This is a genomic window from Alkalihalobacterium chitinilyticum, from assembly GCF_029028005.1.
GTDB classification, from domain to species: Bacteria; Bacillota; Bacilli; order Bacillales; family Bacillaceae_F; genus Alkalihalobacterium; species Alkalihalobacterium chitinilyticum.
This window is the reverse complement of the sequence record NZ_JAOTPO010000014.1, coordinates 1-57,671: the sequence shown is the minus strand read 5'-3', so window position 1 is coordinate 57,671 and position 57,671 is coordinate 1. Positions and strand designations below refer to the sequence as shown.

The window sequence follows — 57,671 nt, the reverse complement described above, 5'->3', positions numbered from 1 at the left end:
TAGACATCTAATTCAACTCCCTCTGTGCTTGAGCTATTTGTCTATCCAAAGAATGAAGTGTCTGCTGTAAGCTCGTTATACTAGTTTGGTAGGAAGCCTTCTCTGCTTCATATCTCCTAATATCATCATTGATTGCTTCTTTAGCATCATCAACTTTTGATATATATGTTTTTACACTATCCTTATAGCGATTGTATTTCTTTTCGAAATCATCTTCTTTCTTGCCACGCCAGCTGTTTAAATCAATGGTTAGACTATTTATTGAACTCATTACAGAGCGCAAATTTGACAAACTGGTTGATATCTCGTTTACAGCTTGCCGTAAGCGAGATATCTTATCCTCAGTAACAGATACTAACGTACGGTTAGATTGAATTTGACTCTGTACAGAACTCTTCCTCCAACGTAAATAACTTAACGAACTCATCCTTTCCTCCTCCTTATTTTGGTAATTTTATTTTGATATGCTGGTGGTCCCTTGCGTAATAAGCTTCATAGTCTTTCGGATATGTTTCCTTACGAATAAATGGTTGACTAAATATATCTTGATCACCTAGACGCATACTCACTAACCCTACATTAGATAAGCTTCGAACCACTTTGGCTGGCTTTTCATAGCTCGTATTTATATAGCTAGCATCTCCACATACGATTAGATGTACATCGACTTTTGGACCTTGTTCGAATAAAACGGATAAATCTTCTTCCATCAGGATACTTCTTTCTGCAAAATCTTTTAAATCCCTAATTAAAATCATCCATTTCACACCATTGTGATCACCTTTCATTCGATTATTAACTTCTGTAAGTATGTTTTCTTTAATTGCAGTGATGTCCTCAGGATCAGAAATATACTTATTCATTAATTCACCAATTTCAGTAAGTCCTTGGTCAGGTGTATCAATAATCATGGTCTGGAAAGACTTCGTAAGTAATGTCATACTTTTTGAAATTGCATTAATCATATTATCCAATCCATCTTTTCGATCACTAACAACAGTTAGGAAGCCGTCTTTTTCTAGATCAAACCCTATTGGTGCCACTTCTTCAAAGTCTAGCCCTAGTGGTAAATGGCTTTGTTCAACCAATTTCTTCGTTTTTCTTTTCCGCTTAAACTGTTCAAAATCAATCACACCCTCTGGCATCATCGGAATGGCCTCTGGACGTTCACCTTGCCAATAGGCATCCATGCTTTGAGCAGTCCTTTGGATCGAGTCGATGATTTCTAATGCCTCTGTACCTTCTGCAGGTAACATCGTTTGGAACAAAGCAGGCTCTTCTAGCTTAACTAATCCTCGACCAGGGATCTCTTCAATTTCCAAGTCCGTTCGACCGATAATAGAACGTGCTTCTGATTGTTCAATGAGATATAGAGGAATTTGCGTCTTTATATTGGAAAGCAATGGCATGCGCAGAGCACCTTGTCGTCCCGCACTAATAGCTAGATGAATGCCAACGCTTGCTCCTTCACGAGCGATTTGTGTAATTATTTTTTCAAACTCGTCTGAGAAGTCTGTATCCCTCACTGTGTCGAAGTTATCAATGACTAATAATACGTTCGATTCGATCTCTCCACTCGCTTTTTCATACATCGCTAAGTTGGCCACTCCATATTGACTCAGAAGCTGCTTTCTTTTCTTAATCTCAGAGGTTAATAACCGAATTAGCTTCCCGACTTTTTCCATCTCATCAACGAGAATGGTATCTGCTACATGAGGTAACCCTTTTAACGGTAATAACCCATTGGTACCAAAATCGAGCAAATATACATGAAAATGCTCAGGACTATGCTGTCTTGATAGATCCATGACAATCGTTTGTAAAAAAGTTGACTTCCCGTATCCTGGACTCGCAAAAACAGCGATATGACCATCCTTCGTAAAATCTACTGTTAACGATGACTGAGATTGAAGCTCAGGCTGATCGAGTAATCCAATTGTTACCTTCAGTGGTTTCTTTTCTTCTTCCCAAGCTTCTTCAAAGTTTACTACATGCAGCTCATCTGTCGTTAATTGCTCAGGTAACGGTGGTAACCACGGTCTTGGTAATGGGACAATTTCTTGTTCCTCAGCATAATCATGAATATGATCAATGACTGCATCAAGTTCCGTTGGTACCTTTTCTACTTGATCTTTACGGCCTAATCCACTTAAATCTTCCGTTAAAATATCATACTGGCCCAAATCATTAATCGCATAGATTGTCGTATCTACTAATTCAAAGTCATCCTGGTCCGGAATGTAATCAGCACCACTCCAGGCACTTTGGAACAGTTCATAAATTTCGTTATTCCCAACTTGTAAATAGGCACGACCAGGCAGTGTGATTTCTGCGGCATCTGGTGTTTTTAAAATTTCGTTCGAATCACTTGCATTTTGTACTTTTAAGGCAAGCTTAAATTTGGAGTTCGACCAGATTTGATCATCCACAATCCCACTTGGCTTTTGAGTGGCTAGGATTAAATGAATACCGAGTGAACGACCGATACGCGCTGTCGATACTAGCTCCTTCATAAAATCAGGCTGCTCTGATTTTAATTCCGCAAATTCATCGGAAATGAGGAACAAATGTGGCATCGGTTCTTGAACTTTCCCTTGTTTATAAAGCTTCTGATATTGGTTAATATGATTGACATCATTTTCACCAAAGAGGCGCTGTCTCTTTTGAAGCTCTGCCTTAATAGAAGCTAACGCTCGCATAGATTGGCTACGATCTAAATTCGTAATCGTCCCAACTAAATGCGGAAGATTTTTAAATAAATTTGCCATTCCCCCGCCTTTGTAATCAATTAATAAAAAGGCAACTTCATATGGATGAAAATTAACACTAAGGGACAAGATGTACGATTGGATAATCTCAGATTTACCTGAACCCGTCGTCCCAGCGACAAGCCCATGTGGCCCGTGAGCCTTTTCATGAAGATTAAGCTGAACGATATCTTGTTTTCCACGCAGTCCAAGCGGAACAGCTAAGCTCTTATACGTTTCATTCGCTTGCCATCTTGCTGAAATCTCTAATTCTTCAACTCTCTCCACTCCATACATTTCAAGGAAGGTCACACTTTCAGGAATGGAATTTTTTAAACTTTGTAAATGATTAATTGGCGCAAGTGCCCTTGATACTTCTTCCTTATCAAATGTCGCCGGAAAGTGATCCGGAACAAAAGCACGATTGACTAGCTCTCCCTCTTCTAAAATAATATTTCCCGTCTTTGAATCTCGGATATCAATAACCGTTTTTACATGCTCAGGCAAAGATTGCATCACATCTTGAACAAAAACGAGTGATACCCCAAGAATACTAGGGTCCTCATTAAAGAATTCCATGATCGTATGGTCGAGGATCAGTTTTTCATCTGTAATAAGGACAACATAGTGCGGGAAGAAATAGGTTTTTTCACTTGTATTTCCTTTTTCATCTATTACTTGTTTTCGTTCCTTCAATATTTGATACATAGAGTATAGGACTTGATCTCGGGAACGCTCATGATAGACAAACCCTCTTACATTGACATCACGTAGACTTGCATGTGGTAGCCACCTCATCCAATTCCACTGCTCTTTTTCCTCTTCCGGAAATACCGTGATGATTTGAACATCATGATAGCTTTGAAACAGTCCAATTTGCATTGCTAATAGCTGTAGCTGCTCTAATACGAGGTGTCGTTGACCTATATAACCAACAGGCCCTTTCATCAACGATGCAACGACTGGAACTTCACGGATATGATCATACTGATTTAATAGCTCTCTAGCTTCGTCTACTAATATGTCTTTTTCTTGCGTGAACTCTTCTTCATTAAAGTCAATCTCAAAGCTTCTTTCTGCTGTACCTAGCCCTGTTCGAAATTGAAGGAAATCATGATGAAACCTTGTTTTTTCGTAAATTCTCGCATCAACACGTATAGCCATATCTCTCATTTGCTCGATATTTGGAAAATGATAACGTAAGGAATGCCTCTGGTCTTCACTAATCTGATAAAGCTCTTTTGTTTTTCGATGCAAATACTCTCTATAGCTCTCTAATCGCTCTTTCGTGTCAACCTTATATTGTTTTACATTCTTTACATAATAAATGACTGAAACTAGAATGGTCGTGACCGTCATTGCCAGCATGACGACAATGTAAATTCCGCGTGGTTGAAAAATCGTTAGCAAAACAAAGGCCGCAATCATGACGAGAGACGGGACAACGGTTCGTGCAATTTGCTCACTCGGCTTAGACGGTTGAGGTGGCGGTTTCGCAATCGTCTGCTTTTTTGTTGGCTCGCGATAAATGACACGAGGAGAGCGATGATAATTTGGATACTCCTCACTATAATACGTATCTCGTTCCATCAACCGTGTTAACGTCGAGGCTGGTTCCTCTTGGCTTATAGCGATTTCCATATCCTCTGAATGAATCGTTATAGAAATTCCATCAGCATATAATTGGTCTCCCGGTTCAATGTGAACACTGTCCTTACAAACGTTATTGTGATAAACTTCACCGCGATTGACCATTAATTGAAAAAACGGTTGTTCGAGCGTTCGCATAAGGGAGAAATCTACTTCCGTTGATTTCAGTTGAATATCATGTTGTTCGCTACTTCCAAACGTTACCGTTGAGACTCCCGCTAAATCATAAACGATGACTTCTTTCTCTTCTACAAGAAGAAATTCTATTTCAGCAGAGCCTACCGGTAATCGGGTTTGCTTATTTGGGGTAAGAACTTTCCCATCAAGGGTACACGCTTCCCCATCCCATGTGATCACGAAAGATGCTGCTAGGTTCGTAAACGTCACCGTATCAGACCAATCGCTACTTACCGTAATTTCTTTTGTCACCCCTTGAGGTAATGAGCATTTTTGTAACTGCTTATCAAAAAGAATAAATAGTTTTGTTTGTGCCATGATTTTCTTCCTCTCTCCGTCAGCCCATCTATCCTTGGCTTACAACCCCATACTGCTATGCCTCTTGATCATTCTCATCATCATTCACTTCTTCATCTTCAGCGGGTTCTTCAACTTCAGCAGGTACTTCCACTGGTTCTTGATCTATACTTGCCTCTTCAATTGGCGTTTGATCGATTAACTCTTCTTCTCCAGCCTCAATATAATCTTCACGATACCGATTTAGTTCTTCTTGGAGCCTTCGTACTTCTTCATCTCGATCTGATCCCTTTAATTTAGGATCATTTCGTACTTGTTCAATTTGTTTGATTAACCCATACATAATTAATTGAGGATCATCAATAAACATCGCTTTATCAATTGCTTCATCAAAAGAACCTCGACCATTTAATATCCAGTAAAGTAAATAATTCTCATGACTGCGTAAGCTCACGTTTCTCATAATCGCCTCTTTTTCACGATCCGATAAACTTTCAACTTGTATATAAGAGTAGGCCAAAATATACTTTGTTCGATAAGGTAGTCGTTCAGGATCTACTCCTCTCAGTGTAGAAATGACACCACTGTAATTAGATGATAAATATTCACCATGAGCTGTTAATAATTTATCTTGGTATGGATCCTTCACGAACATGTAATAAAACAAAGGCACAGCCAAGACAATAGACAACGTGATCATAATAATCGATAACTGTTTAAATAAACGAAACCGTTTAATGGGTACAGTCGTCATTGTCTTTTCCGTTTTTTGTTGCTCTTTGTGATAACAGATGTGAATATATTCGATCAATTCCTGCAGATTTTTCTTTTCCAGAATATTACGTTCAAATTCTGTATCCTTCGCCTTATTTAATGAACCATTGTACAGATCATCAAATGTATGTTGTTTGGAGAACAAGGCGAGGATGAAGCATTTGTATTGCTGAAAAAAGTCTTCCTCTTTTCCTACGTACGGTGGTAACAACTCCCGAATACCACGATACATAATAGCTGGCATTAAGTTATCATCAAAAACAACGTTATCCGGATGAAGAAAGAAAGTAATTCTAGAAGATAAATAAGGTTTCAGTTTCGCTATGTTACAAAGTAACCGCAGCTTCTCATTCCGTTGAAGATCCTTTATGTCCTTCCATTTCTTTTTTTCTTCTTTCACCACAAACGAAAATCTAAAAAGATCCTCTTCCTCTTTTACAGAGACCGGCAAAAAATATTCTGAAGGGGCTGTAATGAGTCCTAATTGCTTGATATCTTTCACTTTTGTTTGAGACTTTGCTAATTCTGTTCTCCACTCTTCATCTTCGATTTGAAAATGAAGAGTAAGAGAATCAAACTGAACTTTTTTTTCCTCCATAACGTTGACTCCTTCACCTATTCAACAATCTGAACAACCTTTTCTATAGCACTTGTAAAATATCACCGTCTGTAATTGGATGGTCATTCAAACTATCATCATCAGTAATCAGTAACTTTTTCGTTAATACCTTTATGGCACAAAGAGATGAACCCGACTGCTCTAAATGGAGCGTCTCAGAAACACTTAACAATAATTGCTTTACCGTTAATTGAACGGGAATACGCAAATCGTATACACCGCCACCCCAATTTTGAAAGTCAATCGTTACGTTTATATGTGAAGACTTTGCCATCATCCATTCTCCTATTCCACAACTTGTCGCATCATCGTAAATACAACTCCACCAACCATTAGGATAAATCCCACAAAGGAGAAAAGGAGGACGTTATTAGCGCCCTCACTTGGCTCCTCATGTACACGGTTTTCGGTGGTCGGAGTCGTATAACTTGCGGTAAAAAGAGTTTCCTGGACAAGAGCGACTGTCGCATCCGCTTGGCTTTCCATCTCAAAAATTGATTGATGCAGGTCTTGAAGCCACTCTTCCTGTTTTAGTTGCTTCCTGTCAATGAGCTCTCTCGTCTCATCCCGAAACAACTCTGGAAACACTTTTTCAAGTTCTGTTTTCGTTTTGGTTTGATCTTCTTTACTACCAATAATTCGATCTAAATTCATGTTTAATTTACCTCGTTCCTCAGTACTCGGTTGACCCTCAGCAAGCACAGCGAACATTGGTAGCAATAAGCTAACGATTAAAATACAGAACACTCCATTAACTAGCTTTAGAAACCTCTTCATCTTCCGCTCCCTCACTCCTTGTAGCACGATTGAACACTAACAGGTTAAGCAGTATACCTGCCAAACATAGCAAAGATAAAATAAAGAAGGTTACTTGATAATTAATCGATCCATCGAAGACCCGGATCAATACATTTTCCACATATTGTAACGGCGAGTATGCTCGTAATCCTCCATTAGCCACTGAACCTAATGCTCTTGTAAAGAATAAATACATACCAAATACCGCGAGTAACAAGAACATTCCTATCATTTTTAATTGTCGTAGTAGGTAAGTAGAAAACAGTAGTATCGTTAAGACAATGCCCGTTAACAGAAGTGTCCATAACAATAGGTTAGACCCTTTAATCTCTAAGATGTAGCTTGAAATTAACCCAATCGCTGCACCCTCAATAATTCCGACACCTGTAGTAATAATCGTAATAGGAGTATTTTGAGAAAAAATCGTACGTTCTCCTTCAAACTCATCCTTCGCTAAACGACGTTGGTGATTGGTTGAAATCACGTATGCTGTAAAGAGAGCAACAATAAAAGCAATTAACACGATAAAGTATGGTGTAAACGTATTACCAGAGACGATCACGCCTTCATTTTTCGTTTGAACCGGACTTGATAAGAAGCCTAACAAATCCTCATTTTGTCTATCGCCAATTCGGCTATTCGCTAATACGTCGGTAAAGTTAGTCACAAACTCTTCATCTTCTATTAATTTATTTGTCAGATTAATAGAGAGAGCTTCTGCCTGACTGATTAAATCATTTCCGCTTTCTTGTATCATCGTCGCCTGATTATCAATGTCTTCAAGGGTTTGATAAACAGTCTCAGCCGAATAAAAATTACTTTGCGCTTGTTCTGCGAGCACTTCACTTGTTGATAACAGTGGCATGAAATCATTACCAAGTGCCATGATTGCCTGTTGTTCCTCATCACCAGCAGCCCTCACCACAGACTGTTCTTCAATTAGTGCTATGCTTCGATCTCGCCAGTCCATGACATCTTCCAATACGTCAGATAGGCTTTGATTCATGACCTGAGCCTGCTCTGTCGTTGAAGCTATCTTCCCAACAAGTTGATCCATCAGGTTTTCAGCCCGTTTTGATTGGTCATGATATCGTCTGATTTGATCATATAGCTGTACAATTGGCTCTCTAATTTCCTTCGTAACACCCGCCGTTACTCGTTCAACAACATAATTCGTAATCAATTCATCTAACTCTTGAACATTGAACAGATAATATAGAGAAGATTCGGTTGCTAAATCAGATAAACGATTTCCAACAAAGGAATCCTGTAATGTTGGCGAATTCATATCTATACCAAAGTAAGTTTCGAAAAGAGCGGATAATTTTATATAATCGCTAATCGTATGCTCAGCTGCATTAATCAGAGCTTGCGTACCATCATCTAATATGGGTGACATGACTCGATGGTGAATATGGTTATTGATCACTTTCACCTTTTCTATGATTGGCTCTGGCCCTGGCTCAGGTTCAGGTTCAGGTTCAGGTTCAGGTTCAGGTTCAGGTTGAGGTTCAGGTTGAGGTTCAGGCTCTTCCCCGTTTCCACCGTCATTGTTCTCATCATCTTGAGGGTTAGACGGATTTGTTTCCTCCTGATCACCAGGACTCACTGGCTGCTCTTCGCTCTCACGCTTCCCATTTTCTCCATCAACTTCAGTTCCACCCGGTTCTTCCGTTTCTTGAACGATAACTGTAGTTGCAAGTAAAGGAGCATTATAAACCTCATAGCCCAAGAGCTCCTCTACATCATCAACATCTGTAATATCTTCTTGAAGCATACTCCAGCTCCAAGTAGCAGGTTGGAAAACATCTATTTTACTATTTGCATCTTTCAACCGTAGTTGAACTCGAACAGTAAAAACTCCTTCTTCATTTGCAGGTAATTTCACTTGCCCATTTTCTTTATATACCTCTGTGTAATTGACTTCATTAAAATCAGGCAACGTTAACCACAAATTTTGTAACTCATATTCATTCGGAATTGATAAGGTAAAAGTTTGCCCTGACTTTTGATTAGCTGGTAATTCAACAGAGTTTCTCATCACAACACCTGTATCAGCTAAGCGGTTTTTAATTTCTTGAATTTGGGTTGATAAAATCTTGCTATTATCAAGTTCCTTTGGAGAAAAGTCATTTTCACGATTATACTTTCTTGCTGTGGCAATGACATTATTGATCTCTAATGCCATCTGATCAGACAATCCAGATTCATCAATATCTCGCATACTTAATGAGGGCAGTTGATTAATCTGCTCTTGAAGCGTACGATGCAGATTTCGATCAGGACGTCTAAATAACGAATTTAAATTTGTCAATTCATCTTTAAATGCATTCGTAAAAATTCCCGACAACCGATTGGTAACGTTTTTTTCCATATTCGATTGGAGTGTTTCTTCTAAATTCTGCTCTAAACTGCTTACTTGTTGATTAGCTTGATTAAAGTACTCTCTTAACAGAGCAGCATCAGAAATAAGCGTTGCACTCTCTTCTTGGAGTTGAAACTGATAATGGATCCGTTCATTAGCACGAACGAGTTGATCAAGCTGTCGCTGGGTACCTGTATCATGAATCGTAGACTTATATTGATTTAATAAATCATAAAAACCTTGTGATAACGCTTGGTTAGATGCTGTGAGACTTGTTATATCGTTAATATTCGATACAAAGTTTTTACTTAATTCAGTCTCTTCCGTTAATCGATCCGTAAAGAATCCAAGAGTATCTTCAAGACTGCTAAAGCTACCTCTTGATGCTTCTGTAAAATTCTTCACAGTACTAAATTGGTTCGTATAGTTTGATAAAGGCGATTGAATTGCTGTATTATATGTAGCTGTATACTTTGCCTGCTCGTCAACAATATAACCGATTTGATCCTGTGCTTCATGCAAATTGCCAATCACACTAGCAAAATAAACATCGATGATACGTCTATTAAAATCATTTAATATTTCACTAGCTGTTCTTTCAGCCTCTGCTCTGATTTCATCATTTTCTGAAGCATTAATTTTATAATTCAATGTAACTGGTTCTGGTGAAACGGAATCTATGGAGAGTGCCTTAACCGAAAAGTCATTAGGGATGACAATCATCATGTCGTAAGTTTGTCTTTCCAAGCCACTCTCAGCAACCCCTCGGCTCACGACAAACCATTCATGCTTACGGTCATCATCTACACTACGAACAAAGGCATCTCCAAATGCCAAACGCTCATTATTAAATTCCGCACCTACATCCTCATTTACCAATGCAATCGTCATCTGATAACCAGTATCAGTACTAGTAGTTTCTGTTACTTGATTTAAAGCCATATAAGATAAACCAGTAGCTAGTACTAGAATTAATACTAGAAATGCGAGTAACCTTAGCTCTATTCTTTTCATCTGTTTTTCCTCTTCTCCCACTACTTTTTCGCATTTAGTAAGATTATTCTTCATATAAAAATGGATTATTCAGCAAAAAAAATATATAATAGCAACCAAATCTTACTATCTACCATTAATACTCATTAAACATTATGTAGGTTTCACTTTTTATCTTTTAAAGAGAAATGAGCTACACAACGATTGTTATGTAGCTCATTCCAAGGCACGTACAGTCTCAAAAGCTACTTATCTCGTTTTGCTTCTTATCTAAGACCAAAATTTTGAGAAAGAGCTTGATCCTGCTGTGCAACAGCTTCAGCCGTTTTAGTCAATTGTGTTTCAATGTCTTGCATTAAACGAGAGAAGTCTTGCACACGAGGACTTAATTCTCTGAATTGATCGTCAAAGCGTTCAAATGCACGCCCTTCCCACTCTCCTCTTAACTCTTCCTGCAAATTAGTTAAATCTCTTAAAATTTGATCGATTTGCTGTGCACTCTGACCGTAACGCTTAGCCTTTGCTTGCAGCTGATCAGGGGTCATACGAATTTGGCCTGCCATGAATACTCATCTCCCTTTTTCAAAATTCAGGAAATTACATAGGATAATATAATGAATTCCCTTCTTGTTATCCTATAATATGGTATTACTAACAATATGTAGAGTCAATTGAGTTGGAATATTTTCCTAAAAATGAATATTTAGAACCGTAACTAAGTTTTTCTTCGATTTACCATGATTAAATATTGCTTTTTACCTATAGAAGATATGAAAATTGTCTCTCGAATATACAACCTTCAAATAGCCCCCACTATTATAATGGGGACTAAGTGACGTTATGTATCTAGTAGAAACGATGGGTTTATGATTGATGAATCCATTCAAATGCCTATGAATTCTTTTTATACAAGAGGGAGAGGTATCCTGTTACAGTAATTTAAGGAAGTGGTTGACCATTGATATAGTAGCTTTGCTTAGCATTTCAGACTTAGATCTATTATTTTAGGTATGGACTTGTTGTGGTTTTTAGTTCTAGGAAGATAGTGTCAGTTGAAACTCCTTGATTTACGGGGTTGCTGGTCTAATTTCGAGTATATTTATAGGGAATACGGGTATTATTGAACTAAATCTTTTGTTGAGGTACATAATCTCACAGTTATATTTCTGAACGCAACTCCGTCCCAGACAAAAGATAAGGAATGGCAGGTTTAATAAATTCTTCTGGACGTACCTTCATGCCATTTCTTTTCCATTCTACAGAAGCTCCGTAGATCCCCCAACTTAATACGACCGCAGTAATTCTTAGCGCATCATCCTCTTGCTTTTTATGTTGTTTTAACAACATATTATAAAAAATGACTTCGAGTTGATCCCTAATAATTCGAGAAATAGTATCTTCGTATCCTCTGTGGCACCGATTCGATAATGACTTTTGAAAATTGGTTATCGCTATAAACAGACAAACGAAAGCTTCTTCATTTAGTTCATTAATCTCGTAAGTATCATAATTCAAATTAACTAACAATACTTCTGATAAGACCTTTTCTAGTAAGTCGTAAATATCTTTAAAATGATAATAAAAAGTTGCCCTGTTAATCATAGCTTCAGTTGTAATATCTTTTATCGTAATATCCTTAAATTCTTTTTTTCCTGAAAGTTCAATGAATGAATCCATAATTAATTTCCGCGTACGCAAAACTCGAGGGTCCGTCTTTGGTTGATTCACTTTATATCCCTCCTACTTTTTAAACAGATTCTCTATTTTGTTGGATAAACAACAAAATAAAGGAACTATTGGTGTTTTTCTTATTTATTATGGCTTAAAATTCAATTGTAAAGCAACTGATTGAAAACCATCAGACAATAACTCATATAATTTTTCCTTCCTTAGATTAAATGTGTAGTTGTTATTAAACAGAAATGGAGGAACATGAATTGAAAAACAATAATAATATGACTTGTGATTTAGAAACAGGTGTATGTGGTACTACAGGTGAAGATGAAATAGAGGTAATTGATTTCAACCAACCAAGCAAAAAAATAGATTTATATTATGTAACCGATCCAATCTGCTCACATTGCTGGGCATTAGAACCAACACTTCGTCGTTTTATGAAGCAATATGGTCAATATTTCAACTTCAAAACAGTGATGGGTGGCTTATTAGAAAAATGACATGGCGGTCCTGTAGATCCTGCTAACGGTATTCACGGACCTGCCGATGTTGCTGGACACTGGAGAGAAGTTGGTGAACATTATCGCATGCCAATTGATGGTTCACTAATGATTGACAATCCAGTTCAGTCATCCTACCCATCATCTCGTGTATATAAAATTATTCAAAAACATCATGGTGAGAAAAAAGCATTTGAATACCTGCGTCGTGCAAGAGAAGAACTTTTCATTTTCAATAAAAACATTGGGGAAGCACCTGTCTTAGAAGAAATCGTTAATAGGATAGGACTAGATGGTGAGACAATTCTAAAAGAAGCTAACGAACAATTAGGTCATGAATTATTAAATGAAGATATTAGATTAACTAGAAAACTTGGTGCTAGAGGGTTCCCTTCGATTATCATGATTAATGGAGAAAATAAAGGAGTTAAAATCGTTGGTGGTCGTCCTTTCGAATCTTATATCGATGGATTAACGCAAGTTCTAGGTGAAAAGCCTGTCCCTGAACAACCGCCAGCATTATCAACTTTACTTCAAGACGAAAAACTCCTTTTCTCAAAAGAAATCGAAGTAATGTATGATCTTGAGCAATCGGATAGTAACAATTTTATCGAAAGTGAACTTTCACCAAGTAGTTATCAAGTGAAGAAATTTCTTGGAGAGTCGTATTTCATAACGACTGGTAAATAAAAGAGAAAGACTATGGATTATGGATTATGGATTTCAAGATGAACAGACCATTCAGGAAGGAAATGAAAACCCATTCTGAACTACCAATAAGTATAAATGAAGAAGAATAATATTTACAACATAGTTGTTGTAGCTTCCATAGGTTTTTCCTCAAGAAAAAAGAAGAAGAGTAGCTTTGTAATCGCTACTCTTCTTGCATAAGTAATTACTCCTATAAAACTTGTACTTTTTATATTTAACTAGGAGCTTACCGATATCTTTCTTTAACTGACCCTTACCCTCTCATAAGTCGTCTACACAGTTATTTTTAATGAAATAATGGAGTCCAGCTATTTTTGTATAACAAAAATAAACTCTTCCGAAATCCCCCCCCTTAAACCCGCATTCCACCGTCGCTGATAAAATAAAGTTTTCCGACCGAACCCCCATTTTGAACAATTTTCGAATCAAAAATGGCCGTTTTCCAGCCGCTTTTTCACCGGTTTTTTCAGGTTTTTTGGGCAGTTAAAATAAAGTTTACCGATAATGGAAGGAAGAGAAAATCGAGAAAAGATAGGAATACCAAGGGCTGAGCATGAAAAAGACCCGGAAATCGGAAATGTTTATTTTACCGAAAACCAGGTCTAAATCGGAAATGTTTATTTTGGTTAGGAAATGTTTATTTTTGGGTTACAATTTTATCTCTAGAATCGCAACACTTTCAACATGCATCGTATGAGGGAACATGTCGACCGGTTGAACCTCTTTCGTTTGATAACCGCCGTCTTCAAGTACTCGTAAATCGCGAGCTAACGTTGCCGGATTACAGCTAACATACACTACTCGCTTCGGTTTCATCTGAATAATGGTATTCAGTAACGCTTCGTCACAGCCTTTTCGCGGAGGATCTACAACGATGACATCGGCACGAATACCTTGGGCGTACCACCACGGGATAACTTTTTCTGCTTCACCGACAGCAAAGTCGACATTGTCTATGTTGTTTAATTTTGCGTTTCGCTTTGCATCATCAATGGCTTGCGGTACAATCTCTACACCATAGACGTGCTTCGCTTTTTGTGCTAAAAATAACGAAATCGTCCCAATTCCACAATACGCATCAATTACCGTATCCTCGCTTGACAACTGGGCATATTCTAACGCTTTATCATATAACACTTTTGTTTGCTCAGGATTGACTTGATAAAATGATCTGGCAGAAATCGCAAACTTCACGTCACCAATATAATCATAAATATACTCTTCACCCCATAGAACATCGGTTTGATCGCCAAATATCACATTGGTTCTTCTAGTATTTATGTTATGAACGATCGATTTCACTTCTGGAAGTCGATCCCGTATTTCTGCGATGAGCTGCTCTTTATGAGGTAAATCATTGGTTCGAGTAACAAGGACAACCATCACTTCTTTCGTGACTAGTCCGTATCTGGCTACAACGTGACGCAATACCCCTTTATGCTTTTCTTCATCATATCCTTTAATATGGAGCTTATTTGCAATGTCTTTCACGGTTTGAACGACTTTATCATTTGCTTCTTGTTGAATTAAACATTCGTCCATGTCAATGATATGATGGGTTCTTTCTTGATAAAAACCAGCAACCAGTCCACCCTCTCTTGTCGCGACAGGAACTTGAGCCTTGTTTCGATACCTCCACGGGTCATCCATTCCTAATGTAGGATGAACTGGTATATCTGAAATCTTACCAATTCTCTCAAGTACATCTTGTACCATCTTCTGTTTTTGTCTAAGTTGGGCGTCATAGCTTAAATGCTGCAATTGACAACCGCCACACTGATGATAAACAGGACAAGGCGGTTCCGCTCGGTGCTCACTCGTTTCTAGTCGTTCCATTAACCGGCCGAATCCGTACCCTTTGTTTACTTTTGTTACTTTCACTACTCCACGTTCACCGGGAAGAGCTTTAGGTACAAAAAGAGTATAACCATCGATTTTGGCTACCGCTGCCCCTTCATGGGTTAAATCTTCAAACATGACTTCATATTGCTGATTCTTTTGAACAGGTATATTATGTTTACTCATTGTCTCTCTTCCTTTACGTCCGAAATATGCTCCCCTGATTGTAGCATAACTGAATGTAGATAAAAAACTTTGGTTAAAATTTGTCCACCGCGTTGACTCAACTTTTTTCTTTCATAAACGCACAAAAAAAGAGCATCGGATGCTCTTTTGATGTTGTCCTATTTTTTGGGAGGACATAAGATCTGAAAATGTTGATACAGATTGACAAATTCGCCTGGTAACATCCCGCCATATTCACCGTCAAGGTTTAACTGCATGTCTCCTTCAACATAGACCTTAATCCGATTAGCTTGTGTATAGATAACTTTTGGGTGGTTCATGTGCTCACCTCGCATCGCGAGACCACCGATTCGAATAAATTCAGGAAATGATGTTTTTTTAACGATAATTAAATCAAATAACCCATCTTGGATTGAGGCATCAGGCGCTAGTTTTTCAAACCCGCCGACAGAATTCGTATTCGAAACTAAAAACATCATGATTTCGCCTTCAAAAAGCTTTCCGTCATATTCAATTCTTACAGAAGTCGGTGAAATGGACGGTAGCTTTTCTAAACCTTTTATATAATAAGCGAGTTGTCCCATTAATGTTTTTAATTTACTAGGCACTTCATACGTTAATTCTGTTAGTGTTCCGCCTGCTGCTATGTTGATAAAATATTGACTGCCTACTTTGCCAATATCAATTGGTTGCTGGTGCTCCCCGCACAACACATCACAAGCTTCTACAATATCTCTTGGGATATGCAAGGCTCTTGCAAAATCATTCGTCGTCCCAGCAGGGATTAATCCAAGCAATGGTCGTTGTTCTAATTCTGCTAACCCATTGACCACTTCAAAGATGGTCCCATCTCCTCCAGCAGCAATAACTAAATCAAAGCCTCTCTCACCTGCTGACCTAGCTGCCTTAATCGCACAACCTTCCCCTGTCGTTGCATGGGCAGAGGCTTCATAGCCAGCCTTTTCAAGACGTTCTAATACATAAGGCAAACTTTTACGCATTTGCTCTCTTCCGGACGTTGGATTATATATAATTCGGGCTCGTTTCATACTATCTCCCACTTTTACGAAGTAATATCCATCTTATTACAATCTATTAACTTGTATGATAAGGGATACATGCTTCTTACACAAGTGATATCACACAACTTTTTCTAACAACCCTTTTAATGCCTCTCTTTACTCTGCTTCTTGTTCGTACACAAGTTCCCCATCTACAAACGTCTTCCATGCGTAGCTATTACCTCTTAACGGATGCGCATCCCATATCACGATGTCAGCATCTTTGCCCACTTCGAGTGTACCTGTACGATCTTCAATACCTAATACGGAAGCTGCATGTTCTGTTACTGATTTTAATGCTGTCAGTTCTGACAACCCTTCTTTTACAGCAATGCTTACAGAAGTTTGCAGGTACTGAATCGGAATAACGGGGTGATCTGTCGTCATGGCAAATGGAATATTCGCCTCTTCTAAAGCTTTATACGTCTGCCAGCCTTTATCTCTTAACTCTACTTTACTACGGCTTGAAATCGTAGGTCCGACTGTAAACTTCGCACCGCTTTCTGCTAACAAGTGGGTAATTTGATGTCCTTCTGTTGTATGTTCAACACTTAGATCCAAATCAAACTCTTTTGCAATTCGAATCACCGTCATAATATCATCGGCACGGTGCGCATGAGCACGAACAGGAATTTTCTTTTCAAGAGCTAGTTGTAAAGCCTCTAATTCAAAATCAAACACATTCTCACCGTTTTTCTTCTTTTCCATATAGTGCTTCGCTTTAGAAAATTGTTCACGAAGTATAGCCGCAACAGCCATTCTTGTTTTAGGTGCTCTTCCATGATTACCGTGAGCTCCTTTAGGGTTTTCACCAAGGGCAATTTTCAACCCTGACGGCTGACGGACCACCATCTCATCTACTGATTTTCCGAGTCTAATTTTAATACAGACCGTTAAACCGCCGATGACATTTGCACTCCCCGGTAATACTTGAGCCGTTGTAACTCCTGATGCTACCGCATCATGAAACCCTTGATCATACGGATAAATAGCGTCCATCGCACGTAAATGTGGCGTTACAGCTGAAGTGGTTTCGTTATAATCTTGTCCTTCCCAACGTACACCTTCTTCATCAATTCCTAAGTGGGTATGAGCATCAATAAATCCAGGTGTTACGTATCTTCCATTTGCATCAATGACTTCTGCTTCTGCTGGAATCTTTACATCCTCTTTTTTCCCTACATTAACTAGTTTTCCGTCTTTAAATAAAAGTGTCCCTTTTGTGATTTCATTTTCACCTAAAATATGTGCATTAATAATTGCCTTCATGTGCAACAACTCCTTTAATAAATTGCAATTGTTTACGCCTATTGTATATAAATATTGAACCTCATATGTAGCAGATCCTCTGGTAGGAGGCTTCGACTTCTGCAAAAAAATAAAAAATCGATACCTATATCTTATTACGGGTATCGAAATATTTCAAAGACAAACTATTATATTTTTTAATTAATTTCAAAATATACTAACTTGTATAGGTTGTTGCTTCGTCCTCTCTCTTACTTCGAAACAGATTTCTTAAGAAAAAGCCGACGACAGCAATCACAAAAACAACAACCGAAACCAAGTATAGGTTGTGCTGTTGTAGGTTTTCAATCCCAGTAACAAGGATAAATCGTCCAAACGCAAAGTAAAGAGAACACCATATGAAACTACTAGTATATGAAACTACAGCAAATGTTACGAATGATAATTTCCGAGTCCCGCATAAAAACGGAATCGCATGTCGTAATCCAGCAAAAAAGCTACAGAAAACTAGTGCATAGGTGCCATGATCATCAATCATTTTCTTGCCTTTTCTTATAACACTTCTGTTTTTCAATTTGTTTAGAAGAGGGGCGCCAGCAAACCGACCCAATAAAAATGTCGTTGTCGTGGCAGCAATAATACCAAAGTAAGCTGCGGCAAAAGCTGGAATAGCTTCTAAATAACCGTGAGATAACCACCCGATACTTATTACAATGACTTCATTAGGAACAGGAAAAATAAACATTCCTAGCCAAAGCCACAGAAATAAGCCCCCATAACCAAATTCATATAAAATTGAAACCACCATTTCCCATTCCATTGTTGCACCCTCTCCCTATTTGTTCGGAAAAAGACATGCTGAATTTCTTCGCGTTAGTACCAATTTACACCATTATAGAAAATAAACCAATTAATGTGCTCTTTAAATTATCCTGAAAAAACTTGTGGCGTTTCGACTTGCGTACGATTTACTTATAACTATGCAACTCTACTACATATTACCAAACGTTTTAAAAACACATAAAGAAATAAAACCATGAAAAACTATGGTAAACGAAAGGAGCGTGTACATATGGAGAAAGCGACTAAGGTATTCTGGATATCTGTTGTAATTGCAATTGTATTCGTACTTTGGGGTGTCCTATTACCAAATCAATTAACTAGTGTTATGGATGTTACATTAGGCTTCTTTTTACAAAACTTTGGTTGGTTCTACCAACTTTCGGCTACTTTCTTTCTTATCTTTGCTTTGTTTCTCATTTTCAGTCGCTACGGGAAAATAAAGCTCGGGAAAGATGAGGATAAACCAGAGTTCAGTCGCCCGACTTGGTTTGCGATGTTGTTTAGCGCCGGGATGGGTATTGGTCTCCTTTTTTTCGGTGTCTCTGAGCCAATCTCGCACTTTGCTAACCCTCCTTTAGGCGAAGCTGGGACGAGTGCGGCAGCTACGCAGGCTTTAAGGTATACATATCTCCACTGGGGATTTCATGCGTGGGCGATTTACGCAACGATTGCGTTAGGACTGGCCTATTTTAAATTCAGAAAAGGCTATCCCGGATTACTTAGTGCTACGTTATATCCGATATTAGGAGAGAAAACAAAAGGACCGATTGGCGGAGTTATTGATGTCGTTGCGGTCTTTGCTACCATCTTTGGGGTTGCTGCTTCCCTCGGTTTAGGTGCAGCTCAAATTAATGGAGGACTGAGCTACGTTACCGGTATTCCTAATACATTTGGTATCCAGCTGTTAATTATAGCAATCATCACAGTGCTGTTCCTCATTTCAGCCGGCACTGGAATTAAAAGAGGAATTAAATATTTGAGCAATACAAATATGATATTAGCCGTACTTTTATTTTTTGGTGTACTTTTTCTCGGACCTACTGTGTTCTTGTTAGAGCTTTTTACTACCACTTTAGGTTCTTATATTCAAAATTTACCTGCGATGGGATTACGATTGGCCCCTTTTAATGCGGATAATGCAGCTTGGATACAAGGGTGGACGATTTTTTATTGGGCATGGTGGATTGCGTGGGCGCCGTTTGTCGGGACATTTATTGCACGTGTTTCGAGAGGGCGTACCGTTAGAGAATTCGTAGTGGCTGTTTTGTTCATCCCAACGATTGTCTGTGCTTTATGGTTTGCCGTTTTTGGCGGTACCGGTATTCATCTTGAATACAATTTAGGTATTCCAATCTCCGAACAAACCCTTGAAACGGCTTTATTTCTAGTTTTTCAACAGCTACCGCTAAGTGCTTTGTTGATTATCATTACCCTGTTTTTAATTACCGTTTTCTTTATCACATCCGCTGATTCAGCTACATTTGTCCTCGGAATGCAAACGACAACTGGAAGTTTAGAGCCGCCCAATATTATTAAATATGTGTGGGGGATCCTATTAGCAGCCTCAGCTGCCATCTTAATGTATACTGGCGGGTTGGCTGGTCTGCAGACGGCGATTATCGTTAGTGCGTTTCCTTTAACGTTTGTTCTAATTGCGATGGCCTTCTCAATGGTTAAATCTTTAAATGCCGAAATGGGTCCTAAAAAACAAAAAGAACGGAAGAAAGAAACTGTAATGAAAGAAAGACCCAATCCAACATAAAACTTATTTAAGCAAAGCGCAAGCTCCCGTTTAGCGACGTACGGACTGGAGCGCGCCGTACGAATTTTAATGTATTAAAAAAACGGTCTCTACTAGTGTTAGAAGCATTACTCCTAAACACTATCGAGACCGTTTTTGTAAATTACTCTGACTTATTTGTTCGTTGTTTTTTTTACGGACTCATAAGGCCCTTATTTTAACGGAAATCACCTTTTTAAGTCACTTGTGGACTCCAGTAGCCCTTATTTGCTTAAAATCGCTAAAAAACGTAACGATTAGTACTTAATAACGGCCTCTCAGTGTCCTATTACTAAGAAATTCACCGTTTTGGACAAAATAAGGACCTGTGTGTTCCCTATTTTCATATTCATCATACCAAGCCTAACGTTTGCCAATCTCCTCAGCAATTAGCTTGTTAACCATTGGCGGATTAGCTTTTCCTTTTGTTTCTTTCATCACTTGCCCGACTAAGAAACCAATCGCTTTTTGTTTTCCTGCTTTAAAATCATCAACAGATTGTTGGTTATTATCAAGAATGGCAACAACGATGCTGCGCAATTCTCCTTCATCTGAAATTTGCACGAGTCCTTTTTCTTTTACGATCGTTTCTGGATCGCCGCCATTTTCGATCATTTCTTTAAAGACTGTTTTAGCAATCTTCGATGAAATCGTACCTTTTTCAATCAAAGTAATCATTTTTGTCAGACTTTCTGGCGTTAATGGTACCTCACCAATTTCTTTGTTATTTGAATTTAAGTACGCTGACACATCACCCATTAACCAGTTAGCCACTTGTTTTGCATCGCCGCCTTGAGCTAATGTCTTTTCAAAGAAATCTGACATCGCCTTTGAAGCCGTCAATACTTGCGCGTCATAATCTGAAAGGTTTAACTCAGCTATATAACGAGCTTGGCGCTCATGAGGAAGCTCTGGGATTTGGCTGCGGACACGCTCTTTCCACTCCTCATCAATAAAAGTAGATACGAGATCCGGGTCTGGGAAGTAACGGTAGTCGTCTGATCCTTCTTTTACACGCATTAAGATCGTTTCTTTCTTTCCATCATCCCATCGACGAGTTTCTTGGTGGATCACGTTTCCTTCCAACAGTTCTCTTTCTTGACGAATCTCTTCATATGCTAAGCCCTTTTGAACGTTAGCAAATGAGTTTAAATTCTTAAGCTCTGTTTTAGTACCGAATTCCTTCTGTCCGACTGGACGAAGAGAAATGTTAGCATCACAACGTAATGATCCTTCTTCCATTTTGCAGTCAGAGACTTCCGTATATTCAAGGATCGCTTTTAATTTTTCCAAGTAAGCATAAGCTTCTTCCGGTGTGCGGATATCAGGCTCAGATACAATTTCAATTAACGGTGTTCCCACACGGTTAAAGTCAACTAACGAGTAATCACCGTACTCTGAGTGTGTTAGTTTCCCTGCATCCTCTTCAAGGTGAATCCGTGTGATCCCAATCGTTTTCTTTTCTCCGTTCACTTCAATTTCAATCGATCCGTGTTCTCCGATTGGTTTATCAAACTGAGAAATTTGATACGCTTTTGGACTGTCTGGGTAGAAATAATTTTTTCGATCGAACGTTGTTTCTTGTGCGATTTCACAATTTAACGCAATCGACGCTCGCATTGCATATTCAACAGCTTGCTTATTTAAAACTGGCAGTACTCCTGGATGTCCTAAACAAATTGGACATGTGTGTGTATTCGGCGGGGCACCAAACTCAGTCGAACAGCCACAAAAGATTTTTGAATTGGTCTTTAACTCGACGTGGACTTCTAATCCAATTACCGTTTCGAATTTCATTTGTTTATCCCCCCTTAAAGTTCCGGTTTCGCTTTATGATGTTCTGTTGCTTGCTCATATGCATGAGCTACGCGGTAAACGGTATTCTCATCAAAATGCTTACCGATAATTTGTAATCCGATTGGCATTCCATTTTCCCCTAAGCCGCATGGAACTGAAATAGCTGGTACACCTGCTAAGTTCACTGGGATCGTTAAAATATCATTGGCATACATAGTTAATGGGTCATTGATCTTCTCACCAATTTTAAATGCGGTTGTCGGTGCTGTAGGACCAATAATTACATCATAATTTTCAAAAACATCTTCAAAGTCTTTTTTAATCAATGTACGGACTTTTTGAGCTTTTTTATAATAAGCATCGTAGTAGCCTGAACTTAATGCATACGTTCCCAGCATAATACGGCGTTTTACTTCATCACCAAAGCCTTTACTTCGTGTTTCTTTATACATTTCAATTAAGTTGGCAGCGTTATCTGAACGCACACCATAGCGTACACCGTCAAAACGAGCTAAATTAGCAGAAGCCTCAGATGAAGCTAGTAAATAGTACGTGGCAACTGCATATTTAGAATGAGGTAGGGAAACTTCTTCCCATGTAGCACCCATTCCTTCAAGCACCTTTAATGATTCAAGAATACGGTTTTTCACATCTTCGTTAACACCTTCAGCCAAATACTCTTTTGGTACAGCAATTTTTAATCCTTTTACTTCACCTGTCAGCGCTGAAAGATAGTCCGATGTTTCTACATTCGCTGAAGTAGAATCCATTTTGTCGTAGCCTGCAAGCACTTGAAGAACTAAAGCATTATCTTCAACCGACCGCGTTATCGGCCCGATTTGATCTAAAGAAGATGCAAAAGCAACGAGTCCAAAGCGCGAAACACGTCCATACGTTGGCTTAAGTCCAACTACTCCACAATAGGATGCAGGTTGACGGATCGATCCTCCAGTATCCGAACCTAATGAGAATACAACTTCTCCAGCTGCTACAGATGCTGCAGAACCTCCACTAGATCCACCAGGGACGTAATCAGTATTCCATGGATTTCTTGTATTAAAAAATCCAGAGTTTTCCGTAGAAGACCCCATCGCAAATTCATCCATATTCAACTTACCAATTGTTACTGACTGAGCACCTTGCAAATGTTCAATTACAGTTGCATTATGCATGGGCTCGAAATTAGCTAATAATTTACTTGAACAAGTGGTCGTTAACCCTCTTGTGACGATATTATCCTTGATACCGGCTGGAATCCCAAAAAGGAGACCTCTTTTATCATTTGAACTGAGTGCCTCATCTAATGTTTTTGCATAATTTCTTGCTTTTTCCTCGTCTAACGTGATAAATGCCTTAACTTTCTCATCAACAGCTTGAATTCTGTCGTAAGATGCATTCACGAGTTCTGAAACAGATACTTCTTTATTATGTAAACGATTATGTATTTCTGAAATACTTCCTTCTAATAACGACATTTATACCCCTCCTCTACTCAAGGATCGACGGAACTTTAACTTGTCCATCCTGCTCATCTGGTGCGTTCTTTAATACCTCTTCCCTCGGTAACGATTCTCTTACCTCATCTTCACGCATTACATTTCTCACATCTAATACATGTGTTGTCGCTTCAATGCCATCCGTATCTAACTCATTTAGCTGCTCAGCAAATGAGATGATTGCATCTAGTTGTTTTGTAAACATCTCAGCTTCTTCTTCTGTAACAGATAAGCGTGCCAAGTTCGCGACATGCTTTACCTCGTCCTTTGTGATACGTGCCATCCTTCCACCTCCAAAAATCGTTCATTTTCACAATAAATAGATCATACCAAATTACGTAGTAATAGGCAATAAACCCCATTATAACAACACTTGACAAATTATCGAAATATTACAGAAAGTATAAGGGTTTCCATTTTTCACTGTTTCAAGTCTTTAATTGCTTTCAAACAAATAAAAAACCATGAGGATAGTAGAATTATCCTCATGGTTTTGCTTGATTGATTACATCTTAAAATTTTAAAACGAGTAAGTATGCCAAAGCCGCTGTTATAATCTTGCTCGCTCAAACTCTTCTTGTATTTCCTGATTAGGCACCTTACCTAGCAAACTAACGACTACAATTGCAATGGCAGCAAAGATAAAACCAGGAACGATTTCATAGAGCCCAAACGGAATAATCGCTTCTGATTGCGGCAACGGCGTACCATCCGGGCCATTTGGAGGTGTTGATAAGAGATCCCATATTACAACAGTAATTCCCCCCGTAAGCATTCCCGCAAGAGCACCGTTACGTGTCATCCTTTTCCAAAATAATGAAAAAATAATCAATGGACCAAACGCTGCACCAAACCCTGCCCAAGCATAACCGACTAAATTTAAAACTGAATTATTTGGATTGTAGGCGAGAAGGATGGCGATCAACGCAATGGCAACAACACCTATTCTCCCAACCCAAACGAGCTCTGTTTCTGATGCACTTTTTCGTATCATGCCTTTGTAAAAATCTTCAGCTAAAGCACTTGATGAAACAAGCAACTGTGAATCAATTGTACTCATAATTGCAGCTAGTATAGCAGCAAGGAGAAAGCCCGCTACCCAAGGATCGAATAAAACTTGAGTAAACAATATAAATACAGTTTCATGAGCCCCAGCTGAAATGGCTGCTTCTGGCCCGTTCACTGAAAAATAGGCAATCCCAACAAAGCCTGTAAAAATAGCTCCAAATAATGCGAGAACCATCCACGTCATCCCAATAAAGCGTGCTTTAGGAATTTCCTTTACTGATTTTACAGCCATGAACCTCGTTATGATATGAGGTTGACCAAAGTAACCTAATCCCCAAGCTAACAATGATATGACACCCAAAATCGTAGCTCCTTGGAACGCATCTAAATAGGCAGGATCAATTTCACCGACAGCATTTAGTGTTGTTTGCCAACCACCTAATTTTGATACAGCAACAACCGGAACAATAATTAATGCAAGAAACATCAAAATCCCTTGAAAAAAATCTGTCCAACTAACCGCTAAAAAACCACCTAAAAACGTGTAAGAAATGATAACAATCGCACCAATCCAAAGTGCTTGTGTATAAGTCATTCCAAAAGATGCTTCAAATAACAACGCGCCACCCACAAGTCCTGCTGATGTATAAAAAGCAAAAAACAGCAAGATGACTAGGGCTGACACCATTCGAAGGATCTTTGATTTGTCATGAAATCGATTTTCGAAAAAGTCTGGTAGAGTAATAGAATCATTTGCGACTTCTGTATACTTTCTTAAACGAGCAGCAACATACTGCCAGTTTAGATACGCACCAATTGCAAGGCCTACTGCAATCCAGATCTCACCCATTCCACCGATATACAGCGCACCTGGCAAACCTAAAAGCAACCAACTACTCATATCCGAGGCACCCGCACTTAATGCAGCAACACTTCCGTTAAGTCGGCGACCGCCTAACACGTAGTCAGATAGATTGTTAGTTAAACGATAAGCGATAATTCCAATAGCTAACATTCCAACAAGATAAATGATAAACGTAAATAACGTTGCAACCTCCAAAGTTATTCTCTCCTTTCTTTAATCAAGCTTACTAATGAAAAAACGATTAATAAAAGCATTGGGACCCATAGTAAAACAGATGTAGCTAACGTTAATTGATGTTCCATTCCTACACCCCCTTTATGCAAAATCTATGCATCTAACGTCCTGACAATGTTCAAAATATTTTCAATTGACTTTTAAACAGCATCGTCTTGATTGAATGGTGCACTCTTTTAATACCTTAACACATTAAAGATGTACGAACATTTAAATGATTGTTGCACCTAAACGTGAATGAATATTGATACAGCAGTAAATTTAATAATAGGTTCTATAGTAGATTAATTATAGTAAATATTCACTAAAATGAATAATAATTTGTGCGCGATTTATTTGATGAGGAGAGCAGAAAATGAAAAAAGGCGACCTTTCAGTCGCCAAGAAATTTCGGTTATTTACTTTGCTATACACCAGGTGCAGGGATGATCGATACGCTCCAAAAGCTGAGCACAGCAAGCGATGATGCTATAAACATTAGGAGCATCGATCAAAAACTAAATGGCAGCTGGTTTTAGAGTTCTACAACATCACTCCGATACATCCAATTGGATAGCCGGACTTATCTCCATGTGAGGATAGTTAATTCGTTCATCGAATTCTACCCAGTCAAGATTTGCCATCAACAGCAGATAGCGTTTACCGCTGGCCGGGTCACTGATGATGATATGGTCACGGCCAGCCGTTTCCACACGACCTTGGTAAACCATTGCATTCCATCTATTGTTCCCTTGGTAAGTAAAGTAGAAGGTACCAACCTTGCCTTTGTTAAAGCGCAGGATATTTTCAATAAATGATTCTTCCACCCTGCCTGTCGGCAGCATCTGTCCAGTTCCCATCGGAACAACAGGCACATTATATGCAGGTCCAGAATGCATACCCATCGGGAAGCCAGTTGGTTGTTGTATAGCAGGTGCTTGCATCATAGTAGACGGATAAAAACCAGGGGAAAAGCTCATTGGATTATAACTAGAGTTTCCGCAAGTCATGATAAGTTCATCTCCTTATAATAATTCATCTATAAAACTCAGGGCAGTAGCCCGGTACACCGACATAGAAGCAATGATTTCTGTGTGCAAAATCAAACTGTGTCATGGGCGATCGTGGCATCGTTGGGGTACAAGGGTCACGGAATGCTTGCCCTGGACTTGGATTAAAAAACCACAAGTTCATTCGGGCTCGAGGATTCCTATGACCATTCAATATATTCCTGGCCCTCTGCAGGTCCTCCTCTGTGGGACGCTGTGTATACAAGGCTCCATTTAAAACAGGTTCAAAGTGAGGTATTCCAGTTCCTGGAATCTCATGATAGATAGCATGTCTGATATTGCGTAAATTTCTGAAGTCAGGTTCACAGTCTGCCTCAACCCGATTGGCCACAACCGTTCCTACCATATCCATCCCTTCGGCGCCTTCACCAATCGCTTCGGCCAGCATGAGCCTCGCTAACGAGTTCACGTCATTTTCAGTATGATTTATTCGCCTACCCATATTCTCACTCCCTTCATCTTATACAGTAACTTATTGCCTAAAGCACGTTTTCGTAGCTTGCCTATCCGCCCAAACTTTGAAAATGTATTATAAAAAGTAAACACTCTTGTGTTTTCCTCGATTTTCGATACACAAGTTTGGATTGATAGTGAGTATCGAAATAGAAAAACTAATTTCACAAAGGAAGGTTAACAGAGTTATTCGCCTAATAAAATCACACCAAAAAACGCAGAGGATTTAGCACCCCCTGCGTTTTTGTTGTTTTTAATAACTCGTGCGTTATCTGTAAATATGGATAAAAGGATCTTCATTCGGATTGCGAACAATAAGGGCCTCTTGTCCAGATACAGATGTGATATACACTTGTATTTTTAGGTTACTTGGAAAACGTTGTGCAATTCGATCGGCTGAAAATTGTGTAAGTGCAATGATTTCGGCCTTCCCTTGGAAACGAATCGGGATTTCAATCGTCAGTTCTGTAAGCTGTTCATCTTTATAAAACCCTTTACCTACGACACCGACATAGTTGTCGAAGAAATCATTGATTTCTTCTTTAAACTTTAAGAAACGTTCCGCATCATTTCGCTGCTCATTGTTTGCACGAGTAGAAGGATAAAAATAGTACTTCTGATTAATTGCTTGCCATCTGTCAACTTGGCGTTGAGGCTCAGCAACACCCTTCATGATGAAATTTCCGGGTACAATTGCTTCTCGTTTTTCTTCTTGAAACAATGCCACGATAATTGGAACATTTTCTAATGCTCCTTCTTCACGATTAGGGTTGCGCAAACGCGCAACAATTTCTTCGGCCATTCGCTTTCCTTCAGCCTCCATTTTTTTCTGATCAATATCAACTTCGTATCGATATATTCTTCCTTGATCATCAAAAATACGATAGTTATAAACCGTATTCATAGACAGACCAATAACGACTCCACCTAACTCCAGCTGGCCGTTTGCATTTTCTACTAAATAGTTATGTTCTAATATATGAGACAAATAACGGGGTTGGTTTTCCTCTTGATCTCTTAATGTGTCCCCTGATCCAAGGGGCGGATTTAAACCTTGAGGATTATCGTCTTCATGATATCGTATTAACCAATTATTTAGTTCATCACGAGAAATAAACTGGCCTTCCCTAAAAAAATACTTTTCTGGATCGAATCTTTCATTAGCCAGCCCCATTAAACCTAATTCCAACTGTTCGATATCAAGACGATTGTATACAACAGCATTACTAAAGCCTCTGCTTTCACCATGAGTATAGGACCCATCATATAGAACACTTCGATAGTAGTTTTCAGGTGTATACACTTCCGGGCTCAATTCAACAATTTGGTCTTCCCCTTCTAATTCCTCTTCTATCAACTGCTCCTCTGGCTGTAAAAAAGGAAAACAACCTGACAAAAAGATGACGCTGCAAAGAGCAAAAGGTATCGCTCGTTTAATCATCTTCATCACTCCTACTCCGTATTAAACCTCCTCTTAAACAAACGTTTATTTAAGAGGAGGGTTATTCATTTAACCAAACTAGCTAGTCGTTTCTTGGATGAATTCTTCTTCACTCCATACCGTAATCCCTAATTGTTTGGCTTTTTCTAATTTAGAGCCTGCATCTTCACCAGCAATTACTAGATCGGTTTTTTTACTGACACTTCCAGTTACTTTTCCACCTAGAGCTTCAACCTTTTCTTTTGCTTCATCTCTCGTTAACTGAGCTAATTTCCCCGTAAGTACAACCGTCTTACCTAAGAACGGGCTTTCCTGAACGTCTTCGGCAGATGGAAGTTTAGGCCCTTTATACGTCATACTCACACCAAGTTCTTTTAGCTCATTAATTAACTCGATCACTTCTTCCTGCTGAAAGTAGTTCACTATGGAATTAGCCATTTTTTCACCAATTTCATTTACCGCTTTCAGTGTTTCGTAATCAGCTTCTTGAAGTGCTTCGATCGTCTCAAAGTGCATCGCTAACGTTTTCGCCGCTTTAGCACCAACAAAACGAATTCCTAAACCAAATAGTAATTTCTCAAGTGAGTTTTCTTTTGTTGCTTCGATTGCACTAAGTAAGTTATCAACCGATTTCTCACCCATTCTTTCGAGCTGCAGTAATTGCTCTCTCTTTAGCTTATATAAATCAGCAACATCTTCTACAAGCCCTTCAGCAAAAAGTTGGGCAATCACTCGTTCTCCTAAACCATCGATATTCATAGCGTTTCGAGAAACAAAATGAGTTAACCCTTCGCGAATTTGCGCTGGACACTTTGGGTTGATACAACGTAAAGCTACTTCACCCTCGAGTCGAACAAGTTCACTTTCACATTCAGGACAATGTGTCGGCATATGAAAATCTTGCTCTTCTCCTGTTCGTAATTCAAGTAGTACGTTAACGACCTCTGGGATGATGTCACCTGCTTTTTTCACTACAACGGAATCACCAATTTTAATATCTTTTTCGCGGATCAAGTCTTCATTGTGCAATGAAGCTCTCTTCACAGTAGTACCAGCAACTGTAACAGGTTCTAGCAAAGCTGTTGGAGTAACTACCCCTGTCCGCCCGACATTCAAGTCGATCCCAATTAACTTTGTGACCACTTCTTCAGCTGGGAACTTATAAGCAATCGCCCAACGTGGACTTTTTGCTGTAAATCCTAGTGTTTTCTGTTGGTCAAGCTCATCAACCTTTATTACAATACCATCAATCTCATATGGCAAGTCTGGCCTTTTCTCCACCCAGCTTTGAACATATTCAATGACTTCATCAATGGTTTTACAGTGGCGATTTTCTTGATTAATCTTTAATCCTAAATCTTGTAAGTAATTCAATGCTTGATGATGTGAAGTAATCTGATCATTTTCAATTCGACCAAGTGAATATAGAAAAATATCAAGATTACGTTTTGCCGCTATTTTGGGGTCTAATTGACGAAGCGAACCAGCTGCTGCGTTTCTAGGGTTGGCGAACTTTTCTTCTCCAGCCGCCTCTTTTGCTTCATTTAATTTTTCAAATGAGCGTTTCGGCATAAAGGCTTCGCCGCGAACTTCTAAAGTCACATCTTCCTTTAGTCGCAATGGTATCGAACGGATTGTTTTTAAGTTTTGGGTAATGTCTTCGCCGACCGAACCATCTCCACGAGTAGCCCCGCGACTAAACTTCCCTTGTTCATACTTGAGCGAAACTGCTAGTCCATCTATTTTTAATTCGCAGCTATAAGTAGGTTCAGCACCGTTTACCCCTTGTTTCACACGACGGTCAAAATCGCGTAAATCTTCTTCATTAAACGCATTTCCTAAGCTTAACATAGGAACATCATGTTGTACCTTATCAAAAAATGGCAGCGGTTCTCCTCCAATACGGACGGAAGGAGAATCATCTGTTAAAAACTCTGGATGTTGTTGTTCTAAGGAGATAAGCTCCTGCATTAGTTGGTCATACTCCGCATCAGAAACGATTGGCTTGTCCAATACATAGTAGTGATGACCATAGTCATTTAAAAGCTCTCTTAATTGGTCAATCCGAGATTTCGCTTCATGCTTTTCCATGTAATCGTCCTTTCATTACACCTTTTTAATCGGGGCAAATTTGGCAACTAATCGTTTAACACCTACTGGTTTTGGAAAAGCGATATCCAGCTCGATATGTTCCCCTTCACCTTTTGTACTGACAACCGTACCAATTCCCCACTTCCCGTGCTCCGCTTTATCTCCCACTGCCCATTGGAAGCCTTCTCCACCTGATGAGGAAGCGACCGGTCGAGTAGACGCAACATTTCGTTTTGGTGCACTAAATGAGCTTGGTCGTGATGTTTTTGCCCAAACCGGTTCTGGTTTTGCAGGTTCTTCTAGACAAGACTCTGGGATCTCTTTTAAGAAACGCGAAGGAGCATTTGTACTCGTGCGTCCAAATAACGTACGGCTTCTAGCATTCGTTAAAAATAATTGCTGTTCAGCACGAGTAATTCCTACATAAGCTAAGCGACGTTCTTCTTCCATTTCTTCTTCTTCAAACAGAGATCGGCTATGAGGGAACACGCCTTCTTCCATTCCGATAATAAATACAATTGGGAATTCTAACCCTTTTGCCGAGTGCATCGTCATCAAAGTGACGACTTCTGTTGGCTTTTCATCATCTTCATCAAGTTTGTCAATATCAGCAACAAGAGCAAGATCGGTTAAAAACGCAATTAACGATCTATCCTCACTACTTTTTTCAAACTCAACTGTTACTGATAAAAACTCATCAATATTCTCTAAACGACTTTGTGCTTCTAATGTTTTTTCATTTTTTAACATGTCACGGTAGCCGGATTTTTCAATTACTTCTTCTACTAATTCAGTAACGGATAAATACTCCTGCATATTAATCCAGTTGTTCATCTGTCGTGAGAATTCTTCGAGCTTACCGACCACTCGCGCACTCAGGCCGACTTCTTCAATTTCTTGCAAAACTTTAAACATGGATATCCCTTGGTTCGCTCCGTATTCTAAAATACGGTCAACGGTTGCGGCCCCAATGCCTCGTTTTGGAACATTAATAATACGTTGCAAACTAATATCGTCATCAGGATTGGCAATTAGACGTAAGTACGCTAATACATCTTTGATCTCTTTACGATCATAGAATTTCGTTCCGCCGACGATGTTATATTCAATGTTTGATTTAACGAGTAATTCCTCCATTACACGCGATTGTGCATTCGTACGGTAAAGGATTGCTATATCAGAATTACTATGCCCATTACGTGTTACTTCTTTTATTTTCCCAATGACGTAGTATGCTTCATCTTGCTCTGTATCGGCTTCATAGCGGACAATTTTACATCCTTCGTCATTTTCAGTCCAAAGCTTTTTCGGTTTTCTTTTCGAGTTATTTTCAATTACTTTGTTCGCAGCCTCTAAAATAGTCTTAGTTGAACGGTAATTTTGCTCTAAAAGTATAACCGCCGCTGTAGGATAATCTTGTTCAAATGAAAGTATGTTAGCAATATCCGCGCCGCGCCAGCGATAAATTGATTGATCCGAGTCCCCGACAACACAAATATTTTTATACTTTTCTGCGAGCATATTAACTAATACATATTGTGCTTTGTTTGTATCTTGATACTCATCGACGTGAATATATTGGAACTTTCTTTGATAATACTCTAGTACTTCAGGTACTAGCTTAAATAAACGAATCGTCGTCATAATTAAATCATCAAAATCTAATGATTGATTTTTCTTTAGTTGTTTTTCATATTCTACATATACTTCTGCAGCTGTTTGGTCATATAAACTGCTTGCCGTTTTTGAGAATTCTTCTGCACGTTTCAATTCATTTTTAGCTGAGCTGATCGTCCCTAGAATACTTCTCGGCTCAAACTTTTTCGGATCGATATTTTTCGTTTTTAAGATTTGCTTTATAACAGACAATTGGTCGGATCCATCTAAGATCGTAAAGTTTCTACTAAAACCAATTCGATCAATATCTCTTCTTAAAATACGTACGCACATCGAGTGGAACGTCGAAATCCAAATATTCTCCGCTGTTCCTCCTACAATTTGTGCCACACGGTCTTTCATTTCACGGGCTGCTTTATTCGTAAATGTAATCGCAAGAATATTATACGGGGCTACGCCTTTTTCTCGAATAATATAAGCAATTCGATGAGTTAATACTCTCGTTTTTCCACTTCCAGCACCGGCCATTAATAATAAAGGTCCATCTGTGTGCTGGACAGCTTTCCTTTGTTCTGGGTTTAATCCTGCTAACATCTTTTCCATTAACTTACTTTGCACTTTCCCACCACCAAACGTATGTTCTCATTCTATTTTACTGTACTATTTATTTTGCAACAACTCTATTTTTTTACGGCATGAACCGTAGCTAGTGCAGCTTTTATATTATCATAGATGATATTTCCTACGATGACCGTATCCGCAAATTGTGCCATTTCTTCTGCTTGTTCTGTATTCGTTATGCCACCGCCGTAAAATAAGCGGGTGTCTTTTAACACATCTTTTACCGCCTCTACGACTGATACTTCTCCGTACGTTCCACTATATTCAATATAAAATATCGGTAAATGATACATATGCTCTGCCATTCGAGCATACGCAACAACATCTTCTTCTTGCAAATTAGTATCTGAATTCGTTAGTTGGGCAACTTTTGCATCTGGATTAAGGATACAGTACCCTTCCATCACTATTTCATCCCAATTCATGATGGGACCATACTCTTTTACAGCCTGATGATGAAGTTTCGTGATCCACTGCGTATCATTACTGTTTAGCACGGTTGGAATAAAATAATGATCAAATCCTGGTGTCAATGACTCTAGATTTGAGATTTCTAACGCGCAAGGTACTGAATAGCGGCGGACTCTTGCTAATAAACTCAGGGTATTATCAAGAGTTACTCCATCTGTTCCTCCTACAATAATTCCATCTGTTCCAGACTCACAAATTGCCTCTAAATCTTCATCGCTAAGTTCTTTATTCGGATCTAATTTAAAGGCATGCTTCCAATCTTTATATTCAAGCATGACTATTTCCTCCATCATCCAAAACATTTATCTACACTGAATGATTATATCAAAAATCAGACCGCAATCTAAGGGGACACTCTTGAAAAATATATTGGTACATTTTTGGACTAAAAACTAACATTTTAAAATCTAGGTTGGTATACTATACAAAATGATTAGGGTACGAACTATAAGGAGGTTTTCAATTGAATATTGGCAATAACATCTATGATTATATTCACAGCGCATCTAAAGCTAAAAAAGCTGATCTTGTCATTACGAATGGAAAAATAATTGATGTGTTCAACGGGGGACTCATCGAAGAAGATCTTGCGATTACAAAAGGGAAAATCGTTGGAATCGGTTCGTATGAAGGTAACTCGACATTTGATGCTCAGGGCGGTTATATTTGTCCTGCTTTTATTGATGGTCATGTCCATATCGAATCGTCGATGCTTACCCCGCAGCAGCTAGAGAAAGTGCTTGTTCCACATGGGGTTACAACATTGATTGCAGACCCACATGAAATTGCAAATGTTGCAGGAACAAAAGGTATTCAATATTTAATTGACAGCAGCCGGGAGTCTCTGTTAGATATTTATTTTATGATTCCATCTTGTGTACCAGCTACTTCTTTTGAAAATGCCGGTGCTGTCCTTGAATCAGAAGATATCGCTCCTTTTTATAACGACCAAAATGTGTTAGGGCTTGCCGAAGTGATGGATTTTCCTGCAGTCTTAAATGGCAGTGAGAAAATGGTGAACAAGCTAATTTCTGCCGCAGAACATGGAAAATTGATCGATGGCCATGCAGCTGGTTTAGATCAATATGGAATTAATACATATCGAGCGGCTGGTATTCAAACCGATCACGAAGCTGTGAATGTAGAAGAAGCTAAAATCCGCTTGCAACGCGGGATGTATTTAATGATCAGAGAAGGATCGGTTGCTAAAGATTTAAAAGCATTGCTTCCCGCTGTAACGGAAAGGAATTCTAGGCGCTGCTTATTCGTAACCGATGACAAACATTTAGATGACCTTTTAGAGGAAGGAAGCATTGATCACAATGTTCGCTTAGCGATTGCCGAGGGCTTGGATCCGATACAAGCGATCTCAATGGCAACCATTAATGCTGCGGAATGTTTCCAATTACGAGACAAAGGAGCCGTTGCGCCTGGTTTTGATGCTGACTTGCTCATTCTTTCCGATCTTAATCAGGTTGTAATTGAGGACGTATTTTTGAAAGGCGAACACATCGTTCAGAAAAAAGTACTTATAGAAAAGGCTGCAAGTCATAAGGAAATAGCGATACCTCAATCTTTGACGAAAAGTGTGAACATTAAGCCCCTAACTCAAGAAGACTTTAACATCTCATTGAACGGGAAAACGGCGAATATCATTGAAGTCATTCCTAATTCACTAATTACGAATCATATCAGCGAAGAAGTGGATAGCGAAGATGGCTCATTTATTCCTTCTATAGAAAAGGACCAACTGAAATTGGCAGTTATTGAGCGGCATCATGCAACAGGAAACATTGGACTCGGAATCGTTAAAGGCATGCAGTTAACGGAAGGCGCCATCGCAACGACGATCGCTCATGATTCACATAATATAATTGTTTGTGGCACGAATGACGACGACATGTTAGAAGCAATTTCCATGATCGAAGACATGCAAGGAGGCATTGCAATTGTTAAAAATGGTAAGCCTGTTAGCACTCTGCCACTACCGATTTGCGGGTTATTAACGGACCAGCACTACGAGGAGACACTAAAACAAATCAATGCGTTAAATGCCTCACTGTCTGAAGTCGGATACTCAGGTAACTTTAATCCATTTTTAACATTGTCATTCTTAGCCCTGCCCGTAATCCCTGACTTGAAGCTAACCGATACAGGGCTTTTCCAAGTCAAACAATTCAAGCATATAAATATATAGAGGAAAAAAAGAGGTGCCAGGTACCTTTAACACTTTGCAGTGTTGAAGGTGCCTGGCACCGTTTTGCTCTTTTATTCTTTTTCTTCGTTTTCTTCTTTGATTTCGCCGTGCACTCGGTCTAACGTCATTTTATAGCCATCGTTACCATAGTTGAGACAACGCTTAACCCTTGAAATCGTAGCCGTACTTGCGCCGGTTTCTGTTTCAATTTTATGGTACGTGTTTCCTAATTGGAGCATACGTGCTACTTCCAGACGTTGTGCTAACGATTGGATCTCATTTATTGTGCATAAGTCATCAAAAAACTGATAACATTCCTCTAAATCATTTAGCGATAAGATTGCATTAAATAGTTGGTCTAATTCTTTTCCACGTAACTTATTAATTTGCAATGATTTCACCTCTTCCTATTCTTCAATAATTACTCGTTGTTCAATCTTTTCTGGAATAATATTAATCCACGTTTGACCTGGTACAAACTTCACCAGCTCACCATTCTTCTCAGGCAGTAATTTTCCGTCTTTATTCACCCAATCTACTTCAATTGCTACACCTTTTTGTAACAATAATCCTTTACCACCTGATGTTAAATCGATTTTTCGTCGACCTTGTTCATCTATGACTTCATGCTTTGTTTCAACAACAAAGATATTGTGGATCGCAAGTGGTTCTGCCGTTGCATAATCTACAGCATGATAAGACCCATTATACCGTGAAAATGTTTTTTTCGCTTCATCATATTTATAAGTTACATCATAAAGGTTATGATAGTCGATCGTTACGCTCTCAGCAGTGCTTCCTTCAAGTTCAACATCATCCTCTTCATAGAAGGTTAACGGTGCCGTTTCACCCATCAGATTATAGCCTTTCGCTTCTAATCCCTTCACAATATTATCATACGTAATATACGAATTGTGAGGCGCTTTTCGATCAGATGATCGTTTAAACAGTGCTCCGTCATTATTGCCTTCCATTCCATTTAGGTAATCTGTCTCATTTTGGATAAGCAGTCTTTCTTTTGCATCCGGACTCCATCCATGACTAACGAAAAACGCATCATAGCCCTTTGCTAAGTCAATGTGGTACCCTCTAGCACTTCGAACTGGCCCCACGTATTCCGGCTCCATACTATGATAAATAGCAACGAGACGAGTGATCTCATATTCTGAAAGAACTTCATATACAACATCTGCCTCTAACAAACCGGACTGTGGTCTCGCTTGACGATGATTATTAATCGTGACAGCAAATGGTCGATGATCGATGGCTGCATCAGTTGGAATGCCTGTTAAAGGAAAAATTGTCTCATACTCAACAACCTCTTCTTGCGGCTCCTCCTGTTTAACAGGATCATCTTGAACCGTTTCTTTATCTTTTTTACACCCTGTCATGCTGATCGTTATAGCTAACATAGCTGTTAATAAAAGTTTCGATGAATTCTTCAATGATTACACGACCTTTGACCCAATATAATATAAATGTTCTTTAATAGTTTAACGCATAATTGAAGGAAAGAGTACTTTTTTATTATAAACGTCATAAATTCCATGTTGTGTTACCCGGATGTACGGTAAATGTGTAGACGAGAAAAATAATAAACTATAAATAGGGTCCTCGTAAGCATAACCGCGCTTCTTTAATTCGCGAACAAGATCTTTCTCTTTCTCAACTACTTCTTCCATTGCTTCATCGGACATAATCCCCATTAACCTTAAAGGAATACTACTAATGACTTCGCCGTCTTCAACAAGGACAATACCTCCTCCTTGTTGTTTCAATTGTTCAAAGGCAAACATCATATCTTGTTTATTTTTACCGATTACTACGATATCGCCTGTATTCGAAAATGAACTTGCAAAGCCAGAAACTTTATTACCAAATCCTTTAATAATGGTATTGATACGCCATTTTCCTTTTCGGTCAAGCAAGACAAAAAAGCTCTCACAGTGTTCCTTAGAAAGGTTGTCTCCTGTACCTTCAACTGAGATTTGAAAGGGCTTCAAAATGACGGAATTCACTAACTCAATACCCATTGGCATCGAAAAATGAAGATCCTCTTCTGTGATGTCCCAATCTAACTGCAGTGGCCCCATCTCATATTTTTTCCATGGAAAGCCCTCATAACTTTCAACGATCTCGTTATCGCGAACAACCCATTGACCTTTTGCCATTACTGATGTCGGGACAGGGTTGTCTTTTTCAGATAAAAAGTTAAGATGCGCAACTCGCCCTGGCGCAATCATTCCAATTTTGTAGTCTAAATTATAGTATTTAGCCACATTGTAAGAGGCCATATTGTAAGCCTCAACTAGTGGAACACCACTTTCGATTGCAATTTGAATTAAATGATCAATAACTCCTTGTTCATAAAAGGTTGGAGTCGATCCATCAGTAGTTAGCAGGCAGTTTGTAAAATCATCTACATCCAATTCTAACATTTCTTTTAACAACCTTGGTAAATCGGGACGAATGGAAGAATGCCGTAAAGATGTCGTGTACCCTAGGTTTAACCTCATCACCGCATCCTCACCGGTCATCGCTTCGTGATCTGATGTCACCCCTAATAAAGCCATTTGAGTAAGCGTTCGTTCAGACGCTCCTGGAAAGTGTCCCTCAATCGGTTTCCGTAAGCGCCTTGTTTCTTGCATCCAATGAAGAATGGAGTCATCCCCGGCTAACACTTTTGGCCAAGACGTCAGCTCTCCACCTTGAACAACAAGATGGTGTTCGAGCCATGCTTTCATTCTTGAATTAGAAAAGCACTCTTCCTCCCCGTCTAATTCCGTCTGTGCGTCGTAACGACACCACCAGTACATTGAGGTCGGAAGCCTATCTAATTCTTCAATGAGCGTAAGCGCTTTCTTTTTTTCGAGATGTAAAAAGAACATAAGATTATCATTAATCAATGTTGTCGTTCCTCGAGTCGATGCATATTTAGCAAAGCTCTGGGGATTATATAACTGAAAAGGATGAGCATGTGGTTCAATATAACCTGGTACGATATATTGATCGCTGCAATCAATAATTGAAGTTCCTTTAAATTGTGCAGGCATTTGATCGCCTACGTAAACGATTCGATCTTCATAAATCCATATATGGGCTTTAAGCCATTTTTTTCTTACACTATTAAGATAAGTTGCATTTTTTAATACAACAGTAGGGGCTAACTCTCCACGAATGACCGCTAGTTGTTGTCTTAAAAGTTTCTTTGTCCAACGATAGATACGTTCAGCCATTTTAACTCACCCATTTCTACTTGAGCTTATTTATATTATCGTACCATATTTTCACCGTTTAACACATTAAAGTTATACAATTTATTAGAAATTTTACAAAATAATCTGTCAGAAAGGTGTTGTCAGTTAAATGAAACCAAATATTGGAATGATTAATGCATTTGTTCGTATTACTTGCGGCTTTACTGTCCTTGCTTGGGCAACAGCAAAGATAGTGAAAAAACCATATAGAAGTATGCCATTGTTTGTCGCAATGATGGGTGCAATGAAGGTAGCAGAAGGAATTACTCGTTTTTGTCCTTTAACATACATGTTTGAAGAACAAGTCGTACAAATTAAAAAACAAAACAATGAACAACAAACGAATGTTGACAGTGAAAAACTGCAAGAAACGGTTGATACATTATAAGGGTCGTTTATTACTGTATGAGAACGCCAACTAAATCATGTTAAAAAAGAGGCTAACTCAATAATATTGAGTACAGCCTCTCTTATTATAAAGGAGATGAAATCCCATGGAATTTGCCATTGATTCTTTATTTGTTTACGCATCAATCATTGGTTCAATTGTTGCCATTATTTATTTGTTTATGAGGAAAAAGCGCGCCCGATAGCTTTGTTTCCGATGTCTTTGCGGTAAAACAAACCATCACTTTTTACGTTAGTAATTTCTTCATACACTTTTTCTTGAGCCGCTTGCAAGCTGCTGTCTTTACGAGCAACAAGTAAGACACGTCCGCCGTTTGTTACAAAATGATCATTTTCTAATTTGGTTCCAGCATGGAAAACAAGCGTTTGCGAATCTAGTGTTTGGAGTCCGTCAATTGCTGCACCTTTTTCATAAGCTAATGGATACCCTTTTGAAGCCATTACAACACCGACAACTGCTTCATCCGACCATTCTAATTCCACTTTTTCGCCAGCTAGAAGTCCATTAATAACATCCACCATGTCCGTCACTAATCGAGGTAATACAACTTGAGTTTCAGGGTCTCCAAAGCGGGCATTAAACTCAATCACTTTAGGTCCTTGATCAGTCATCATTAAACCAGCATATAGAATTCCAGTAAAGCTACGGCCTTCTGAAATCATTGCGTTAGCCATTGGCTGTAACACCTTTTCGACTGCTTCTTGAACGGAAGCTTCGTTAAATTGCGGTACTGGTGAATATGCGCCCATACCACCCGTATTTGGCCCTTCATCATTGTCATAAGCACGCTTATGATCTTGAGCCCCAACCATCGGAAGAACAATATCACCATGAACGAATGCCATTAAAGAAAGTTCTTCTCCTGCTAGGTACTCCTCGATGACTACTTTCGCACTTGCTTTTCCAAATTGGTTATTCTCAAGCATTTCATAAAGAGCGTTTGTCGCTTCTTCAATCGTCATTGCTACGACAACACCTTTACCCGCTGCCAACCCATCAGCTTTAATTACAATAGGTGCTCCCTTTTCTTCTACGTATGCTTTTGCTTCTTCATATGAAGTAAATGTCTCATAATAACCTGTTGGAATTTTGTATTTATGCATAATCTCTTTAGCAAATGATTTACTTCCTTCGATTAAAGCGGCTTCCTTTTCCGGTCCAAAGATCTTTAATCCTGCTTCTTTAAAGCGATTGACAATTCCATCTAATAGCGGTGCTTCTGGTCCGACAATCGTTAAATCAATTTGCTCTTTTTTAGCAAACTCAATCAGTTGTTCGTGGTCGTTTTCAGGTATTTCAACAATGGTAGCCACATCTTTCATTCCGGCATTTCCTGGTGCAACAAATACTTGTGCTACTTTCTCGCTTTGTGAAACCTTCCAAGCCATTGTATGCTCGCGTCCACCACTACCTACGATTAGTACTTTCATGAAACATTCCCTCCGTCTAATTAGTGTTTAAAATGACGAACTCCTGTAAATACCATAGCGATCCCTAACTCATCAGCCTTCGCAATTGAATCTTCATCACGAATGGAACCACCTGGTTGGATAATAGCCGTAATTCCAGCTTTTCCTGCCTCTTCTACTGTATCACTCATTGGGAAAAATGCGTCAGAACCCATTACAGCACCATTAGCTTCTTGTCCTGCTTGCTCAATCGCAATTTTCGCAGCACCGACACGGTTCATCTGACCTGCGCCTACACCGATTGTCATTTCGTTTTTCGCTAATACAATCGCATTCGATTTCACGTGCTTTACGACTTTCCAAGCTAATTTCAGTGCTTTCCACTCTTCTTCTGTCGGCTCACGCTTCGTTGCTACACGAATGTTAGCCTCGTCTAATCCAAATGTATCTTCTTCTTGAACGAGTGCACCACCATGGATCGTTGTCAGTCTAAGCTCTGCTTTAGTTGCTTTTTCAATCGGTAGTGTTAATAGTCTTAGATTTTTCTTTGTTGTTAAAACCTCTAAAGCTTCTTCAGTAAATGACGGTGCAATTATAATTTCTAAGAAAATTTCTTTCATTTTTAATGCCGTTTCACGATCTACTTCGCGGTTAGCTGCAATGATACCGCCAAAGATGGATACTGGATCTGCTTCATAGGCTTTATCATACGCTTGCTCAATCGTTTCTCCAACACCTACACCACAAGGGTTCATATGTTTAATCGCAACGACTGCCGGCTCATCGAACTCTTTTACGATAGCTACTGCCGCATCCGCATCATTGATGTTGTTATAAGATAACTCTTTACCGTGAAGCTGTTCTGCTTGTGCAATGGATGTCGTCGGACCTAATGGCTTACGGTAAAACGCTGCTTTTTGGTGAGGATTTTCCCCGTAGCGAAGATCTTGTTTCTTTTCAAACGTCACAGTTAGTGACTCTGGGTTTTCCTCATTCACTTCGTTCGTTAAGTATTCAGCAATGACTGCATCATAAGCTGCTGTATGACGGAAAACTTTTGCAGCTAATTTCTTGCGTGTATCTTCTGCCACTTTACTGTCTGCTTTCAGTTGAGTGATTACCGTTTCGTAATCTGACGGATCCACAACAACCGTCACATGTGCATGATTTTTCGCAGCAGCACGCAACATACTCGGACCGCCAATGTCTATATTTTCAATTGCATCTGCAAACGTTACATCTGGCTTAGCAATTGTTTGTTGGAATGGATATAAGTTAACAACAACTAGATCGATTGGTGTGATGTTGTGTTCTTGAAGCTGCGAAAGATGATCTTCACTTTCACGCATCGCTAAAAGACCGCCGTGAATATTAGGGTGTAATGTTTTAACACGCCCATCTAAAATCTCTGGAAACCCTGTCACTTCAGAAATACCAATCACACTGACACCAGCTTCTTCTAGCGCTTTTCTCGTTCCACCGGTTGAAACAACCTCCACACCTAACTCCACTAATTGTTGAACGAAAGGAACGATTCCTTCTTTATTTGATACACTAACCAATGCACGTTTCACTGCCATCTTAGTGTCCTCCTTATATCGATAAAAGTTCAATTAAAGTTTTATAATACAGGCGATGCTCTACCTGTTGGATTTTCGTCGTTAATGTTTCTCTTGTTTCATTTTCTTCTATAGTAACCGCTTCTTGAGCGATAATTTGTCCCGTGTCCATCCCTTGATCGACATAATGGATTGTAACACCTGTGACTTTTACACCTGCAAGAAGGGCTTGTCCAATTGCATCTTTTCCAGGAAAAGACGGTAATAAAGAAGGATGAATGTTAACAATTTTCCCTTCATAAGCACTCAATAACGTTGTACCAACTAAACGCATATATCCTGCAAGAACAATAAACTCGACATCTCTTTTTTGTAATTCATCAATAATTTCTTGTTCAAACTCTTCTTTACTAGCATAGGCCTTCGGGTTAAAAACAAACGTGTCAATTCCGTGAGTTTTTGCCCTTTCAATCGCCTTAGCTTCTGATCTATCACAAACGAGAAGAGCGATGTGAGCACTTAGCTCGCCTCGCTCGATCTCATTAATTATCGCTTGAAAGTTAGAACCGCTTCCAGAAGCGAAAACCGCTATTTTTTTCATTACTCGAGTCCTCCAATAGAAACTCCCGCTTCTTTAGTTACTCGTCCAATAATATAGGCTTTTTCACCAGATTCATTTAATTTTTGAAGAACTGGATGCATCTCACTTTCTGAGACAACGACTGCCATCCCGATCCCCATGTTAAACGTAGAGAACATGTCCTTACTTGTGATTTCACCTTTTTCTTGTATTAACTCAAAAATTGGGTGGATCGGCCATGAGCCGAAATCAATATGGACACCTACACCGTCCGGCAGCATTCTTGGAAGATTTTCATAAAATCCACCACCAGTGATATGCGCTAAACCTTTAATGTTATAGTTTGCCATAGCTTCAAGTAATGGTTTCACGTATATTCTTGTAGGTTGTAATAACTCTTCCCCTAAAGTTCTTCCTAAGCTTGAGACCTCTTCTTGTAAAGATAATTGTGCTTGTTCTAGTAAAACTTTACGTACAAGAGAGAATCCATTGGAATGAAGTCCATTGGAAGCAAGTCCGATGATCACATCGCCTTCTTCAATCTCATTACCCGTAATAAGTTTCGACTTTTCACCAATTCCAACAGCAAATCCAGCTAAATCATATTCTTCTTCAGAATACATTCCAGGCATTTCTGCTGTTTCACCGCCGACGATCGCACAGCCAGCTTGTTCACACCCGTCTGCTATTCCTTTAACGATCGCTTCAATTCGTTCAGGGTCCGCTTTTCCACAAGCGATGTAATCTAGGAAATATAGTGGTTCAGCTCCTTGAACGACGATATCATTAACACACATCGCAACGGCATCAATTCCGATTGTATCATGTTGTTCCATCATAAATGCGAGCATGAGTTTTGTACCTACACCGTCCGTTCCTGATACGAGCACAGGCTCTTTAAAGTTAAATTGAGATAGGTCAAACATTCCACCGAATGATCCTAAGCCGCCTAAAACTTCAGGGCGTTTCGTTCTAGCTACATGCTTCTTCATCCGTTCTACGGCTTCATAGCCCGCTTCTATATCGACTCCAGCTTTTTTATATGCTTCAGACATCGTTTTTCCTCCTGTCCACGTACTCTAGCACTTATCGTGAGGGTGCATTGTATGTGGATATATTTCTGTTGGATAACTTCCTGTAAAACATGCTACGCATTGTCCGCAATTGGTATCTTCATTCGATCTGCCAATTCCCTCAAGCATTCCTTCAACACTTAAAAACTCTAAGCTGTCTGCTCCCATCATTTCTCTCATTTCTTCAATACTATGACTAGAAGCAATTAACTCTTCTTTTGTAGATGTATCTATACCATAAAAGCAAGGATTCGTAATCGGTGGTGAACTAATACGAACATGGACCTCCGTTGCCCCTGCTTCTCTTAACATTCTTACAATTCGACGACTAGTTGTACCACGTACAATCGAGTCATCAATCATCACAACACGTTTACCTTCGACTACACCACGAACAGCAGAAAGCTTCATCTTTACACCTTGTTCACGTAATTCTTGTGAAGGCTGAATAAATGTACGTCCAACGTATCGATTTTTGATTAATCCTAGTTCGTATGGAATTCCTGTTTGCTCCGCATAGCCAATGGCTGCTGAAATACTCGAGTCAGGAACACCTGTCACGACATCCGCTTCAATCGGTGCTTGGAGGGCAAGTTGCTTTCCTAAGTTTTTACGCGCTTTATGAACATTAATTTCATCGACATTACTATCCGGGCGAGCAAAGTAAATATACTCCATGCTACAAATTGCTCTTCCAGAAGATTGAGCAAACACTTCACTTCTGATTCCTTCATCGTCAATGACGATAATTTCCCCTGGCTTTACTTCTCGTTCAAACTTTGCTCCAACTACATCAAAAGCACAGGTTTCAGAAGCAACAACATAAGCATCTCCCAGTTTTCCTAACGAAAGCGGCCTTAAACCGTTCGGGTCTAAAGCAACCATTAATTTATCTTCCGTTAACACGACAAAAGCATAGGCGCCTTTGATCATTGTTAAAGAGTTCATCATTTTATCTTCTAGACGAGGATACGTACTTCTTTTAATCAAATGAGCTAGCACTTCCGTATCTGAAGTCGATTGAAAAATACTTCCCATGCTTTCAAGTTGGTGCTTTAATTGATTGGCGTTTACTAAATTTCCGTTGTGTGCAATCGCTAGACTGCTCGTCTGAGAGCGGAAGAGAAGCGGCTGAACATTAGCGATGCCGCCTCCTCCTGCTGTTGCATAACGAACGTGACCGATGGCTGCTTTACCATAAAGAGTTTCAAAGTCTTTCGATGCAAACACTTCATTAACAAGACCTAAACCTTTATGAGCTGTTAAGTTTTCTCCATCTGTAACGACAATCCCAGCACCTTCTTGACCGCGGTGTTGTAAGCTGTGCAAACCGTAGTACGTGATTTGAGCCGCATCTTTATGTCCCCAGACAGCAAATACCCCACACTCTTCATTTAAGCCTTTGATTTCAGCAAGCATGGAATAGCTCCTTTCCAAGCAGTAGCAAGTTCTTCTTGGGTTGCAGTAAACAGTACATCGTTATTTGAAGCAATTGTTAATACTTTATCGTTTGTTACTTCCCCGATTACTTTAGCATCAACGATTTGTTCAAACTGTGCTTGATGTTCTTTTTTCACTGTCACGATAAATCGAGATTGAGACTCAGCAAAAAGGTCTGTTACGACATCTTCTCCAATAGTTACAGAAGCTCCAACTTCTCCGTCGATCATACTTTCTGCCACCGCTACTCCTAATCCACCTTCTGCAATATCATGTGCAGATTGAACATATCCAGCGCGAATCGCTTCTAGTAATTGTTGTTGACGTTTCTTTTCTTCTTCAAGATCAATTGCAGGTGCTTTACCAAAAATACGGCCTTCTACTAACTTTTGAAGTTCACTTCCGCCGAATTCTTTCTTCGTTTCGCCTAGAAGGTAAATCACATCTCCAGCTTCCTTGAAGTTTTGTGTAGTAATATATTCTGTTTTTTCAATTAAACCGACCATTCCAATTGTAGGTGTTGGGTATACAGCCTCTCCGCTTCTTTCGTTGTAAAGAGAAACGTTACCACCGATAACTGGAACTCCAAATGCGCGACAAGCTTCGCTCATTCCGTCTGTAGACTTTTCTAATTGCCAGAAAATCTCTGGACGTTCCGGATTACCGTAGTTTAAGCAATCTGTAATTCCTAGCGGCTCTGCTCCCGAACATACGATATTACGTGCAGCTTCAGCAATTGCAATCTTACCACCGACTTCTGGATCTAAATACAAATAGCGAGAGTTACAATCTGTTGTCATCGCTAATGCTTTTTCTGTTCCACGAATACGAACAACTGCAGCATCAGAACCAGGTGAAACAACAGTATTTGTTTGAACCATGTAATCATATTGATCATAAACCCACTCTTTACTTGCAATTGTAGGTTGTGAAAGTAAGTTAATTAATGTTTCCTTAGCATCTGTAACTTCAGGAGCCGCGTTTTCTTGTGCTTGGAATTCGCTGTAGTAAGCAGGCTCTTTAGAAGGTTTGTGGTAAACAGGTGCATCTTCAGCAAGCGCATCTACTGGCACATCAGCAACGACTTCACCTTTGTGTAGAAGGCGTAACTTTTTATCATCTGTTACATAACCAATTTCGCGGCACATTAAGCCCCATTTTTCAACGATCTCACGAATTTCAGCTTCTCTGCCTTTTTTAACAACGATTAGCATACGTTCCTGAGATTCAGATAACATCATTTCATAAGCTGACATATTTTTTTCACGCTGTGGAACTTCATCTAAGTTCATTACAATACCTGAACCTGCTTTACTTGCCATCTCTGCAGAAGAGGATGTAAGACCAGCAGCTCCCATGTCTTGAATTCCAACTAATGCGTCTGATTGGATGATTTCAAGGCTTGCTTCAAGTAATAGTTTTTCCATAAATGGGTCACCAACTTGAACGGCAGGACGTTTTTCTTCTGACGCTTCGCTCAGCTCTTCTGAAGCAAAAGTTGCCCCGTGAATACCATCACGGCCTGTAGAAGCACCAACGTACATGACTGTGTTTCCTACGCCTTTTGCTTGTCCTTTTTTAATATCTTTGTGATCGATTAAACCGACACACATTGCATTTACAAGCGGGTTTCCTTCATAACAAGGGTCAAATTGCACTTCTCCGCCAACGGTTGGAACACCGACACAGTTTCCGTAACCAGCAATTCCTGCAACGACTTCTTCAAATAAATATTTCACTTTTGGTGAAGTAAGTTCACCAAAACGTAATGAGTTTAAGATCGAAATCGGACGAGCTCCCATTGAGAATACATCGCGCAGGATTCCACCTACACCTGTTGCAGCTCCTTGGTATGGCTCAATGGCAGATGGGTGATTGTGACTTTCAATTTTGAAAACAACCGCCTGCTCATCACCGATATCAATAATTCCAGCGCCTTCACCAGGCCCTTGAAGTACCTTTTCACCAGTAACTGGGAATTTCTTCAGTAGAACTTTTGAGTTTTTATAACTACAATGCTCCGACCACATAACGGAGAATAAACCGATCTCTGTATAGTTTGGTAAGCGTCCTAAGATAGACTCCACCATACCAAATTCTTCGTCTGTTAATCCCATTTCTGCATATACTTTTTGTTCTTTGATCATTTCAGGAGTTGGTTCACGATGTAGCGACATGGGTTTCCCTCCAGTTTCGCAAAATTGATTTAAATAATTTTAGTCCGTCTTCACTGCCAAGAAGAGATTCTACTGCACGCTCTGGGTGTGGCATCATCCCGAGTACATTTCCTTGTTCATTCATAATTCCAGCGATTTGCTCTAAAGAACCGTTAACGTTTGTACTGTAACTGAACACAATTTGTTTGTTTTCTTTTAAGCTAGCAAGTGTTTCCTCATCACAATAGTAGTTCCCTTCACCGTGAGCGACAGGAATAGAAACCACTTGGCCTTGTTCATATTCTGAAGTAAACATCGTTTCATTGTTTTCAACGACTAAATCTACTGGTCGGCAAATGAATTTTAAGTTTTCGTTACGCTTCATTGCCCCTGGTAATAACCCTGCTTCTAATAAAACTTGAAACCCGTTACAAACACCAAGTACAGGTTTTCCAGCTTCAGCCGCTTTAATGACAGACTCCATTACATTGGCAAAACGAGCAATTGCGCCTGAACGTAAATAGTCACCGTACGAAAAGCCACCTGGTAATAAAATTCCGTCAAATTGATCTAAGTCTGTTTCTGCGTGCCATACGTATTCAACTTCCTCACCAAGCGCATCTGCGATAGCATGGTACATATCTGCATCACAGTTCGAGCCTGGAAAGACAATAACTGCAAATTTCATAGAGATTAAGCCTCCTCTACTTCAAAACGATAATCTTCAATTACTGTGTTCGCTAAAAGCTTTTCACACATTTCTTTTACTCTTGCATCAATGTCTTGTTCACTTTTTTCAATTAATAATTCCATATATTTACCGATACGAACATCTTCTACTTCGTTATATGTTAATGCATGTAAAGATCCTTTAACTGCAGTTCCTTGTGGGTCTAAAACACTTTCCTTTAATGTGACGAATACTTTTACTTTGTACATGATGATCCTCCTAAACGATTTAAAATTTCTTGATATCCATCTTGCAAATTACCTAAGTTACGACGGTAAACGTCTTTATCAAATTTTTGATTTGTATCTTTATCCCAAAGTCGACATGTATCAGGTGAAACTTCATCTGCAAGAAGCAGCTCACCATCATTGGTCATCCCAAATTCTAGTTTGAAATCTACTAAACGTACATTAATCGTTGCAAACACTTCTTTAAGAACTTCATTGACTTGTAAACCCATTTCACGCATGTTCTCCAGCTGTCCTGGTGTAGCGATATTTAACACTTGAATGTGATCTTCTGTAACGAGCGGATCACCTAAGTCGTCATTTTTATAGTAAAATTCAACGATCGGTGTATCCATTACCGTTCCTTCATCCATTCCTAATCGCTTTGCCAAGCTTCCTGCCATAATATTTCGAACGACCACTTCAAGTGGAACAATCGTTACTTTTTTTACAAGTTGTTCTGTTTCTGAAAGTCTTTTTACCCAATGATTTTCAATACCTTTTTCTCTTAATCTCTCGAAGATTATAGAAGTAATCTCATTATTTAAGCGACCTTTACCAATGATCGTGTCCTTCTTCTCACCATTAAAGGCTGTGGCTTCATCCTTGTACTCAATCCACAAAATATCTTGCTCATTTGTCTCATATATTCTTTTCGCTTTACCTTCGTATAACATGCCTCTTTTTTCCACGTGAAGCCCTCCAAATTGTAGTTAAGAAAGTTGAATGATAAGGGGAGAATAACCTCCCCCATCCATATTAAACTAATCCTAAACGGTCAAAAATCGTATCGACATGCTTTAAGTGATGATTGTAGTCAAAACAATCGTTAATTTCTTCTGGTGAAAGCAGTGAAGTAATTCTTTCTTCTTGCTCGACTAGCTCACGGAATTGAATGCCTTTTTCCCAGGCTTCCATTGCTTTTGGTTGTACTAAGTCATAAGCTTCTTCACGAACCATACCTTTGTCAATTAACGAAAGAAGGACGCGTTGAGAATAGATAAGCCCATATGTTCTTTCCATGTTACGCTTCATGTTTTCTGGGAAAACCGTTAAGTTTTTCACGATATTTCCAAAACGATTTAACATGTAGTTTAGAGCGATAGTTGCATCTGGTAAGATCACGCGCTCTGCTGAAGAGTGTGAAATGTCGCGTTCATGCCATAATGGAACATTTTCATAAGATGTCACCATAAAGCCGCGAATTAATCGTGCTAGCCCTGTCATGTTTTCAGATCCAATTGGGTTACGCTTATGTGGCATCGCAGAAGATCCTTTTTGACCTTTTGCAAAAGCTTCTTCAACTTCACGCGTTTCACTTTTTTGTAATCCACGGATTTCTACAGCAAACTTCTCAATGGATGTTGCAATTAACGCTAGAGTAGCCATATATTCCGCATGACGGTCACGTTGAAGTGTTTGTGTTGAAATTGGAGCCGCTTGAAGTCCTAATTTCTCACATACAGACTGTTCGACAGCAGGATCAATATTGGCATACGTACCAACCGCACCAGAAATTTTACCGAAGCGGACACCTTCTGCCGCTAATTTAAAACGCTCTAAGTTACGTTTCATTTCTTCATGCCAAAGTGCCAGCTTTAATCCAAATGTTGTTGGTTCAGCGTGTACACCGTGAGTACGGCCCATCATAACCGTTGTTTTATGTTCAATCGCTTTATTTCTTAAGATTTCAATAAAGTTCGTTAAGTCTTTTTCAAGGATTTCGTTTGCTTGCTTCAATAAGTAAGAAAGGGCTGTGTCCACTACGTCTGTTGAAGTTAATCCGTAATGAACCCATTTTCTTTCTTCACCTAATGTTTCTGAAACGGCACGTGTAAAGGCAACCACATCGTGGCGTGTTTCTTCTTCTATTTCAAGAATACGATTAACATCAAATCCTGCATTTTCTCTAATTTTTTGAACATCTTCTTTTGGAATAATGCCTAACTCTGCCCATGCTTCACAAGCAACGATCTCTACCTCTAACCATGCTTGATAACGGTTCTGTTCTGTCCAGATTGAACCCATTTCAGGTCTTGTATAACGTTCGATCATTTCTTTGCCTCCATCATCTGTTAAGAAATATATTACGATGCCATTCTAGCATAATTACCAAATTTCAAGTGCGTTTATTTTTTCAAGTGCTTCCTCTATTGAATGAGCTAAAACGTTAATATGACCCATTTTACGACCTTTTTTCGCTTCTGCTTTTCCATATAGATGAAGCTTCATATCTTGGAACTGATCGATCTTTTGCAGTACTTGCGGAAGATGTTCACCAAGAATATTCACCATTACAACTGGCTTTAGTAATGTTGTATTACCAAGCGGCCAATTACATACAGCGCGAATATGTTGTTCGAATTGAGAGGTCTCACATGCATTCATCGTATAATGACCTGAATTATGCGGTCTCGGTGCTAACTCATTAATATAGAGTTCACCTTCACTCGTGTAAAACATTTCTACAGCAAGTGTACCAACCATTTCTAATCCACTAGCTAAGCGGATAGCCATCTCTTTGGCTTGTCCTTGAATTCCTGCCTCAATTCGTGCTGGAACAATTGTTTGGTGCAAAATATTATTTACATGTATATTTTCAGCAACTGGAAACGTTTCAACTTGTCCGGAAACATTTCTGGAAACAATGACTGATAATTCTTTTTCAAAAGTAATCCATTTCTCAAGGACAAGTTCACCGCTTGCTTTTAACGTTTCATAAGCCTCTTGTACTTGGCTTTCCGTTTTTATAACATATTGACCTTTTCCATCATAACCGCCGCGACATGTTTTTAAGACAGCTGGCAACCCTAGCTCTTGTACGCCCTGTTCCAAATCGATTAATACGTTAACTGAAACATACGGTGCTACCGGTAAACCCAATTCTTGTATCGCTTTCTTTTCGGTTAGACGGTGTTGTGTTGTTTCTAGGAGCTTGTATCCTTGTGGTAAGTATAAGTTTTCATCTAGATACCTTGCTGTTTGACTATCAATGTTTTCAAATTCATACGTTAGCACATCACATTTTGCCGCGAGCTCCTGAGCTCCTTGCAAATCATTGTAATTTGCAACGACTTCTACATCTGCGATTTGCCCGCATGGTGAATTTTTTTGAGGTTCTAACACAGCAATTTTGTAACCCATTTCTCTAGCAGAAAGAGCCATCATCCTACCGAGCTGTCCACCGCCTAGGATCCCAATCGTTTTTCCCGGCTCAATCAATTGGTTACTCATAGTTGATCACTGCTTTCTAATACTTGCTTTTTGGTAGCTTCTCTTCTATTTTCAAGCTTTACACTTACTTCTTCGTCATAGGCCCCAATGAATTGGGCTGCGAGTAACCCGGCATTTGTGGCTCCAGCTTTCCCAATCGCAACCGTTGCAACTGGAACTCCACCTGGCATTTGGACAATTGAAAGGAGAGAGTCAAGTCCATTTAATGCTTTTGACTGAACAGGTACACCGATGACTGGCAGGATTGTTTTCGCCGCTACCATACCAGGTAAATGAGCAGCGCCGCCAGCACCAGCAATAATCACCTTTAAGCCTTTTTCTTTTGCTGTTTCAGCGTATTCAAACATTAAGTCTGGAGTTCGATGTGCTGATACGACTTGCTTTTCATAGGCTATCCCTAACTCATCTAATACATCACAAGCATGTTTCATCGTTTCCCAATCTGAAATACTACCCATTATGATTCCGACCATAGGTTTCACTCTAAGTCCCTCCATCATGACCTTTTATTTTCTCTTTTTTCCATAAAAATAAGCCTATACTAGGGTTTCTACTTAGAGAGAAAGTTACCACAGCAAGGCTTAAATAAAAGTTACCTGGAAGCCCCTCGATAACTTAGGGCCTTAAAAGCTACTTTCCCTCATAGTCTGACAATTTACGGTCGTCAGGTAGAAACTTTTGAGCCTTATTCTCAAATTTATATGAGGTACGTTCATATTCAATTTATATATTTATCTTAGCAGTATGTCAGATTACTTGTCAATTAAAAATCGAACAATGTTTTTATTTACAAAAACATTGTTCGTGTTTTACTTAGTTTTTTACAAATATCATCGAAAAGCGACTATTCTTCTTCCTTTAGAGTGCCTTCAAAAATAATTTTTTGACGCACTGGGACTACTTCTGTTTTTCCGTTCTTAGATATTTCTTGGAATACCGGCTCTTCCATTCGTCGTGTTGGACGATAACCTTCCTTGTCCATTCGTTCTAGACATTGCGTGATTGATTCTTTCTCTCCTACTTCAAAACGCAGCTTTTTTCGCTTATTGCTCATTATTACCTCCTAATTCCTTTAACCCAGAACCCTCCATAAAAGGTTTTCGGTTCATGAGAAATGATAAATGCTTTAGGATCTAAGGCCTTAATGGTTTTATACAGATGCTCTTCTGACTTACGTGAAGTAAGAATTTCCATCATTAGCCGCTCGCCTTCTCGCCCATAAGCTACCCAGTTTGTCACCCCGTACCCTTTATCTCGCAGGGCATTTGGGATATCTGGTTCGTATTCTTTCGTTATCACATTCACGGTAATATACCCTAAGGCTAACTTTTCCTCAACTTTCATTCCTATAAGTACACCTATAGCATACCCGACTGCATACGCAATTAAATTTTCGATACGATTTAGGTTTTCTAATACAAGACCAAGACCGACTATATAGATGATGACTTCAATAATACTGACCGATGCAGCAAAATACCTCTGACCTTTTAATGTAAAAATCATACGGATCGTAAATAAGGTGACATAAACAATATTAATCACTAAAATAATGATAATCATCATAAGCCAATTATCAAGTAACCAACTAATCATATCAGACACTCCTCTCCAATATCTTTCTTCATCAAGTTAGAACTGCTCAAAAAGTCGCTTTAAATTTTGTTAGTATAACAAAAAAAATATCCAAAAGATAGACAATTCTACCTTTTGAATATTTTTCCTAAATAATGACTTTTGAAACCTATGGTATGTTTATTAATATCCTTCATTATTCTTTTTCTATCGTTGGAAAAAAGCGCAGCCTTTTCTCAAACTTTTGTTGGTAATCTGTAGCGTCCTGAAGAGCACCTTCCTCCTGCCGAATCCGTACCGATAACACTAAGGCATTAGCAATCGTAAACACAATAGCTGTAGCATACGCTTGAAAGATTAACGGCAACATTAAAATCTCTAGCGACACAATCACATAGTTAGGATGTCTCATAAATCGATACGGACCTTTAGCGACCACATCGGCCCCCGGGAGAATCATAATTTTTGTATTCCAAAAGCGTCCTAATGACGAGAGACTCCAAACCCTAATCGATTGGGCGATAATAAAAAAGACAAAGGGAATCCACCACCAACTGGCCGGCGTTTTTTGCAAAAGGATAACTTCAGAAATGAAGCTAATAAAAAAGAACACGTGAACAAGAACGATATATTTATATTGCGCTTGTCCAACTTCATAGGCACCTCTATTTCGCATCCACTTTTCATTAGACTTAGCAATTAGTAACTCCACTAGTCTTTGTATGATTACAATAGAAAGAATAATAAAGAATAACACATCGACGGCCTCCTACTCACTCCATTTTAATAACAGTAGTTCTGAACAGAAACCTGGACCTAAAGCACCTAGAAGCCCCCATTCCCCTGTATCATGATCTAATTTCATTATTTCTTTTAACACGTATAATACTGTGGGCGAAGACATATTTCCATTCGCTTGCAGCACCTCTCTCGAATATCTCGTAAATTCCGGCCCCATTCCTAAAGCGTCTTCATAAGCTTCAAGAACTTTCTTTCCACCAGGATGGGCAACAAAATAGGCAATATCTTTCAGCTCAAGTTCATTTTCATTTAAAAACTGCTTGATCACCGGTTGTAACCATTTTCGAATGATGTTTGGTATATCCCTTGAGAAAACAACGTGTAACCCTTCATCTTTTATATCCCAGCCCATCACCTCTTCTGACTGAGGCATTAAACAGGATTGTGTTCCCATAATAGCTGGAACTTTTTGTTGTGAGTACCTTTTAGTGTCTACCTGATCTCCACAAACTAAAGCACAAGCAATTCCATCTGCAAAAAGAGACGTTCCAATTAAATTACTTTTCGTACGGTCATTTCTTTGAAACGTTAAGCTGCATAACTCAATACATAGTATAAGCACTTTCGCTTCTGGATAAGCAAGACAATATTCATAAGCTCTGCTCAGCCCTGCGGCTCCACCGGCACACCCTAACCCCCATATAGGAATTCTTTTCGTATTGGGAGAAAAGGGGAGAACATTCATAATTCTAGCATCAATACTAGGTGTGGCCATTCCTGTACTAGAAATAAATATGATCGCATCCACTTCTCCATAATCCATATTCGTATGTAAAAAATCTCGGTTAGATAAGCAGGCTGTTATGGACTCAGCACCATACTGAACCGCACGATCAATATATAAGTTATTTTTTTCCTCTAGTGTGTGATCTTCTTTAAACCAAGTTAGAGGTACAGAAAAATTCCGCTTTTCGATTTGTCCATTTTGAAAGGCTTTTAGCAACCGCTCAATATCTTGAAAATCAGACTCGAACAATTCCTTTGCAAACTCAGTTGTGACATCTTGTGTTAACGTATGAGGCAGGTCCACTGTACTAACAGATAATATGGATGGCATTTATTACACCAACTCTCTAATTTTTCCAATGTATACTTTACCCCATAATATTTACCAATCCTTTGAAAATCATGCACTCAAATATTGAAAAACCATCTATATAACATTAGCTTTAATTAACCACTCACCGCGTGAAGAGAATTACAGTTCAAAGTTACCGTCTGCATCACTTACACCTTCCAGCACTTCTCCTTGTGGTCCATAGGCGCTAATGGCAGCATCAGATACCGCTACAACTTCTAATAGCACTTGCCCTTTTAATTCGCCAGTAGTAAAGCTACTAAGACTATGTGTTGGGATAACTTCTAATGCTAGGTCTGTTGGTTGACTGGATGTTTCACTGCCCTTAATAAAACGTCTTTTCTAATGGCAGGGATCCAACAGTCCCATCTGGATAACGAACTTGAAATTTATAATTTTCATAATTGCCTGCGACTATAAAGTCCCTAATATGACCCCAAAAAATATCTACCCTTAATTCACCTGTTTCTTGATCCTCCTCGATTTGGATGAAAAGCTCATGGGCCAAACCTTTAGGAATAAAAGTAAATAACATGAAGACAGTTAATAAAGTGATGAACAACTTTTTTTCAATTCAGTTCCCCCTATACTCTCAGATGTTTTCGATAAACAAAGATGTAGCAGATAAACAGTAATATAGAGACTCCAAGTAATCATTTTGGCAAAGTGTGATTATGATCTCTATTACATCCTTATTGTCAAGAACCTTAATAAGAACGAATAGAAATCCCTGTGGAAATTCACTCGCTCTTATTCGTTATTCCCTTGACTAGGAAACTCTTCATATTCACTAGTAATCAATTCCCTCGTCAGTACAACCGCTTGTAAAGTAGTCCCTAACACTTGAATCCAGTTACCAATGGCTGAAAACTGTAATCCCAATCGGCCTAACCCGCGAATTTCTTTTAAGCCACCAATGGCTTCAATTGCAGCTCCAATTGATTGTAGATAGAGGGCTACAAAAAGTTCGTTGTTATCCTCTACAGAAGCAGAAATAGCTGGGCCTAAAGATTGTAATGAATCCCCTACAACTTCCAATCGTTGATACTCGAGATTTTCCTCTTCAAGTTGTAATGCAACAGCTATAGAAGTCGTTGCAGCACCCCCTGCTTCAATCCAATCACCTGTTCGTGCTATCGGATCTTCTTCAACAACGGCCTGCAGTGCATTTCCAACAGCCTGCACCCCTTCACCAATGACAACTTTTCTTATATTTGCATCTCTTTCCTCTTGTAACTGTAACGTATAACCGATCGCAGATAGAATCTGACCGATCGCATCCAGCCAACTTCCAGTTACCGCCACGTATTGCTCCGACATTCTACATTTCCCCTTACATTTCGGGTACGTTACATACTATGCTTGTAGAAAAACTTTGCTTATGGTATCTATCTAATTTAATGAAAATACACCATAAGAGTTTTACACTCTATTTTCTTAGGTATTTACCGTGGCCGCTGTTGATGTCAGGACATAAATTATATACAAGAGTTCATTTCATAGTAAGAATTAAAGCTGTTTTCGTAACCTAATTGCTATGAACGTTCACTTAAGCTTGATGACCAAGATATTACTTAGTTTACTGGACACCACCATAAAGCAACTACCTTTAATTGAAATCCCTATCTTAAGACATACACTTGAAGTCCAATCTTAAGCATACAGGAGGTTATTATGTTTCCTTTTTTTTCGAATAAACACTTTCCATTCTTTCAAGAGTATCAATCTTCTTCAGGAAATCAACCTGCAGGACCTAATATGAACCAAAATCGATCGTTCCCCTTTCAACAAGGGTCTCAATACCAACAAGGCTTTAATCCATTTGATTTCGATAACCATGAATTTGAAGAAGAAAACCCATTTTCCCATCACTTTATGTATCCTTTACCCCCTAAACCGAAAGAGCAGAAACAAACGTCGAAAGAAAAAACAAGTGATAATGATAACAAAAAAGAAACAACACCACCTATTTCAAAACAGCTTGAAGCAATGGTTTTAGACGAAGATGGCCTAGTAGATATCGACAAAGTCGAAAAAGGCTACAAAAAATTTATGGAATACGCTGTTAAAGTAAGCCCAGCTATGAAAAACTTTAATGACTTCTTAAAGTAGTAGGTTAGGAATCTGATAATATCCGCCGTCACTCTGATTATAGCGGTGGCGTACAGCAATAATATTTAGAGAACAAAAAGCACAACCCATCGGGGTTGTGCTTTTTGTTCTAAACCTTTCACAAGGGGAACGATACCTCGCCTCTCTTATACTAGCTACTCTCTATAGCTACATTTACTTGTGTTATTAATTAAGTACCTTTGCTTTTGATGGCGTTTCATGTATTATAAGTTCTTCTATTATTTCACGGACTGAGAGGCCCTTATTTTTGCTAAAATCATAGTTTTGATGACTTATGAGGACTGAGTGGACCTATGTCAAGAAAGTGGACACCTAAATAACGAATTTTAGTTTTTCCATATTATTAAAACAGTAGGCCCTTCTTCACTTTTTAAATGCATAGATGATGCCGTGGATGCATCAAGC

Annotated in this window: 48 protein-coding genes, 1 pseudogene and 1 riboswitch (1 of these 50 running past the window's edge); of the genes and pseudogenes, 6 read left to right on the top strand and 43 right to left on the bottom strand. The window is 39.1% G+C overall.

What is annotated here, in order from left to right; translation table 11 throughout:
• The 9 genes from N7Z68_RS17825 to N7Z68_RS17785 form a co-directional block, all read right to left on the bottom strand.
• A protein-coding gene (locus N7Z68_RS17825) for a TIGR04197 family type VII secretion effector (RefSeq protein WP_275119832.1) crosses the window boundary here: on the bottom strand, positions 1-7 show its start. The gene continues 293 nt to the left of window position 1, outside the view; 7 of the gene's 300 nt are visible here — the first part of the coding sequence; it begins with the start codon at positions 5-7; the stop codon falls past the left edge of the window.
• Entirely contained in the window at positions 8-427 is a 420-nt protein-coding gene (locus N7Z68_RS17820; protein WP_275119831.1) for a YwqH-like family protein, read from the bottom strand.
• Between the two features lie 13 nt (positions 428-440).
• On the bottom strand, positions 441-4,892 hold the full coding sequence (gene essC, locus N7Z68_RS17815; protein ID WP_275119830.1) for a type VII secretion protein EssC: 4,452 nt from the start codon (positions 4,890-4,892) through the stop codon (positions 441-443).
• A 55-nt stretch (positions 4,893-4,947) separates the two neighbouring features.
• A complete protein-coding gene (essB, locus tag N7Z68_RS17810; RefSeq protein WP_275119829.1) occupies positions 4,948-6,243 on the bottom strand; it encodes a type VII secretion protein EssB in 1,296 nt (431 codons plus the stop codon).
• Positions 6,244-6,286: 43 nt separating this feature from the next.
• Positions 6,287-6,538, bottom strand: coding sequence for an EsaB/YukD family protein (locus tag N7Z68_RS17805; RefSeq protein ID WP_275119828.1), 252 nt, complete (start codon positions 6,536-6,538; stop codon positions 6,287-6,289).
• 11 nt (positions 6,539-6,549) lie between these two features.
• The gene (gene essA, locus N7Z68_RS17800) at positions 6,550-7,041 is read right to left on the bottom strand and encodes a type VII secretion protein EssA (protein ID WP_275119827.1); all 492 of its coding nucleotides are present in this window, start codon (positions 7,039-7,041) and stop codon (positions 6,550-6,552) included.
• Positions 7,016-10,441 carry a type VII secretion protein EsaA gene (gene esaA, locus N7Z68_RS17795; RefSeq protein ID WP_275119826.1) on the bottom strand — a complete coding sequence of 1,142 codons (3,426 nt, stop codon included), beginning with the start codon at positions 10,439-10,441 and terminating at the stop codon, positions 7,016-7,018. Before esaA ends, essA begins: the two co-directional genes overlap by 26 nt.
• A gap of 245 nt (positions 10,442-10,686) precedes the next feature.
• Positions 10,687-10,983, bottom strand: coding sequence for a WXG100 family type VII secretion target (locus tag N7Z68_RS17790; RefSeq protein WP_275119825.1), 297 nt, complete (start codon positions 10,981-10,983; stop codon positions 10,687-10,689).
• 595 nt (positions 10,984-11,578) lie between these two features.
• Positions 11,579-12,148: a TetR/AcrR family transcriptional regulator gene (locus N7Z68_RS17785; protein ID WP_275119824.1), complete on the bottom strand. Its 570-nt coding sequence runs from the start codon at positions 12,146-12,148 to the stop codon at positions 11,579-11,581.
• Positions 12,149-12,342: 194 nt separating this feature from the next.
• On the opposite strand from N7Z68_RS17785, the pseudogene N7Z68_RS17780 reads away from it, so the two are divergent.
• Positions 12,343-13,287 (top strand): annotated as a pseudogene (locus N7Z68_RS17780) (DsbA family protein).
• 669 nt (positions 13,288-13,956) lie between these two features.
• Here N7Z68_RS17780 and rlmD read toward each other — a convergent pair.
• The 4 genes from rlmD to N7Z68_RS17760 form a co-directional block, all read right to left on the bottom strand.
• Complete coding sequence (gene rlmD / locus N7Z68_RS17775) at positions 13,957-15,333, bottom strand: 23S rRNA (uracil(1939)-C(5))-methyltransferase RlmD (protein WP_275119823.1); 1,377 nt, start codon at positions 15,331-15,333, stop codon at positions 13,957-13,959.
• Positions 15,334-15,491: 158 nt separating this feature from the next.
• Positions 15,492-16,382, bottom strand: a complete 891-nt coding sequence (locus tag N7Z68_RS17770; protein WP_275119822.1) for a diacylglycerol kinase — start codon at positions 16,380-16,382, stop codon at positions 15,492-15,494.
• Positions 16,383-16,511: 129 nt separating this feature from the next.
• Positions 16,512-17,663, bottom strand: a complete 1,152-nt coding sequence (locus N7Z68_RS17765) for an amidohydrolase (RefSeq protein ID WP_275119821.1) — start codon at positions 17,661-17,663, stop codon at positions 16,512-16,514.
• Between the two features lie 196 nt (positions 17,664-17,859).
• Positions 17,860-18,462, bottom strand: coding sequence for a DedA family protein (locus N7Z68_RS17760; protein ID WP_275119820.1), 603 nt, complete (start codon positions 18,460-18,462; stop codon positions 17,860-17,862).
• A 252-nt stretch (positions 18,463-18,714) separates the two neighbouring features.
• Between N7Z68_RS17760 and N7Z68_RS17755 the strand changes: the two genes are divergently transcribed.
• Positions 18,715-20,247 carry a glycine betaine uptake BCCT transporter gene (locus N7Z68_RS17755; protein WP_275119819.1) on the top strand — a complete coding sequence of 511 codons (1,533 nt, stop codon included), beginning with the start codon at positions 18,715-18,717 and terminating at the stop codon, positions 20,245-20,247.
• A 381-nt stretch (positions 20,248-20,628) separates the two neighbouring features.
• Here the strand turns inward: N7Z68_RS17755 and gatB are convergent, their stop codons facing one another.
• The 10 genes from gatB to pcrB all read right to left on the bottom strand — a co-directional run bounded on the left by gatB (position 20,629) and on the right by pcrB (position 33,683).
• Positions 20,629-22,062 (bottom strand): Asp-tRNA(Asn)/Glu-tRNA(Gln) amidotransferase subunit GatB, encoded by a 1,434-nt coding sequence (gatB, locus tag N7Z68_RS17750; protein ID WP_275119818.1) that lies wholly within the window; start codon positions 22,060-22,062, stop codon positions 20,629-20,631.
• Between the two features lie 14 nt (positions 22,063-22,076).
• Positions 22,077-23,537, bottom strand: coding sequence for an Asp-tRNA(Asn)/Glu-tRNA(Gln) amidotransferase subunit GatA (gene gatA / locus N7Z68_RS17745; protein WP_275119817.1), 1,461 nt, complete (start codon positions 23,535-23,537; stop codon positions 22,077-22,079).
• A gap of 13 nt (positions 23,538-23,550) precedes the next feature.
• Complete coding sequence (gatC, locus tag N7Z68_RS17740) at positions 23,551-23,841, bottom strand: Asp-tRNA(Asn)/Glu-tRNA(Gln) amidotransferase subunit GatC (protein WP_275119816.1); 291 nt, start codon at positions 23,839-23,841, stop codon at positions 23,551-23,553.
• Positions 23,842-24,108: 267 nt separating this feature from the next.
• A complete protein-coding gene (putP, locus tag N7Z68_RS17735) occupies positions 24,109-25,626 on the bottom strand; it encodes a sodium/proline symporter PutP (RefSeq protein ID WP_275119815.1) in 1,518 nt (505 codons plus the stop codon).
• Positions 25,627-26,195: 569 nt separating this feature from the next.
• The gene (gene gerQ, locus N7Z68_RS17730) at positions 26,196-26,654 is read right to left on the bottom strand and encodes a spore coat protein GerQ (protein WP_275119814.1); all 459 of its coding nucleotides are present in this window, start codon (positions 26,652-26,654) and stop codon (positions 26,196-26,198) included.
• Between the two features lie 25 nt (positions 26,655-26,679).
• Positions 26,680-27,102 (bottom strand): cell wall hydrolase, encoded by a 423-nt coding sequence (locus tag N7Z68_RS17725; RefSeq protein WP_275119902.1) that lies wholly within the window; start codon positions 27,100-27,102, stop codon positions 26,680-26,682.
• A gap of 333 nt (positions 27,103-27,435) precedes the next feature.
• On the bottom strand, positions 27,436-28,608 hold the full coding sequence (locus tag N7Z68_RS17720; protein WP_275119813.1) for a CamS family sex pheromone protein: 1,173 nt from the start codon (positions 28,606-28,608) through the stop codon (positions 27,436-27,438).
• A gap of 78 nt (positions 28,609-28,686) precedes the next feature.
• Positions 28,687-30,699 (bottom strand): NAD-dependent DNA ligase LigA, encoded by a 2,013-nt coding sequence (ligA, locus tag N7Z68_RS17715; RefSeq protein WP_275119812.1) that lies wholly within the window; start codon positions 30,697-30,699, stop codon positions 28,687-28,689.
• A 15-nt stretch (positions 30,700-30,714) separates the two neighbouring features.
• Positions 30,715-32,919, bottom strand: coding sequence for a DNA helicase PcrA (gene pcrA / locus N7Z68_RS17710; RefSeq protein ID WP_275119901.1), 2,205 nt, complete (start codon positions 32,917-32,919; stop codon positions 30,715-30,717).
• 77 nt (positions 32,920-32,996) lie between these two features.
• Positions 32,997-33,683: a heptaprenylglyceryl phosphate synthase gene (gene pcrB, locus N7Z68_RS17705; RefSeq protein ID WP_275119811.1), complete on the bottom strand. Its 687-nt coding sequence runs from the start codon at positions 33,681-33,683 to the stop codon at positions 32,997-32,999.
• A gap of 188 nt (positions 33,684-33,871) precedes the next feature.
• Here pcrB and ade point away from each other — a divergent pair, with 188 nt between their 5' ends.
• A complete protein-coding gene (gene ade, locus N7Z68_RS17700; RefSeq protein WP_275119810.1) occupies positions 33,872-35,605 on the top strand; it encodes an adenine deaminase in 1,734 nt (577 codons plus the stop codon).
• A gap of 71 nt (positions 35,606-35,676) precedes the next feature.
• Here ade and N7Z68_RS17695 read toward each other — a convergent pair whose 3' ends face one another.
• From N7Z68_RS17695 to N7Z68_RS17685, 3 genes are read right to left on the bottom strand one after another with little or no spacing between them, the layout of a single operon-like run.
• A complete protein-coding gene (locus N7Z68_RS17695; protein ID WP_275119809.1) occupies positions 35,677-35,997 on the bottom strand; it encodes a YerC/YecD family TrpR-related protein in 321 nt (106 codons plus the stop codon).
• A 15-nt stretch (positions 35,998-36,012) separates the two neighbouring features.
• The gene (locus N7Z68_RS17690; protein ID WP_275119808.1) at positions 36,013-37,050 is read right to left on the bottom strand and encodes a DUF3048 domain-containing protein; all 1,038 of its coding nucleotides are present in this window, start codon (positions 37,048-37,050) and stop codon (positions 36,013-36,015) included.
• Positions 37,051-37,098: 48 nt separating this feature from the next.
• Positions 37,099-38,841: an adenine deaminase gene (locus N7Z68_RS17685; RefSeq protein ID WP_275119807.1), complete on the bottom strand. Its 1,743-nt coding sequence runs from the start codon at positions 38,839-38,841 to the stop codon at positions 37,099-37,101.
• A 130-nt stretch (positions 38,842-38,971) separates the two neighbouring features.
• On the opposite strand from N7Z68_RS17685, the gene N7Z68_RS17680 reads away from it, so the two are divergent.
• Positions 38,972-39,250, top strand: coding sequence for a YgaP family membrane protein (locus N7Z68_RS17680; RefSeq protein ID WP_275119806.1), 279 nt, complete (start codon positions 38,972-38,974; stop codon positions 39,248-39,250).
• 106 nt (positions 39,251-39,356) lie between these two features.
• Positions 39,357-39,455, top strand: a complete 99-nt coding sequence (locus tag N7Z68_RS24390) for an EYxxD motif small membrane protein (protein WP_373323188.1) — start codon at positions 39,357-39,359, stop codon at positions 39,453-39,455.
• On the opposite strand, the gene purD is transcribed toward N7Z68_RS24390, so the two are convergent.
• From purD to N7Z68_RS17595, 17 genes are all read right to left on the bottom strand, one after another.
• The gene (gene purD, locus N7Z68_RS17675; RefSeq protein ID WP_275119805.1) at positions 39,430-40,701 is read right to left on the bottom strand and encodes a phosphoribosylamine--glycine ligase; all 1,272 of its coding nucleotides are present in this window, start codon (positions 40,699-40,701) and stop codon (positions 39,430-39,432) included. The genes N7Z68_RS24390 and purD overlap by 26 nt on opposite strands.
• Positions 40,702-40,721: 20 nt before the next feature.
• Positions 40,722-42,260, bottom strand: a complete 1,539-nt coding sequence (gene purH, locus N7Z68_RS17670; RefSeq protein WP_275119804.1) for a bifunctional phosphoribosylaminoimidazolecarboxamide formyltransferase/IMP cyclohydrolase — start codon at positions 42,258-42,260, stop codon at positions 40,722-40,724.
• Between the two features lie 13 nt (positions 42,261-42,273).
• Positions 42,274-42,840 (bottom strand): phosphoribosylglycinamide formyltransferase, encoded by a 567-nt coding sequence (purN, locus tag N7Z68_RS17665; protein ID WP_275119803.1) that lies wholly within the window; start codon positions 42,838-42,840, stop codon positions 42,274-42,276.
• Positions 42,840-43,874, bottom strand: a complete 1,035-nt coding sequence (gene purM / locus N7Z68_RS17660) for a phosphoribosylformylglycinamidine cyclo-ligase (RefSeq protein WP_275119802.1) — start codon at positions 43,872-43,874, stop codon at positions 42,840-42,842. Before purM ends, purN begins: the two co-directional genes overlap by 1 nt.
• 24 nt (positions 43,875-43,898) lie before the next feature.
• A complete protein-coding gene (gene purF / locus N7Z68_RS17655; protein WP_275119801.1) occupies positions 43,899-45,311 on the bottom strand; it encodes an amidophosphoribosyltransferase in 1,413 nt (470 codons plus the stop codon).
• Positions 45,287-47,509, bottom strand: coding sequence for a phosphoribosylformylglycinamidine synthase subunit PurL (purL, locus tag N7Z68_RS17650; protein ID WP_275119800.1), 2,223 nt, complete (start codon positions 47,507-47,509; stop codon positions 45,287-45,289). The genes purF and purL overlap by 25 nt, the downstream gene beginning before the upstream one ends.
• Positions 47,493-48,176 carry a phosphoribosylformylglycinamidine synthase subunit PurQ gene (gene purQ / locus N7Z68_RS17645; protein ID WP_275119799.1) on the bottom strand — a complete coding sequence of 228 codons (684 nt, stop codon included), beginning with the start codon at positions 48,174-48,176 and terminating at the stop codon, positions 47,493-47,495. Before purQ ends, purL begins: the two co-directional genes overlap by 17 nt.
• A gap of 5 nt (positions 48,177-48,181) precedes the next feature.
• Positions 48,182-48,427, bottom strand: a complete 246-nt coding sequence (gene purS / locus N7Z68_RS17640; RefSeq protein ID WP_216830196.1) for a phosphoribosylformylglycinamidine synthase subunit PurS — start codon at positions 48,425-48,427, stop codon at positions 48,182-48,184.
• Positions 48,415-49,122: a phosphoribosylaminoimidazolesuccinocarboxamide synthase gene (gene purC / locus N7Z68_RS17635; RefSeq protein ID WP_373323192.1), complete on the bottom strand. Its 708-nt coding sequence runs from the start codon at positions 49,120-49,122 to the stop codon at positions 48,415-48,417. The genes purS and purC overlap by 13 nt, the downstream gene beginning before the upstream one ends.
• 82 nt (positions 49,123-49,204) lie before the next feature.
• The gene (purB, locus tag N7Z68_RS17630) at positions 49,205-50,500 is read right to left on the bottom strand and encodes an adenylosuccinate lyase (protein WP_275119797.1); all 1,296 of its coding nucleotides are present in this window, start codon (positions 50,498-50,500) and stop codon (positions 49,205-49,207) included.
• A gap of 54 nt (positions 50,501-50,554) precedes the next feature.
• The gene (gene purK, locus N7Z68_RS17625) at positions 50,555-51,679 is read right to left on the bottom strand and encodes a 5-(carboxyamino)imidazole ribonucleotide synthase (RefSeq protein WP_275119796.1); all 1,125 of its coding nucleotides are present in this window, start codon (positions 51,677-51,679) and stop codon (positions 50,555-50,557) included.
• A complete protein-coding gene (purE, locus tag N7Z68_RS17620; protein WP_275119795.1) occupies positions 51,676-52,161 on the bottom strand; it encodes a 5-(carboxyamino)imidazole ribonucleotide mutase in 486 nt (161 codons plus the stop codon). The genes purK and purE overlap by 4 nt, the downstream gene beginning before the upstream one ends.
• A 141-nt stretch (positions 52,162-52,302) precedes the next feature.
• A riboswitch (purine riboswitch) is annotated at positions 52,303-52,404 on the bottom strand.
• Positions 52,405-52,523: 119 nt separating this feature from the next.
• Positions 52,524-52,733: an NETI motif-containing protein gene (locus tag N7Z68_RS17615; protein WP_275119794.1), complete on the bottom strand. Its 210-nt coding sequence runs from the start codon at positions 52,731-52,733 to the stop codon at positions 52,524-52,526.
• 2 nt (positions 52,734-52,735) lie between these two features.
• Positions 52,736-53,275 carry a DUF2179 domain-containing protein gene (locus N7Z68_RS17610; RefSeq protein ID WP_275119793.1) on the bottom strand — a complete coding sequence of 180 codons (540 nt, stop codon included), beginning with the start codon at positions 53,273-53,275 and terminating at the stop codon, positions 52,736-52,738.
• 175 nt (positions 53,276-53,450) lie between these two features.
• Positions 53,451-54,011: an isoprenylcysteine carboxyl methyltransferase family protein gene (locus tag N7Z68_RS17605; RefSeq protein ID WP_275119792.1), complete on the bottom strand. Its 561-nt coding sequence runs from the start codon at positions 54,009-54,011 to the stop codon at positions 53,451-53,453.
• A 12-nt stretch (positions 54,012-54,023) separates the two neighbouring features.
• Positions 54,024-55,112, bottom strand: a complete 1,089-nt coding sequence (locus tag N7Z68_RS17600) for a type III polyketide synthase (protein ID WP_275119791.1) — start codon at positions 55,110-55,112, stop codon at positions 54,024-54,026.
• A gap of 771 nt (positions 55,113-55,883) precedes the next feature.
• Positions 55,884-56,453 carry a DUF6944 family repetitive protein gene (locus N7Z68_RS17595; RefSeq protein WP_275119790.1) on the bottom strand — a complete coding sequence of 190 codons (570 nt, stop codon included), beginning with the start codon at positions 56,451-56,453 and terminating at the stop codon, positions 55,884-55,886.
• Positions 56,454-56,807: 354 nt separating this feature from the next.
• Here N7Z68_RS17595 and N7Z68_RS17590 point away from each other — a divergent pair, with 354 nt between their 5' ends.
• Positions 56,808-57,245, top strand: coding sequence for a hypothetical protein (locus N7Z68_RS17590; protein WP_275119789.1), 438 nt, complete (start codon positions 56,808-56,810; stop codon positions 57,243-57,245).
• Positions 57,246-57,671 lie beyond the last annotated feature (426 nt).

What these genes read in the sequence shown, in the direction of transcription:
- N7Z68_RS17725 (WP_275119902.1), bottom strand. Translation starts at nt 27,102, where the DNA reads ATGCTGGCCGAAGCGATTGGTGAAGGCGCCGAAGGGATGGATATGGTA.
- purF (WP_275119801.1), bottom strand. Translation starts at nt 45,311, where the DNA reads ATGCTTGCTGAAATCAAAGGCTTAAATGAAGAGTGTGGGGTATTTGCT.
- N7Z68_RS17680 (WP_275119806.1), top strand. Translation starts at nt 38,972, where the DNA reads ATGAAACCAAATATTGGAATGATTAATGCATTTGTTCGTATTACTTGC.
- N7Z68_RS17720 (WP_275119813.1), bottom strand. Translation starts at nt 28,608, where the DNA reads ATGATTAAACGAGCGATACCTTTTGCTCTTTGCAGCGTCATCTTTTTG.
- pcrB (WP_275119811.1), bottom strand. Translation starts at nt 33,683, where the DNA reads ATGCTTGAATATAAAGATTGGAAGCATGCCTTTAAATTAGATCCGAAT.
- N7Z68_RS17610 (WP_275119793.1), bottom strand. Translation starts at nt 53,275, where the DNA reads ATGATTAGTTGGTTACTTGATAATTGGCTTATGATGATTATCATTATT.
- purB (WP_275119797.1), bottom strand. Translation starts at nt 50,500, where the DNA reads ATGATCGAACGTTATACAAGACCTGAAATGGGTTCAATCTGGACAGAA.
- N7Z68_RS17615 (WP_275119794.1), bottom strand. Translation starts at nt 52,733, where the DNA reads ATGAGCAATAAGCGAAAAAAGCTGCGTTTTGAAGTAGGAGAGAAAGAA.
- gatA (WP_275119817.1), bottom strand. Translation starts at nt 23,537, where the DNA reads ATGTCGTTATTAGAAGGAAGTATTTCAGAAATACATAATCGTTTACAT.
- essB (WP_275119829.1), bottom strand. Translation starts at nt 6,243, where the DNA reads ATGGAGGAAAAAAAAGTTCAGTTTGATTCTCTTACTCTTCATTTTCAA.
- purQ (WP_275119799.1), bottom strand. Translation starts at nt 48,176, where the DNA reads ATGAAATTTGCAGTTATTGTCTTTCCAGGCTCGAACTGTGATGCAGAT.
- N7Z68_RS17770 (WP_275119822.1), bottom strand. Translation starts at nt 16,382, where the DNA reads ATGAAACGAGCCCGAATTATATATAATCCAACGTCCGGAAGAGAGCAA.
- rlmD (WP_275119823.1), bottom strand. Translation starts at nt 15,333, where the DNA reads ATGAGTAAACATAATATACCTGTTCAAAAGAATCAGCAATATGAAGTC.
- N7Z68_RS17760 (WP_275119820.1), bottom strand. Translation starts at nt 18,462, where the DNA reads ATGGAATGGGAAATGGTGGTTTCAATTTTATATGAATTTGGTTATGGG.
- N7Z68_RS17755 (WP_275119819.1), top strand. Translation starts at nt 18,715, where the DNA reads ATGGAGAAAGCGACTAAGGTATTCTGGATATCTGTTGTAATTGCAATT.
- purN (WP_275119803.1), bottom strand. Translation starts at nt 42,840, where the DNA reads ATGAAAAAAATAGCGGTTTTCGCTTCTGGAAGCGGTTCTAACTTTCAA.
- purK (WP_275119796.1), bottom strand. Translation starts at nt 51,679, where the DNA reads ATGAGTAACCAATTGATTGAGCCGGGAAAAACGATTGGGATCCTAGGC.
- purH (WP_275119804.1), bottom strand. Translation starts at nt 42,260, where the DNA reads ATGGCAGTGAAACGTGCATTGGTTAGTGTATCAAATAAAGAAGGAATC.
- N7Z68_RS17595 (WP_275119790.1), bottom strand. Translation starts at nt 56,453, where the DNA reads ATGTCGGAGCAATACGTGGCGGTAACTGGAAGTTGGCTGGATGCGATC.
- N7Z68_RS24390 (WP_373323188.1), top strand. Translation starts at nt 39,357, where the DNA reads ATGGAATTTGCCATTGATTCTTTATTTGTTTACGCATCAATCATTGGT.
- N7Z68_RS17590 (WP_275119789.1), top strand. Translation starts at nt 56,808, where the DNA reads ATGTTTCCTTTTTTTTCGAATAAACACTTTCCATTCTTTCAAGAGTAT.
- N7Z68_RS17820 (WP_275119831.1), bottom strand. Translation starts at nt 427, where the DNA reads ATGAGTTCGTTAAGTTATTTACGTTGGAGGAAGAGTTCTGTACAGAGT.
- N7Z68_RS17805 (WP_275119828.1), bottom strand. Translation starts at nt 6,538, where the DNA reads ATGGCAAAGTCTTCACATATAAACGTAACGATTGACTTTCAAAATTGG.
- essC (WP_275119830.1), bottom strand. Translation starts at nt 4,892, where the DNA reads ATGGCACAAACAAAACTATTTATTCTTTTTGATAAGCAGTTACAAAAA.
- ligA (WP_275119812.1), bottom strand. Translation starts at nt 30,699, where the DNA reads ATGGAAAAGCATGAAGCGAAATCTCGGATTGACCAATTAAGAGAGCTT.
- N7Z68_RS17790 (WP_275119825.1), bottom strand. Translation starts at nt 10,983, where the DNA reads ATGGCAGGCCAAATTCGTATGACCCCTGATCAGCTGCAAGCAAAGGCT.
- gatC (WP_275119816.1), bottom strand. Translation starts at nt 23,841, where the DNA reads ATGGCACGTATCACAAAGGACGAGGTAAAGCATGTCGCGAACTTGGCA.
- pcrA (WP_275119901.1), bottom strand. Translation starts at nt 32,919, where the DNA reads ATGGAAAAGATGTTAGCAGGATTAAACCCAGAACAAAGGAAAGCTGTC.
- purD (WP_275119805.1), bottom strand. Translation starts at nt 40,701, where the DNA reads ATGAAAGTACTAATCGTAGGTAGTGGTGGACGCGAGCATACAATGGCT.
- gatB (WP_275119818.1), bottom strand. Translation starts at nt 22,062, where the DNA reads ATGAAATTCGAAACGGTAATTGGATTAGAAGTCCACGTCGAGTTAAAG.
- purS (WP_216830196.1), bottom strand. Translation starts at nt 48,427, where the DNA reads ATGTACAAAGTAAAAGTATTCGTCACATTAAAGGAAAGTGTTTTAGAC.
- purM (WP_275119802.1), bottom strand. Translation starts at nt 43,874, where the DNA reads ATGTCTGAAGCATATAAAAAAGCTGGAGTCGATATAGAAGCGGGCTAT.
- purL (WP_275119800.1), bottom strand. Translation starts at nt 47,509, where the DNA reads ATGTCGCTACATCGTGAACCAACTCCTGAAATGATCAAAGAACAAAAA.
- N7Z68_RS17765 (WP_275119821.1), bottom strand. Translation starts at nt 17,663, where the DNA reads ATGAAGGCAATTATTAATGCACATATTTTAGGTGAAAATGAAATCACA.
- essA (WP_275119827.1), bottom strand. Translation starts at nt 7,041, where the DNA reads ATGAAGAGGTTTCTAAAGCTAGTTAATGGAGTGTTCTGTATTTTAATC.
- N7Z68_RS17600 (WP_275119791.1), bottom strand. Translation starts at nt 55,112, where the DNA reads ATGCCATCCATATTATCTGTTAGTACAGTGGACCTGCCTCATACGTTA.
- purC (WP_373323192.1), bottom strand. Translation starts at nt 49,122, where the DNA reads ATGTTATACGAAGGTAAAGCGAAAAGAATATATGAGACAAATGAGCAA.
- esaA (WP_275119826.1), bottom strand. Translation starts at nt 10,441, where the DNA reads ATGAAAAGAATAGAGCTAAGGTTACTCGCATTTCTAGTATTAATTCTA.
- gerQ (WP_275119814.1), bottom strand. Translation starts at nt 26,654, where the DNA reads ATGACTTGCGGAAACTCTAGTTATAATCCAATGAGCTTTTCCCCTGGT.
- N7Z68_RS17685 (WP_275119807.1), bottom strand. Translation starts at nt 38,841, where the DNA reads ATGGCTGAACGTATCTATCGTTGGACAAAGAAACTTTTAAGACAACAA.